This window comes from Bacillus cereus group sp. N24 (genome assembly GCF_016483345.1).
Taxonomy (GTDB): Bacteria; Bacillota; Bacilli; order Bacillales; family Bacillaceae_G; genus Bacillus_A; species Bacillus_A toyonensis.
The window spans coordinates 519,045-576,715 of sequence record NZ_JAEHCA010000001.1 but is presented as its reverse complement, the minus strand read 5'-3'; the positions used below and the strand labels follow the sequence as shown (position 1 = coordinate 576,715).

Genomic DNA, 57,671 nt, shown 5'->3' with positions numbered 1-57,671 from the left:
TTTATAAGAAGAATCGTAAAATGGGCGAGTTTAAATTAGGTGATATTTGTGAACGTGAAGACGTCCTATATAAAGTAATTGTTCAGACTGAAGATAATAAATTTGAGGGTGTTTTAGGCTGTGTAGCAATTAATGAGAAAGATGCTCCAGTAAATTACTTTCCCGCAAAAAGTATGGAATTACAATTTTGTGTCGAGGACATGGTGGGGTAATTTTGCATCAACACATCATAGATCAACTGATTGATAGAGGTATTTATAAATCCAAGGACGGGCTTCGAGATTTGTTCGAATGCTCGTTTGAGGAGTTAGTGGAAATGTTGGAGGGAGAAGAGTGAGCTTTAAAAAGGAAATGGCGATCATTTTAGTTAGCTGGCTTTTAATCAGTGTGACTATATTCTTACTAAAATAAAAACTTGGAGTGAACTTATAATGATTCAGTTACACACGATTACATCTGAAGAGAAGAAACAAAACTTTGATATTACGGAACTATTTGAAATGCAAAAAGAACTGGATAAACGAATTGGATATAAAGGAAATGACAAAATGGATATGTTGTTTCGGGCATTACTGGTGGAAATCAGTGAAGCATGGAATGAAACTCGAGCGTTTAAGATGTGGAGTACAGGATTTGGAGTTCCTAAGAATGGACTATTAGAAGAGTTAATTGATGGTCTTCATTTTCTCATGAACATTGTAATTGAATTAGATAAATGTACATGGAGACATGAACTTATTCCATCGTTCAGTATGCAATCAATTATGAGAAAAGATACTAGCAATGTAAATATGCTGTTCGAATGGTACATGCAAGATGTGTTGACTGCAAAAAGGGCATGGTGTCAGTACAGAGATTTAACTACAACGATGGGGCATTTGAGACGAGCGTTTGGTATCTTCTTTCGTATTTGCTATTTGTACGGATTTACTTATGAGGATGTTATTAATTCGTATAGGGAGAAGAATGCGGAAAACTTTGAGAGACAGGATAACGGATATTAATCAAATTTGAGTTTTATTAAGAAATGGAGAATTTAAATATGGATGTAAAGCTACTAGCACATACGCAATTATCTGAGGAATTTGTAAATTATTTATCTCTTGTATCTGGTATTGGAGAGGAAGGGGTTGGTCCTACTCATGGGCAGGTGATAGCTTTATCAGCAATCCGCACGTGCTACTCGCCAAATAAACCTAGTAGGATTGTAGCTTTAGAGGGTGAGAAGTACTTCAAGAGCAAAGCAACTGATGGAAAAGGTGGAAAAGAAGTAGATCGGCTCATTAGACATATTGTAGGTTCGGGGCATACTTCAACACTGGAGCATCTAACATATACCTTTGCAGTAGAAGGAGTTAGTAGAGCATTACTTACACAGTTAACACGTCACCGTGTAGGATTCAGTTACTCAGTTCAATCTCAAAGGTATGTACGCATGGGAAGTGATGATAAAATCGGCGGGTTTGATTATGTAGTGCCTGAAACAATTAAAGCTAAAGGAGAACAAGTAGTTAAAGCTTACAACGAAATGATGTACAAACTCCAAAGTGACTATGATCTGCTTAGAACATTAGGAATTCCTGCTGAGGATGCTCGTAGCATACTGCCAAATGCAGCCACAACCAACTTAGTCCTAACAGTCAATTTAAGGGCACTATTAGATTTCTACAATAAACGTCGAAAAGGGAAAGGTGCTCAAGCAGAAATCGCGGAGTTGGCAGAACAATTAAGGCAAGAAGTTGTAAGAGTTGAAAAGTGGGTAGACGAGTTTTTCGGAAATGGAAAGTAACAGAAGTTAAATAAAAATGCTTTTTTATTAGATTTGAATAGAAAGCGAGGTGGCTATATGAATCTTAGTTTTATAGATCTATTCGCAGGAATTGGGATGTTTCGGATGGGCCTAGAAAAAGCCGGACATAAATGCATTGGTTGGGTTGAGTGGGATAAGGATGCTAGAGCTACTTATAAAGCTATACATGATACGAAGGGAGAATGGACTGAAAATGACATCAGAAATGTTACCGGATCAAGAATACCAGCAGCAGATATTTGGTGTGCCGGGTTCCCTTGCCAAGACATTTCAAAGAACGGAAGACAAAAAGGACTGGCAGGAGAAAAATCAGGACTCTTCAGAGAAGTTATACGAATCATTAGGGAAGCAGATGAAACTAAAAAACCCTCTCGATTACTCTTTGAAAACGTTGAGAACTTGCTACGAGTTAATAAAGGATGGGACCTATTCCGTATTCTCTCTAGCTTGGATGAAGTCGGGTATGATGCAGAATGGCAAACTATCACCTCAACCGAGTGTGGAATTCCTCAGAACAGAACGAGACTTTTCATTGTCGCACATCTTAGAGGGAGAGACACCAGACGAGTATTTAGTTGACCTGGATCGAGTAAAAGATTGTGTAATTGGTATCTGCGAAGGTAAGGTGTTTGTTCGTGAAGCTACAAAACAGGGATATAACGTTGCTTATCGTGGTGACACGGTAAATTTAGCTTTTTCTAAATCGAAAACGAGAAGAGGGCGTGTTGGTAAGGGAGTAGCACAAACTCTTCTCACATCTAGGGAACAGGCCGTCTTAACGAGTGATGATAAGTTGCGTTGGCTTACCGAAAGAGAATCATGGCGCTTGCAAGGAATACAAGATTCATATTTTGAAAAGGCAGCTGCAGTTACATCGAAAAGTTAATTGTATAAGCAAGCTGGTAATGGAGTAACTGTGGACGTTGTGTACGAGATAGCAAAAAGGTTATAAAAATTTCATTTTAAAGAAATGGAGATTAATAAATGGGGAAAAGTCAAAGAGATAAAGGAATGAGACGTGAAAGAGAATTTGCTAGTTTAATAGGTGGTGCTCGTGTACCGCTCTCTGGTGCGATGGACGGGTATTCAAATGATGTGAAGGGTTTAGGTCTTGAATGGGAAGTAAAAGCGAGGAAAGAAGGATTCAAGACGTTATATAACTGGTTGGAGGATGAACGTGAACAGCCAGATGCATTAGCGATTAAGGCTGATAGAAAACCATGGTTGGTAGTTATGCCGTTGGATACATTTTTGAAAATGGTGAAGGAGTGAGAGTATGTTGGACATTGCCCTACCTGTTCTTAACAAAGAGCAGACAAAGAAGAATGTGCTTCAAGCTTTGAAAAAGTACCGTTTGTTTTTATTAAATATAGATGAAAGAGACGTAGAGCGTGTACAAGATGGTAAGGTAATCGGAATGAGTAAAACAGTTTTAGAACGAATCAACTATATTCAAGAAATACGAAAAGGTGTAGAGAAGCTGAATGTGTGGGATAAGCAGCTTATTGAGTTAGCTTATCTTGGGAGAGAGAAGCCTAGTTGGATAAAGATGTGTAGGATATTGAATATGTCTCAGCCGGATTATTATAGGAAGAGGAATAAGGCTTTGTGTGAGTTGGCTTATAAATTAGGGATAGAGGCGGAAGAAATGAATAAAAAGTGTGATCGCTTTTAAAAATTTCTAAATATATATAAAATAATTTTAAAATATGTAATAATTTCTAGGGAATTATATTTTTACGTCATACTAGAATGGAGCTGTGAATGTAACATGAATAAAAAAATAATTGAAGATTTAATTGAGGAGGTTATAGAAGAAGCAAAGGAAGAAATAAAAGAGGAAATAAAAGAAAAAGTAAAAGAAAAAGTTTTAGGGGAAATTAGTAAGGAGATTAGTGAAGAGACTACCGAAGAAGAAATTAGAGTAAGTAAGTTTAAAAGAATTACTTTAGCGGTAATGGCGATTGTATTTTATATATTCATTTCTGTTTTCTATTTACTAGTAATGAAAGATGTTTACTATATCATAAAGAATACTGAAATAATTTCGGATATAACTAAAAATATAGTTTACCTTATTATTGTATTTATACTTGCTTATGGATATCTAAAAGTAGCGCATACATTATATAGATTTAAACAGAATAAAAATACGTTATTTTTGTATGCTTTATTTGAAATTGGTTTAGGAATAGTAACAGTGGTTGTTACGGGTTGGGCCTTTTTAGATGAACCTTCAAATGGAGGGATAAAACCTGTAACATTTCTTGGCTTTTATGGGGGGATGTATGTAATAATACGTGGCATGGAGACAGCGAGAAAGAATTTTAGTGAAGGGGAAAAACCCGAAGTATTTTTTATGGATTTATCTAAGGAAACAATACTCTCTAACTTCTTTAATAAATACATTAGGTCAAAATAAAAAACAAACGCTTTTTATAGCGTTTGTTTTTTATTTATATCTATTTTTTTGATATATTCCCTGATTCTGCTTCTTCTTTAACACGATTCCATTCATCTTTTAAATAAGCTTGTGTAATTGAAAGTAATTTTTGGGGATTGGTATCCATTCTTTTTATTAATGCTTCTTCTTCTCTTTTGATTTCATCCAATACTAATGCTTGATAATCTTTAATGACAAATTTATCGATTTTTGCCATATCTGCTATCGTTAAAGAGCGTTTATGTTTTTTGGAAAAGTTTTTATATCTTTTTTTTGTTTCGATATCTATTTCAGCTTGTTTTGGCTCAAGAAGTTTATTCATAACTTCATCTTCAAGTGGATCCCCAAGAGAAGCTGTTTCAAATATTTTTTTTATATCATTTGTAAACTCGTCTACGATTTTAATAATTTTTTGATCTTTTCTATCTAGATAGTTTAAATGTAATTTAATTTTTGCAGCCAATCGAAAGACATTATCCACATATTCACTCTTATCTTTTTGAGTAGCGTCTTTATTCTTTTCAATGTGGTAAGTTACAAGTGTGAGAAATTCTGATACATGCTCCCGTAATTGTCCCATCCATTTTACACGCTCAGCTGTTATTGTATCAACAAAGAGAGTTTTTTTATTATTTTTAAGGTTATACCATAAAGTTAAAAGTCCAATTAGCCCTGTAATAATACCTGTAACAATGGCAGTTATAAATGCTTTATTAATTTCTTTTTTCTCTGTAGCTACTGTGAATCCAATGATAGAATGAGATGGATCCTCAGAAACCTTTGATTGAAAGCCTATAACTCGTTCGTCTGAATGATCTTTTTTAAATTGAGATAGCTCTTTGAAGAATAGGTCGGATTTGTCTGCTTCAGTCATTTCATTTGTATCTTTTGTAAAATTGAATTGGTATAAGCCATCATCAATTTTCGCCCATTCCTTAGGTTGATTAGCTTTAGGCTGACCGGAAGTAGATGCTTTTTCAGCAAATGTCATGTTTGGAACAAGAAATAAGAATAATAGCAAGATAAAACCAAAATGGGGTTTTCTCAATATAAACACCTTCTTATGATTAATTTATGTCTTATGATAAATCAAAGTGCGTTTAGAATATAGGCATTTGTTGAAGAGTGAAATTACCTATTAACACTCATGTAATAGACCATATAATAGTGTATCAATAAAATTTAATAATTGCATTATAAAGATACCTGATTTATTTTATAAATTAAGTAAATAGACTTTGTTTTTCTAAAAAACATGTTAAGGAGTAATTCAAATTATGGGACAAGTAGTGAGAGAACTATATTCTCCAAGTAAACAATATAAGGTAGAAATAATAAAACGAAAAGATGGCTTGTATACAACGGAAGTCTATAGGTGGATGGAGGATTGTGGATATGAGTTCTGGAGTTCTATTAATCAAGGGTTTTCTTTGATAGATAGTGAAGAGCAGGCGGAAAAGCTAGCTATTGAACAGCTAAGAGTATATAATGGATAGATTTTTATGACCGATTTAGAAGTAGAAAAAGGGAGAAGCTAAGAAATTTTTGAAGGTATTTCTATAATTTGGTATAATTATTCTAATTTTAATATAAGGAGATTTATAAATGCATAATGAATTAGAAAAATTATTTATTAACACGAAACCTTTAGAAGAAATGATAGAGAAAGCAACGATTGTAGTAGACACGAACGTATTATTATCAGCATACCAAACAAAACCGGTTACATTCGAGGCTATATTAAATATTTTAAATGAGCTAGCAAATAAAAAACGTTTAAAGATTCCCTCTTATGTTATACGAGAATTTAACGAGAATAGACCTAAGCGTATAAAAGATATAACTAACGAATTACAGCAATTTATTAATACTGTAGATTCAATTAAGAATACTCAACCACCTAAAAAATTAGATAAGATTTTACCGGCTATTAATGTTTTAGAGGATAATCATGCAGAAAAGGTAGTGAAGTTACAACAAGAATTTAATAATCAATTAAACACCTTAAAGGAAAGTGGTATTGCCTTTAAGGAAGAACTAAATACTCTTGTATTAAAATTAAGTGAATATATGGATCATGATCCTATACTTTTAAAATATGAAGAAATTATTAGAAAGTCTTATTTCGAACCAGAAATCTCTTTAAGTGAGAAAGATTTAGAAGATGAGGGGAAAAAAAGAGTTGAAAGAGAGATTCCCCCTGGTTTTAGAGATAAAGCAAAGAAAGCTAATAGATTTGGTGATTTAATTATTTGGTTACAAATTTGTGAATTGAAAGAAGATGTTATTTTTATTACATTTGACAACAAAGAAGATTGGGTCTACAAAGATAGCAAAGGAAATGTTTTAGGTGCTAGGGTAGAGCTAGTTCAAGAATTTTATGAAAAGAGTGATGGCAAAACACTTAAAATATTGCACCCAGGGAAATTTGTTGAATTATATACTGATGGGAACGTAGATTCTGAGGTGAAAGTAGATTTAAAAGAGATCGAAAAGATAAAAAAATCAGTCAAAGAAATTTTCCGAAACAATGTGGATGAGAAAGAACGATTAATCCAGAGTATTGAAAAAACATCTGGGAAATGTGAAGAAATGTTAGCGGTTTTTGAACAGAAAATGTATGAGAGCAGTTTTGAAGAATTTGAAGTGGATTATTATGCACTATCTTATGGAATTGGAGATCATCCAGAAAATTTAAGTATAGTAGAATTGAAAAAACTTGATAAGGAATTCAGAGAACTATATATATCTATGTATAGAGAATTATTAGAGATTGAATACCAGACGGTTTAGTGACAAAAATATTTAATGATTATTCATTCTTTTAGATGTTTTTTTACTAAACAATTATGGGGCTTTAGAAGCCAGGGAGTCTAATGACTCTCTTTTTTTATTATGATTAAGTAAGTTGTTGTATGAAGAATTAAGTGAAGCCTTTGTTGAATTATATCTATATAAAATTAATTGAAAATTTGACATGTAATTTTCAAGAGGAGGAGAGAAATATGAAAGAGGAATTTATTTTTGAAGAAATAGATAAAAAATAGATAAAAAATATTATGGATATCCATGTATTATAAAAGTGTCATAAGAACTGCCACGGAAATGGTACTGTATGTTGTTTCTTGATTTATCTAAATTTCTCGGGCTAGGGCAATTAATTATAGTTTACTCACGAATAAACGTAAGTAAGGGTCCGACCAACGGGGGAGAGGGTTACACCTCTCTTTGAGCCGAGGATGTTCCTTCCGAATGTCCAATTGCTAATCATACTTTCCTCGGTTCAAAGAGGCGTGGGGCACCTCAACACTTTTTTTCTCTCTTGAACTTTACCAGACTAATTAGAAGCATCAGCTACACTTACCGATTTGTGTCTATGAGGAACGGTTTTCCGTTTCTCTGACTGTATAAGTGGAATTCACTTGTGTAGTGAGAGAAGCGTAGAAATTAAATATGAAAGTAATAAAAGAACACTGTTATGTAGATAAGTACAGTCTATATACGGTGTTCTTTTTTGTTTATAAGGAGGGGATAGGTTATGCAGGATTTGATTGAACAATATAACACAACTTTAAGGCAATTGAGAGAAGCGCAGCAAGATGCTAAAGAGGAAGATGTAAAGATTCTAACTGATATGATTAGTGACATTTCTTATTCCTTAGAATGGATGAAAAAGGCGAGAAGACCGGGGAATCGTAGAGGGGTTGAACGGTTAGCTGCATATCAGAGGGAAAGAGCGTGTGATCCGTTGCTTATGCAAAGATATTTCCGTAGCATGGATGATAATCTATATGAGTGGGATAATCATCCGCAAGAACATGCAATTGGTGAATGGGACAAAATTAGATTAGAAGATGCGTTATCATTGTTAACTGAGCGGGAGAAAGAAGTATACCTCATGTCTAGAGGATATTGTTTAACATATAGAGAGATTGCTAGATATCTAGACATTACATGTAGCACGGTACAATCTATGATAGAACGTGCTGAAAAGAAAATAGCTAGACAGGTAAATGAGAGCCTCTTCTGCAATTGCGGATGAGGTTTTTATTTTTTGTGGTATTTATTAAAGTAAATGGTTATCTTTGAGAAATTAAGGTAAAATATAGTTTGTGAATTGTACGCATATTTGTTTCGTTAAGGAAGTGAAAATATGATTAAGAATGCAATTGATTTTATTTTATCCGAGGTAGGTATACCGGTGCTCAATCATCCTGATATTAATAAGGAGATTAAGTATAAGGTAAGAAGTACCATGGACAGAATTAATACTTTTAAGAAAATAGGAGATTTGAAAATTTATATGGATAGATTTTCAGATTTCCCTGAAGAAGGAAAAGACTTAGTTTATACAGCTCTTAGGAGTAGAGGATTGAAAACGTATGAAGATATATATTCTGAGTTCGAAGAGAAATTTCAGCATCATCTAAATGATGTAACAGTATTAAGTGATTTTGTTATTGGAAAGACATATACATCGTGGGACATCTCTAATTTTGCTAGGGATTATGATAATAGAAAAGGTATCTATTTAATAGGGAAATCCTCTAAATTAAGCGCTATTTTTATTAAAGTTACTTTAGAAGATGGGAAATATGCAAATGAGTGGTTAGTAGAAAAAGAAGTTTTAAAATATTATTTTAAAAATAGAGCCAATAGATTCAAATTAGAGTACCAAGATAACTCTGCTATTTATAGTACTAAAGACACAAATGTACCAATCTATGTATATATTAAAGAAGACACGAAGTGTGTATTACACGGTGTATTCAAATACGTAAAACATGTTGAAGAAGAGGACGGCTCTAAGTGGTTTGAATTGAGAAAGATTGACCATTATAGAACTTTACATAACCTTACTAATAATGAATATGAGAGTGATCTAGAAATAAGAGTGGAGAAATCGCGAAATATTGATAGTTCTAACCGTAGAAATCGATTAGAACAAGCGGAAAAAATACCAGAAGTGGTTGAAGTGGTTACTACTCAATATAAACGAAATCCAGATGTGATTGCTGAGATACTAGAGAGAGCTAATGGATATTGTGAAGAATGTGGACAAGAGGCGCCTTTTAAACGCGCTAAGGACGGCACACCATATTTAGAGGTGCATCATGTAGTTCCGCTATCTGAAGGTGGAGAGGACACTGTGGAAAATGCAACTGCTCTATGTCCTAATTGTCATAGAAAAGCTCATTTTGGATAATGGTTAAAAGTAGGTGAAATGGTTAAATAGGATGTACTAGTCTATTAGATTAAATGCTATATTTTTAAGTTATTTTGTTGAGAAGGGGAGGAATTTTAATGATTGAAATAGATAGTCAGAGTAAGGAAGAATGGATTGAAAAAAAAGATGGGGAATTATTTATAGCAAACGAACTATTCCATAGACATTCAGATTTATTCTTGAATAAGCATATTCAATTGGAAAATGATATTAAACTTTGTATTGAAAGTAAGCTAAGCGGATTAGAATTTAAAGTTTCTGAAAAGGAAGAGAAGTATTTTAAACGAGTAAGTGCAGGTTCTTTAAACAAAGCATTAAAAAATAGCTTAAAAACTATTGTGAATATGAAGTTTGAAGTTGAATGTAAAGAGGGTGTATTGTATGACTCCCCTAAAACTGGAGGGTTCGACTTTGCTTTATTTGATAGTGAATACAATATAAAAAACTTTAGAAATTTATGCTTTGGCAGAAGAGCGATGCATAGAGGAGAAAATGAATGGAATAGACAGTTGAAGAGAAACAAAGAGTGGAAGGAGATTGTTGAACAGAATCAAGTACCTACTACCCAATTTCAAGGTGAAGATATAATGGTACCTAAACAAAGTCCAACAGTAGTTGGTGAAGTTCAATTTGGGAATTGGGGCTTAGGTTTTTATGATATGTTTAAAGTTCTTCATTTAGAAGAATCAATGGAAGTAGATCTTTTAATATATATTACAGCAACGGGAAATTTAGAAGAGTATTTAAGTAGCGGTATAGTAACTTTTGATAAAATGAAACAGACACTAGAGCAATATGGTAGTGTTGTGAAAGTACCTATTTGGTTGATAGGGATAGATATGAAGGATTAATCGATAGTAGTTTTACATAAGAATTTCATATGGTTTATATTAACCTTTCAGAATTTATATAAGATATATGAGTTCTGAAGGGTTAATATAAACATAAAAATTATCTATAAATATATAATGCATATTAAAAAATCATTAGCTTTTATTAAGGCGCTTTTGCATCCAATTTAATTTTTCTTGTATATTTTCAGCCTTTTTAAGGTCTTTCCCACTGAGATTAGGTATATTTGAAGCTATTTCGTCTAAATCATTTATTATTCTCTTTTCTAATTTTGGGAAACTATTCGTTAAAAAAGTAGCTGTTGTAAAATCAATAAATTGATAATTATCGAAATCTGAATCTGTTTGAATGCATGCTAAATCATTGACAGAATATTTATCTTCATCTTCATTGCTATATTGACGTGCTGTTTCTATGTAATTTGAATCAAGAATTATTCTTGGCATCTTTGCAACTGTACTTTCTAAACGGTAAGCTTCATTCATCGCGGGTCCAAATACAATTCTTTCATCATGATATAGCTTCCCAGAAGTGATTCCTCCACGAATTAAATAACCATTTGTTGCGATAGCACCTGCAAGAACCCAAGTGTTAACTAAAAGTGCATACATACAATTAATAGGATAAGAAATAACGACGCTATCGGAAAAGATAGTTACACGTCTATCATCTGAAAGATTAGTTGTAGTTTTTTCTTTTAATGATATTTTTTCGGAATATTCCTTATCTTTTTCTGACATCGATGCATATTTGTTTTCGGTTGTTTCTTCGTCTTGAAAGTGAACTCCCAAACGTGCTTCATCTTCGCTTGTAGTAGTTGCATAATCAACGATACGATTAAGTGTTTCTAATAATTCTTGAAATTCTGTATCTGAATTCACGGTTTTTTCCACAATGTTCCTAAAACCTAGAAAATCTAAGAATACAATTGCTCTGTTTTCATATTTTTTTGGGTTTTGATAGGGATTTTCCAACATGGTTCCTCCTTTATAATAGTACAATATTTGACGTGAAAATGTGGTTGCATAATATTTTTGAGTTTAATCTACTTAAGCACTTCCATAACAATTGGCTTAGTAGAAAGTATAATCATTTTATTTTAGAGCTGTATTGGATAGAAAACTGAATTTAATGATTATTCTTCACTCATTATGGTACTTTATAAATTAAAATTTGTATATCTGTTTTTTGTAATGTGAATAAACGTTCTTGTATAATCAAAAAAAACGATAGATATCTTGTAGAGGAAGTCTATAGAATTAAGAAAAAGTGTTAAAAACAACACTCATATCTATTTACCTAAGTAAATAGATATGGTATAATAAATATAGAAAGAACGAAAGGGGGGGAAACAAATTGGCAAAGTTAGCACTGATACTAGGAATGATACTTACAGCACTAACAATCATTGAGAAAGTCCTAGTCATCCACGAAAAAGTAAAAAAGCTCAAAACCAAACGAAAACGCCCAGCCAGACGTAAACGAAAATGATTTTGAGCGGAAGAGAGAAGCCCACCTTCTCTCTTCTATACACATTATAACAACTTGCCAATTTGTAAACAATATGAAGAAAACAAGTAATTCATCGAACATCTTAATTATTTTCGTTACACTGTTTTACTTTGCGTATTTTCGAGATTCAGTCGAAGCGAGTATTTTTAAAACTGTTTTGGATATCGTGTTAATCATTCTTTTAGTCCTTTATATAATAAATACGTCATTACGACTTTATGGGATTTTTAAAGAAAAAAGAGGTGAATAAAGTGTACAAGTTTGAGGATAAAGAGCAACTGCTTTCTTTTTTACATGATGAAGTATTAACGACACCAGAGGTAATGGATGTTTTAGGGATTAGTAAAGCGAGAATTAGTAAAATGATTAAAGATGGTAAACTTGTACCATTTAAGAAGATGGAACGAGTGAGTTTGTTTCTACGTGAAGACATTGAAGAAAAGAAGAAAGAACTAGAAGTATTGCGTAGTAAATATAGACCATATGAAGAGGAATAGTCATTTTTGTACAAAGCTTAATTATGATAAGTATTAGAATGAAGTATTTTAACTTTATATTAAGTTTTATTGATTTTGTTTCAACCTCCTTTTATTCTTATATAGAGGAGGTTGATTTGTATGAGGAAATTGCGTAAAGACATTAAAGTAATCGCCCAATTAGTTATATTTTTGGCGGTTTTTACATTATTATCTGTAGTATTTAATGCTATAGGAAATATGGAAATGTTAGTAGGGATGATTCAGGAGACTTCTAAGTTAGGGATAAGCATAATAATAGGTTTAATCGGGATTGCAATTGCTTGTATAGCTTTTCAAAGTCTAGAAGCTAGAAAAGAGAACAAAAACTTTTATATGAATTATTTGACGTTAATGCTTATTGCACTACTCTTTTTACTAACTATTTTTTGGTTCCCGTATTTACCGATAGATTCTAACAAGTATATGTATTATTTTATTTTTATAGTTTATTTTCTTCTTGGGACAGTTTTGTTAGGTCTTTCTTTAATTGGGACTCATAAAATTATTAAAAAGGCATTCGAATAAAATCAGTTGAAGAAATAATCCTAATATAAAGGGTTATTTCTTTTATTATGGAGATAGAAAAAGAGATGAAAATAAATCATCTCTTTTATACGTTCTTATTTTCAGTAACACCTAAATGCTTTTTTAATGCATCTTGTAACACTTGTGAGTAGTTTACATTATTAGCTTTTCCCATTTTATCAAGCCAATGAGGAATGGTTAATGTTTTCTTTACTGCTTTATTTTCAATTTCACTACGGAATGGTGGCATCCATACTTCAATAAAGCCAATAACTTGATTCTCTTTAGTTTGGATAGAAGCTGGATTAGATGCTGGTGGAATAATGCCTTTATTTTCTTCTATTTCATATAGGTGAGTTGCTAATGTCTTTTTAGCCATTTCAAAAGCATCCTCATAATTATTACCATTAACATGACAATCTGCTAAGTCAGGAAATGTAACAGTAACCTGCTCATTAGAAAAATCAAAAATAGATGGGTAGATGTAGCGATCTTGGTAAGTGCTCATTAGCTTTTCCTCCTGCTAAATATAGTGTAATGGATTTACTTCTTTAATTTCTTGACAATCGAAATGGTAAAGACCAGAATCCATAAAATAATAACTATTAAGTAGATAGTGTCTAACATTTGTAAATTAGAAAAGTCGGTAACAATAAAGAAACGAATTGTTAAAAATAAACAAATAGTATTTAAAATCAATGAAGTTTTTGACATATTGATATGGGAGATGTTAATATTTTTTTGAGAAACCCAACCAGTTGGTTGGGCTTCTTGTTAGCTTACTTGCGTTTTCTTCGCTTAGGTTTTCTGCTTGGTCGGCTGGAACCTTTGCGTTGAGGACGCTTATTTTTTTCTTCTTTGATTTCTTTGAGAAGTATGTATATCGCTAAGATGAAAGAAGAAATCCCGCTTACTTTGTCTAAAATATCTAGAATGTCCATCTCCCTTATTCCCTCCTTTCTATACTCTTATTATAACACGTATTATAATACGTATCAATAGTTTTTTGATATTTATTAGCAATTTTTAGTATTAAATATATTAATTATATGGATATTTTTTATTGAGTGAATTAGAAAACAATAATATAATGATTTATGAATTCAAAGGAGGTATAGTGCCGTGGATGTAAAAAATAATAAGGTTGGAAAATATCTTGATGGGAAAATAAAAGAATATTTCAATATTAAGTACAAAGAACTAAATGTTACACAATGCTCGGAATTTATTAACAAGCTAAAAGATGGACATACAAAAGAAGACTTAGAGTCAATGAGTGTTATTTTGGAAGGGGAAATAGAACAAAGTAAGTTATTTGGTCCAACTCAAACATTCTACAACTCTTTGATTACGATTCTAGTAGGTACTTTGATAGCGTTATTTACTTGCTTTTCTGGTTTTTCTTTAAACTCTGCGATGCTTTTTAGTAAAGGAGACGATGGAGGGGAAATAGCTCAAAAGATAGATAATATAATTCAAAAGGCAGATAATTTAACATTTGCATTTAATACAGTCCTTATAAGTGGATCAATTGTATTTGTATTATTGATGCTCATGCTTATTTATATAATATTTGCTTTGCAGAATTATAGAAATAATTTTGGAAGGTTTCATTTTTATAAGCAAATTATTGATAAGTGTATTGAAAAAAAGGAAAAAGAGGAAAACGAAAAAGAAAAAGAAAGAGTGGAAAAAGAAAAAGCGGAAAAAGAAAGAATGGAAAAAGAAAGAGCGGAAAAAGAAAGAGCAAATAAAAATAAATTAGCTTCTAGTAGAAAAGGCTCATCGAGATATCGTTAATATAATTAAAAAGTTATAAACCATATAGTTTTTGTCGTACAAAAGCCACCTAATAATAGATAGGGATTAATGACAATTATGTTATATAAAACTTCATTTACCGTATTAGGTTTCGTATAACTTTATATAAAAGATAACCGTTCAACATTGAGCGGTTATTTGTTTTGAGGTGGATGCATGGCAAAAGAATATGCAAAGAGATTTTATAAATCCACAGCATGGAAGAAGTGTAGGGATTCATATTTTAAATTTAGATATGGATTGTGTGAGAGGTGTAAGGGGAGTGGAAAAATTGTTCACCATAAGGATTACATAACACCAGAGAATATAAATAACCCAGAGATTACATTGAGCTTTCATAACTTAGAACTTTTATGTCAGGATTGCCACAATCGTGAACATCATGAGAAGAATAGTCCAGTTGTTGAGGGAGTAATGTTTGATGAGAATGGGGATTTAATACAAAAAGAATAAAAATCAAAATAAAAAATGAACGCTGATATTTCCAAAGAAATAAAAGCCCCCCCATTTCAAAATCTTTTTCGAGTTCTCATAGGACCGATGAGATACCTTCACGTAATACACAGGTCATTTCGCGTGACCCCCCTACCCAAAATGCAGAAGAGATGAGGTGTTATTTATGGCGATAAAGAAAGAATTAACAAAAGAAGAACGGGTTAATAAAGAGATAACCAGACTTAAACGGATATATAAAGAAATGCCAAAAGATACCCTCTTGGTAGTAGAGGGGCTAATTGTTGAAGCGGCAGATTTGCGTGTTCGATTAGAAGATGTACGTAAAGATCTCGATGAAAATGGTTATGATGAAATGTTCTCGCAATCAGAGAATCAAGAGCCATATGAAAGGGAAAGACCAGCAGCAAGAAGATATATAGCTATGAATAAAAGTTATCAAACGATTATGAAGCAGTTGGGTGATTACATACCTAAAAAACCTATTGAAAGTAAGGAGAAGGATGATGGGTTTGATGACTTCGTGATGAATAAATGAGGATACAATATCCTTTGTCTTATAACCCCATCATTGAATATTACAGCCTTATTGAATCAGGAAAAGAAATTGTTAGTGAAAAAGTCCGTAGAATATATAAGAAATTAGTAAGTGATATTGGTGATAAAGAAAGTATATATGAATACGACTCAAAGAAAGCGAACCATGCCATTGAGTTCATCGAAAATTTTTGTAAGCACTCAAAGGGAAAATGGGGCGGAAAACCAATTGTATTAGAAGTATGGCAAAAGGCATTTATTGCAGCAGCATTTGGCTTTGTACATGGAATAGATGGCACAAGAAAATACAGGGAAGTATTACTTGTAGTTGCTCGTAAAAACGGAAAATCTACTGTTGGTTCAGGTATTGGATTGTATTTGCAAATAGCAGATGGGGAACCAGGTTCAGAAGTTTATGCGGTAGCAACTAAGAAAGACCAAGCGAAATTAGTTTGGCTAGAATCAAAGCGAATGGTAAAGAAGTCACCAGCACTATTAAAGCGTATTAAACCTTTAGTATCTGAAATGGTTTCTGAATGGAATGATAGTACATTTAAACCACTTGGTTCTGATAGTGAAACTTTAGATGGACTTAACGTACATGGTGCTATGATGGATGAAATTCATGCTTGGAAAGATAAAAATTTATATGATGTTATTGTAGATGGTACGTCTTCACGAGAACAGCCAATGATATTTATGATTACAACAGCCGGAACTGTCCGAGAGTCAGTGTATGATATGAAGTATGAAGAAGCAGAAATGTTGTTAAATGGACTAGATGATCCGGATGGATATAAAGATGAGCGTTTTTTACCCATAATCTACGAGCTGGATAAACGAGAGGAATGGACTGACCCATCAAAGTGGAAGAAAGCCAATCCTGGGCTTGGAACGATAAAAAAGGTGGACCAACTTGAAACAAAAGTAAACAAGGCAAAAGCAAATTCTTTGCTGGTAAAAAACTTACTAACGAAAGATTTTAATATAAGAGAAACTTCAACAGAGGCATGGCTGACTTTTGAACAACTAAATAATCCTGATACTTTCGATATAGAAAAGTTAAAGCCTTCCTATGGAATTGGTGGTTGCGATTTATCTTCAACTACTGATTTAACGGCAGCGAAGGTTATTTTTATGGTTCCAGAAGACCCGTATATTTATGTGAAGCAGATGTATTGGCTTCCGGAAGATTTATTGGAGCAGCGAAGTAAAGAAGATAAAATTCCATATAATTTATGGCACGAGCAAGGAATATTACGAACAACACCGGGAAATTCCGTTCATTATAAATTTGTCACGAAATGGTTCTTAGAAATACGAGATGAATATGGCATTTATCTACCTTGGATTGGCTATGATAAATGGTCAGCGAATTACTGGGTTGAGGACATGCAAGGGTATTTCGGGAAGGAAGCTATGATTCCGGTTGCACAAGGTAAACAGACCCTTTCTAGCCCTATGAAACTTTTAGGAGCCGACTTGGAATCTAAGCTAATAAACTATAATAACCATACAATTGACAAGTGGTGTCTTTCCAACACAGCAATAGACGTTGATAAAAATTTAAATATACAACCAAATAAAACAAAGAACCAACGACGTCGTATTGATGGCACAGCAGCGCTTTTAAATGCATATGTAGTTCTTCAAGAAAAACGAAATGACTACCTCAACATGATATAAGAAGGAGGTGAGAAATTGGGGTTATTTGATAAGATATTTGGAAAGAAACAGGCTCCTTCTACCAAAAGCTATAACCGTTATGAAATGATTAGTGATACGGGTGGCGGTTTTTTCTCTTGGAATGGAGACATTTATCAGAGTGACATAATTCGGGCGTGCATAAGGCCTAAAGCAAAAGCTGTTGGTAAGTTAGTTGCTAAGCACATCAGAGATAATAAAAAAGAATTCAAAGTTAATCCAGAGCCATACATTCGGTTTTTATTAGAAGAACCCAATCCATTGATGACAGGTCAAATGTTTCAGGAAAAAATGACAAACCAATTAGAACTGAATCACAATGCCTTTGCTTATATTAAACGAGATGAACGGGGTTATGCATTAGAAATATATCCAATTCCTTGTACAACAGTTGAGGTAGTTGAAGGAACATATGGAGATATCTTTTTGAAGTTTCATTTTAGAAACGGAAAACAAATGACTGTACCATATACGGATGTAATTCATTTACGTAAAGATTTTAATGAAAATGACTTCTTCGGTGAACATCCAGGTAAAGCACTATCGCAATTGATGGAGATTGTAACGACTACAGATCAAGGGATTGTCAAAGCAATTAAAAATAGTGCTGTAGTAAAGTGGATTCTTAAATTTAAATCGGTATTGAAACAAGAAGATATCGATACTCAGGTTAAAAACTTTGTTAATAACTATTTAAATATTGCAAATGATGGTGGCGCAGCTTCTTCTGATCCACGATATGATTTAGAACAAGTCAAACCAGAATCGTTTGTTCCGGATTCAAAACAAATGCAAGAAACAGTTCAGCGTATTTACAATTTCTTTAATACAAATGAAAAGATTATACAGAGTAAATATACAGAAGATGAGTGGGTGGCATACCAGGAATCGGAGATTGAACCATTAGCAATGCAGTTGAGTGGCGAACTTACAAGAAAAATATTTTCCAAAAGTGAACGAGGTCATGGCAATAAGATAATCTTCGAGAGTAGTAACCTTCAGTATGCTTCAATGAGTACGAAGTTAAATTTAATTCAATATGTTGACAGAGGGATGATGACACCTAATGAGGTACGACAAATATTAAGTATGGCACCTATTGAGGGAGGGGATATCCCTGTGAGAAGACTGGATACTGCTCCTGTTAATAATGACATGGTTGAAAATACAAAGGAAAACAACTTAAAAGAAGAAGGAGACCTCAATTAAAAGGGAAATAGTATAATAAAAAGGTAGGATAGTTACGGAAGTCATGAGCTGTAATGAAAGGTCGTATCCGAGCGGATTTCCTACCTTTTTAATAATCGGAATTATACTTTCGGAGGTATATAGAATGTCTAAGAACGTTGTTTATGCAATTGAAAACAAGGTTAACGGTAAATTGTATATAGGTAGTACTGTCAATTTACCCAAGAGGCAAAGAGAACATTTGAATTCCTTAAGAAACAACAAACATCATAGCGAACATTTACAACGAGCGTGGAATAAATACGGTGAAGCTTCTTTTTTCATTAGAGTTCTAGAAGAAGTTAGGGATATGGACGAGTTGAGGAGAAAAGAAAAGGAATGGATAATTTCCGCAAAATCTTTGAACAAAGATTATGGCTATAATGTTTCTGAAAGCACTATTAACTTCTCTGCTAGTGGTAAAGATCATCCGATGTGGGGAAGAAAGTTCAGTGAGTTAGGATATGTTTCTTATTGGAAAGGAAAAAGAATACCAGAACATATTAGAGTGAAAATGAGGAAACCAAGAAGTGAAGAAGGCAAATCTAATATGAGAGGACCTCGGCCTAGTATTGCGGGAGAAAAAAATCCTATGTACGGGAAAATATTCACTGAAGAACACAAAGCCAAAATTAGTGAATCTTTAAAAGGGAAAATGCTAGGGGATAAAAACCCTATGTATGGAAGACAAAGAACTGGAGACAACGCAGGGAATTGTAAAAAAGTAATTCAATTGGCACTCGACGGCCAATTTATAAAAGAATACATAAATATTACTGAAGCGGCTAAAGCAACCGGCGCAATAAGACAACATATATCTAAGTGCTGTAAAGGTGAAAGGAAACAAACTGGCGGTTATAAATGGGAATATATAAATTAATATGAAAAATTAAAAAGCATCCTATATTGGATGCTTTTTATTATTTCGATGAAGGAGGTGATGACAATGAACAAGACGGAAAAGAGGGAACTACTGAGTAGTGCTCTTGAAATTAGGGAATTAGAGAATGGCCTTCGGACAATTTCTGGTTATGCAGTTAAATGGGAAATGAAATCTGTAACAATGGGCTATTGGCAACGATTTAAAGAGCAGTTTAAAAAAGGAGCTTTCACAGAGTCCTTGACTCAAGATGATCAATTAGCTTTATGGAGCCACGACACATCACAAGTGTTAGGAAGAACTAAAAATGGTACTCTTCGTTTGTTTGAAGATGAGATTGGACTAAGGTTTGAACTAGACTTAGCCAATACAACACTCGGAAATGACACATACGAGACGATTAAACGCGGTGATGTAGACGGTGTTTCCTTTGGGTTCCAAATGGTCAAAGAAGAATGGGATGAATCAGATCCGGACAATGTAGTTCGTAGTGTAACAAAAGCTAAGTTACTAGAGATTAGTCCAGTAGCTTTCCCGGCTTATCCTGACTCGCAAGTTTCAGCTAGAAGTCATGACCCATACAAACAATTTGTGAATGAACGCAATCAAAAAGAATTACGTAAAAAACTAATTTTAAAAACATATTTATAAGGGAGAGATTCATTTGAAAACATTACAAGAAATTTTAACTAGAAAATCAGAAATTCGCTCAATGTTACAAAGCGATAAGGAAGTAGACTTAGAAGCATTAGAAACAGAATTACGAGACCTTGAAGAAACACAAAAACAAATTGAAACACGACAAAGATTATTAAAAGAAGCAGAGGAGATTAATAATAATCAAATGCCTGAAATGCGTACAGTTGAAACATTTAACAATGAACCTCAAAAACAAGACGTAGAATTAGAGACTTCTGAAAAACGTGGACAGGCTCTAATGGAAAACCGTGCTGTTACAGTTGGAAGTGGTAATGTAGTTTTACCTAAGCATAGTGCAACGGATATTCGTCCAACTTTCAATGAAGTGTCTACGCTAATTGATCGTGTGTCTTCTAAAACTTTAAAAGGTGGAGAGAGTTACCAACAGCCGTATATTAAAAGTTATGGAGAAGGTGATTACACAACTGAAGGTAATGACTACAATACATCAGAAACAACGTTTGGATATGCAGATATCACAAAAGCAAAAGTTACAGCTTATTCAGAGGACACAGAAGAGCTTCAAAAATTACCAGCAGCTGATTACGATGCTGAAGTAATGAAGGGGATTACGGTAGCTACTCGTAAAAAGTTAACTCGTGAAATTTTAATTGGTACAGGTGCGACGAATCGACTTGCTGGTATTTTCTCGGCAGCAGCTACGGCGATTGATGCAGAAAAAGATTTAGAAATCTCGGCGATTGATGCATCTACATTAGATGAAATTATTTATAGTTATGGTGGAGATGAAGACGTAGAAGATGCGGCAGTATTAATTTTAAATAAACTAGATTTAAAAGCATTTGCTAAGCTTCGTACATCTGATGGTAAAAAGGTATATAACGTAGTATCACAAGGTAATTCTGGAACAATTGATGGGGTACCATTCATTATTAATAGTGCTTGTAAGGCTGTTTCTGATGCTAAAACAACAGCTGGACAATATAGCATGGCATATGGTCCTTTATCAAACTATCAACTTACTATCTTCTCAGATATGGACGTTCAACGATCTACAGACTTTAAATTCAAGCAAGGTATGATTGCACATAGAGGTTCTGTTTTTGCAGGTGGTAACGTAATTTCTAAAAATGGATTCTTACGAGTGAAGAAAGCGGCTACTGTATAATAGTCGCTTTTCTTTATGGTATAAGGAGGTTTAACAGTGAGTGGGAAACCGTTGAATAAATATGTTGTAAAAAGAGCTTTTCGAGATAAATTCACTTTCATTCATTATAGTGTTGCAGATTCATATGAATCAAATGACACAGAACGTGTAATGTATTTACAAGATGAAGGTTTCTTGAATAAAGAACGAATTATAGATAAACAAGAAGGCTTAAAAGGGCCGGTTCATGTTGGAGGAGGGTATTACGAACTTCCAAATGGTGAAAAGATTAAGGGCAAAGATGCCGCTCTGGAAGCTTTAAAACAGCTAGAGCAAGTTGGTGAATGAACATGATGCTTGATGTTGTGAAGAAGGCGGTACGTGTCTCACATAATGCTCTTGATGATGAACTTGAAGATTTAATTGAAGCATCTCGATATGATTTGAAGTTATCTGGTGTTTCTCATCTTAAGGCAAATGATGATAATGATCCTCTAATTAAAAGAGCAGTTATTACGTATGTAAAAGCTAATTTTATTTCAGACGCAAAAGAGGCAGAACGTTTTTTAGCATCGTATAACATGCTTAAGAATCATCTAACTTTAGCGGGTGACTATAAATGAATGATATTTTACTATTCCCAGTAATAACAATTACTAAAGATGAACTAGGACAAGTTGAGGAAGATGAAGTATTTAGTAGACAGGTATTTTGCAAGAAAAAATCAGTTCCTCAATCAGAATTCTTTCAAGCTGGACAAAGTAATATTAAGGCTAGTCATATATTGATTGTTCATGTCTGGGATTATCAGGATGAACGAAAAGTGAAGTATCGAGATAAAGAATATAGCATTTACCGCACGTATGAAAGAGACGATGAAAAAATCGAACTTTATTGTGAGGTGAAAGCGGGTGTCTAATATTGATACTCTTGCAAGTGATATTGCTAGGGAATTGCAAAGATACGCTAACCTAGTAGAAGAAGATATAGAAGATGCTAAAGAAAAGGTTGCGACCAATCTTGTGAATGAATTGAAACAAAAAAGTCCTAAGAAAACAGGGAAGTATGGTAAAGGCTGGCGGAAAAAGAAAGATGGCAGTGCAATCATTGTTTATAATGCATTGAAACCACAACTTACACATTTATTGGAAAAGGGACATGCTAAAGCAAATGGTGGCCGTGTAGCAGCTAAGGTTCACATTGCCCCGGCAGAAGAAAAAGCAATAAATGAACTAATTGAACGTGTCGAAAGGGCGATTCAACAATGACATTAGGTGAATTAAAGAAAATCCTTGATGCTACAGGTTATCCTGTGGCTTATTCACATTTCACAGCAACGCCAACTAATCCAGTTTCAGCGCCACCTTATATTTGTTTTCTTGTGGACGGATCAGCGAATTTAATGGCTGATAACAAGGTATATCACAAGATAAATAACTTAAGTATCGAGCTTTATACAAATAAAAAAGATTTAGTTGCTGAAGCAAATCTTGAAAAAATCCTAGAAAATTATGAGATTCCTTATGAATCCTATGAGGTTTTTATTGAAACTGAAAACCTATTTCAAAAAAATTATGAAACGAGGTTGATATAAATGAGTGAGAACAAAGTAAGTTTTGGATTAAAAAATGTCCATTATGCAACATATGAAACAAAAGATGGGTTAGTTACATTTGGAACACCAATTCCAATGCCTGGTGCGGTTGAACTAACAAATGAACCACGCGGTGATTTAATTGAATTCTATGCCGACGATATGCTTTATTACTCAGCGGATAATAACCAAGGTTATGAAGGAACGTTAAATATTGCACTCCTTCCGGAGCAATTTGTAATTGATGCGTTAGGTGAACAATTAGATGAGACAGATGGTGTATTAAATGAGTTGGCCGATGCAAAAGGTAAACCATTCGCGCTGTTATTTGAGTTTGATGGTGATGTGAAAGCAACTCGTCATGTCATGTATAACTGTTCAGCAAGTCGTCCTAATATTTCATCGAAATCAAAAACGAATTCAGCTGAACCGAATACAAACGAGCTTAAATTCGTTGCGAGCCCAATTATTCTAGCAACTGGTGGTAGACCGATGGTTAAGACCAAGACAACTTCTAAAACTACACCAGCAATCCATGATAATTGGTACAAAAAGGTCTATGTGAAAACACCAACAGCACCAAAAGGAGTGTAATGAGATGGAAAAAACAATTGTAATAGATGGTAAGCAAGTTCGACTGAAAAGTACAGCAGCAACTGTTAAGCGTTATAAAGCGCAATTTAGACGTGATTTGTTTGCGGATATGATGGCTTTAGGAGCCATTGGTACATTTACACCACAAGATGGTTCCCAGCCTTCTATTGACCTCTCTAATGTAGATTTAAAGAAAATAGATTTTGAAGTTATTTATGATTTAGTTTGGTTATATGCTAAAACCGCTGATCCGAATCTTCCGGATCCAATTACATGGTTAGACGGATTTGAAGAGTTCCCTATTTATGAAATCATTCCAGAGATTAACGATATGATTCAAAGTACAATGGGAGCAAAAAAAAACTAAAGAAAAGTAATGAAGAGCAAGGGACTTTCAGTGATGAAGAATTCACGACTGATTTGTTCCTTGCTCTTTGTTATAAATCGAAATTAACGAGTTGGGATTTAGAAGTAATGACAATAGGTGATTGCTTTGATTACATTGCTGAATTTGCTGAAATGGAGAATCCAGACAAAGAAAAAACTCGTAAAGCAAATCAAAAAGACTTCGATTCGTTCTAGGAAAGGGGTGAGATGATGGCAGGAGGAAGAATTAAAGGAATTAGTATTTCAATCGATGGTGAAACCACGGGACTTCAAAATGCGTTAAAAGATGTTAATAAGCGAAGTAATGATTTAACCAAAGAGCTTAAAGATGTTGAACGATTATTAAAATTTGATCCAGGTAATATTGAAGCTTTAGCTCAAAAGCAACAGTTACTGACTCAGCAAATTGAAAACACCACACAAAAGTTAGATAAATTGAAGGCAGCGGAACAACAAGTCCAAGCACAATTCCAAAACGGAAAAATTTCCGAAGAGCAATATCGCGCATTTAGGCGTGAAATTGAATTTACAGAAGGATCGCTTAATGGTCTGAAGAATAAGCTTGGAAACATGAAGGCTGAGCAAGATAGTGTAGCAAGTTCAACAAGACAGTTAGAAACATTGTTTAGCGCTACTGGAAAAAGTGTTGATGATTTTGCGGGAGCATTAGGAAATCGTCTTGTGAATGCAATTCGAAGTGGAACGGCTACCAGTAAGCAGTTAGATCAAGCAATTGGAATTATCGGACGAGAAGCATTAGGAACAGAAGCTGATATTGAAAAGTTACAACGTGCGCTTCGATCTGTAGATGCTGGTAACTCGATTCAACAAGTACGAAACGAACTAAGAGACTTACAACAGGAAGCTGGCAAAACAGAGAAAAAGTTTGAAGGATTAAAAATAGGATTAGAAAATGTTATAGGTGGAATGGCAGCTGGTGGCGGTATTGCAACCGCTATTGAAAAAGCAATGGATATGTCAAGTCTACAAACAAAAATTGATATCACATTTGATGTTCCAGAGTCTTCGAAAAAATCAGTGGAAGAAGCTATTAGGGGTGTTAGTACTTATGGTATTGACGCTGAAGAAGCATTAGAAGGTGTTCGCAGACAATGGGCATTAAATAAGGATGCTTCTGATGAAACAAATGCCGCTGTGGTTAAAGGGGCAGCGACTATTGCAGCATCTTACGCTGGAATTGATTTTAATGAACTTATACAAGAAACCAATGAGATTGGTGCAACGTTAGGTATTACTAACGAGGAAGCATTGGGATTAGTTAATACATTATTAAAAACAGGATTTCCACCAGAACAATTGGATATTATCGCTGAATATGGGGATCAGATGGTTCAAGCTGGATTTTCAGCGAAAGAAGTCCAAGGAATTCTGTCTGCAGGAGTCGACACTAAAAGTTGGAATATCGATAACCTTTTGGATGAAAAATTGTCCCTATGAGTGGTGACATTCATAGAAAACTCCTTTAATTCAGTGAAACTCTCAAATGAGACAATACTGAGCGAAGCCTTTAACAAAGGAACGTGCAACGACTAGCTGAAAAGCGTAGGGTGTAAGTTAATGACATCCGAAATGGGGAGCATCTTATATAAAAGATGATGATATAGTCTGGTCTGTATAGTGATATACAGAAGTTCATAAGAGAACTGGTAGGATGTTGCGAGTCCTGTTGAACATATCGGGTGTTAAAGAAGGACGTATCAAAATGGCTGAGTTTGGGGCCGGTGTAGATAAGTCTATGCAAGAGGTTTTAGATAAAACAAAGATTTCGGCAGATCAGTTTGCAAAATGGGGTCAGGCAATTGCTGGTGGCGGTGAAAATGGACAAAAAGCTATGCTTGAAGCAACCAAGGCCTTAGCTGGTGTTGAAAATGCAACAGACAGAAATGCACTTGGCACGAAGATGTTCGGTACTCTTTGGGAAGACCAAGGGAAGAAAATCATAGACACCATCTTGAAAGCAGAAGGTAAACAAGTTGATTTAAAAAAAGGAGTAGAGGATTTACATGGTGCTACTTCTAAAATAGATGCAAGTCCAGCAGTGAAATTCCAAAAGGCAATGCAAGATTTACAAACGGCTCTCAAACCTGTTCTTGGAGTTATAGCTGATGTCGTTGCTAAAATAGCCGATTGGATTTCTAATAATCCAAAGCTAGCGGCTACTTTGGCAGCTATTGCAATAGCTATTGGTGTAATTTCAGGGGCATTTATGGCTTTAGCACCAATAGTTGTTGTTATATCGGGTGTAGGGGCTGCAATGATGGGATGGATAGCGTTGTTCGCAATAATTATTGCAGCGGTTGTTGCTTTAGGTATTGCGATTTATCAAAATTGGGATTCCATAAAGCAATGGACCATTGATGCCTGGAATGCAATTGGAGAATTCTTAGTAGGAATATGGGACGGGATTGTGCAATGGGCAAGTGAAGCGTGGAATAGCATTAGTGAATCTACAACAGCAGTTTGGAACTCAATTAAGGAATTTTTAATAGGTATATGGAATGGCATAGTAGAGTTTGTTGTAACGTGGGGAACCACTATTTTAGAAGCATACGTTGGTGTTTGGACATCCATTTTTAATTTCTGTATGGAAATCTGGAATGGAATAGTTGAATATTTAACTTCAGTTTTGCAGGGGATAGCGACGTTCTTTACAGAAATATGGACGTCTATTTCTACATTCTTTCAAGAGACTTGGAATGGATTAGTAGCTTTTATAACTCCTGTTTTACAAGGTATTGCTGATTTCTTCTCTATGATTTGGAATGGTATTTCTACAGTAATCCAAAGTGTATGGAATTTCATTACTCAATACTTACAAGCGATTTGGACGGCTATTTTATACTTTGCTACTCCACTATTTGAAAGTATCAAGAATTTCATTTCTGAATGTTGGAATAAAATCAGTTCTACTACAAGTCTAGTATGGGAAACAATTAAGAATTTCTTGGTTTCTTGTTGGAATGGGCTTGTATCATTTGTAATGCCAATTTTTGAAAAAATCAAATCCTGGATTGTTAGTGTGTGGGATACAATCAGTTCAGCGACGATGGCTGTGTGGAATGCGGTTAAGAATTTCTTGCAAGCATGCTGGAATGGATTAGTATCTATTGTAACACCAATTTTTGATGCAATAAAAAACTGGATTGTGAATGTCTGGAATACTATTAGTTCCACTACAAGTGCGGTCTGGAATGCGATTAAAAGCTATCTTTCTAGCTTATGGAACTCAATTGTTTCCACAGCAAGTTCAATTTTTAATAGTATTAAATCAGCTATTTCAACTGTTTGGAATATGATTAGTAGTGCAAGTAGTAGTGTTTGGAATGGCATTAAGTCTACACTTTCAAGTATCTGGAATGGTATTAAATCTACAGCATCTTCAGTGTGGAATGGATTAAAAGATGCTATTATGACTCCTGTTCGTTGGGTAACAAGTGCTGTTAGTGGGGCGTTTAATGGAATGAAGTCAGCAGTATTAGGCGTGTGGGATGGAATTAAGAGTGGTATTCGTACAGCTATCAACGGAATCATACGTATTATTAATAAGTTCATAGATGGCTTTAATACACCAGCAGAATTATTAAATAATATACCAGGAGTAAGCGCTCCAACTATTCCACATGTACCAATGCTTGCTAAAGGTGGGAAGCCTGTAGGTGATGGTTCATTTATCACAGGTGAAGCTGGTCCAGAGTTATTTACCAAGAAAGGTAATTCAATCACAGTTACTCCTTTATCATCAAAAGAAAAATCGCTTGGTATTACTGGAACTATGAATCAATTAATGGGTGATATGAGCCGCATGATGGCAAACTCTATGAGCCAGTTATCAGGATTAAAGACTGTCATGAGTGGTGTATATGGGAACATGTCAAATAGTAGACAAGCTATGACAAATACAGTTGCAAATCAAGTGTTTAATTACCCGTCTGGATCATCTGGTGATGGAGCAATTCCGACGCTTGGTGGTGAGTTGGTTGTTGAAGTTCCTGTTATTTTAGATGGTCGTGATCTAGCGCGCGGGACTTATCGATATACAAAAGAATATCAAGAAAGAGAAGAGCAAAGAAACTCAGCCTTTTAGGTTTGAGTTTCTTTTATTTTATAGAGAAATGGGGTGTCAAAATGAGTTCTTTTACATTTAACAACGAGCGTAAAGAATTTGTCCAAATTGCAAAAGGTTTGAAAAGACCTACTTGGGCGCCATTGAAAAGGAATTTATTAAGTATTCCGGGGTATCCTGGTGCAAGACTATTAAACACACAAACTGAAATTCGGGTTCTTTCTATTCCTGTGGGAATTATAGTTCCTGATGGATCTGATTTAGAAACGCTGAAAGAAGAAATTGCAGGGTGGTTAATAACGGAGCAACCAGCAGAACTTATTTTTGATATAGAACCAAATAGAACATATTTAGCAATTATAGATGATAGCTTTGATCCAGATGAATTTGTAGCCCTTGGTACAGGGACACTTAAATTTATTTGTCCAATGCCTTATAAGTTGGGAGCTGTACAAGAGAAAATATTGGCTATAGAGAAGGGAGACTTAAAAGCTTCATTACGTAATAATGGCTCTGTAGAGTCTAATCCAATTATTGATATAACTGTGGGAGCACAAAGCCCTTTCCTTGATATCTGGAATAGTGACGAATACTTTAGATTAGGTTATCCCACAGGTGTTAAAAATCGTGTTGTGAAACAAAATGAGCGTCTCATATGGGACGAAATGAAGAGTTTAACTACATGGAATGCTGTAACCGGTCAAATAGGGATTTACAAAAGTTCAGGGGCTATGAAGGTTTGGCAAGGATACGCTTTTACACCTGACTCATATGGAACGGGAACGGATACTGAGTGGCATGGTCCCTTTATGAAGAGAACTATTCCTAATACAGGTGGTGTTATCCAAGATTTTAGACTTGATGTGCAAATGACTTTTCAGTCTGAACACTGGAACAGAATGGGGAAAACTGTGGTTATGCTTTTAGATGCTAACGACAATGTGATAGTTGAACTAGCAATGGCTGATGAGTATATGAGTCATGAAATGACAACAGCACAAGCAATTATTGATTCAGGAGGTTCTAGAAAATGGATTTCTGACGAGATGGGAATGTACTCTGATACATTTAACGACTTTAGAGGACATGTTGCAGTAGCTCGCAGGGGCAAAGAATGGAGTTTCTATTTTGCTAAATATCGAAAGAATACTGAGATAGATGATGCTAGTTTTGTCCGTACATGGAGAGATGAGTCTGACAGTAATCCTATGACAGCTAGGCCAGTAGCAAAGATAGCTGTAGGATGTATTGTTTATGGTTCTAATCCACCAGCTGATATTGCATTTATTGAAGATGTTAAGTTTTGGAAGATAAACACTTTAACCATAGATGAGACTCCTTATATTTTTGATATAGGAGACAAAATACAAATAGATACAGAAAGATCACTAGTAACAATTAACGGAAAAAATGTGATTGGATTGAAAGATATATTCAGTTCATTTCCTATTGTAAAAAGGGGGCCGAATGAAATTATAGTCCGTCCAGCCAATATAGGAATAGCAAAATTAAGTTATAGGGAGCGATTTAGATGAGAACACCAAATGGAATCTTACATATTGTTGATTTTAAAACTAATCAAATCGTTTCAGCTATACAACCAAAAGATTATTGGGATGATAAACGCCATTGGGAAATCAAGAATACTATAGATACATTAGAGTTTAGGGTGTTTGATAATACAGAACATGCAACAACGCTTTTACAACAAAATTTAGTGTTAAAAGAAGTGCGTGATGGTCGAATTGTTCCATATGTAATTACTGAAGCGGAAAAAGACTCTAAAGATAGATCAGTGGTTGCTTATGCATCTGGTGAATGGATTCAGCTTGCTAAAGCAGGGATTATTAAACCACAAAAAATTGAAGGTAAAACGTTGAATGAATGTATGGGAATAGCTCTTGCAGGTACCAAGTGGAAAATAGGTAAAACAGAGCATAATGGATCGCATTCTATGACTATTGATGAATTTACTGATCCACTGACCTTTCTCAAACAGATTGCTTCTTCATTTGAATTAGAAATTCAATATCGCGCTGAAGTTGTAGGATCTCAAATAGTTGGTCGTTATGTAGATATGGTTAAGAAGCGAGGAAGAGATACAAGGAAAGAAGTAACTCTTGGTAAAGATTTAATGGGCATTAAGCGTATTGAGAACTCTCAAAACATATGTACAGCCTTATTAGGTTTCGTTAAAAAAGAAGGCGGAGAATTTATTACTATTGCAGAAATAAATAACGGCATATCTTACATTGTGGATGACGGTGCATTTCAGCGATGGAATGAAAAAGGGCAACATAAATTCGGCTTCTATAGCCCAGAGACAGAAAATCAAGATATGACTCCGCAACGACTTAAAACTCTTATGAAAACAGAAATAGAAAAACGTGTAAATACTTCTGTTTCTTACGAAGTTCAAGCACAAAGTATAGGGCAAGTATTTGGATTAGCACACGAACTAATTAATGAAGGCGATACAATCCGAATCATAGATAGAGGTTTCACACCTAAGTTGTACCTTGAAGCACGTGCTATTGCTGGTGATGAATCTTTTAAAGACCCCACACAAGATAAATATGTGTTTGGTGATTATCGTGAAATTGTTGATTCGAATGAAGAGCTACGTAGAATGTACCAAAAGGTTTTAGCATCTTTACAAGACAAAGTACCTCAAGGGTGGTTTGATGCTTTAAAGGATAAAGTAAAAAATCAAGGTGTAGACATTCAAGATGCTATCAACACGTCAAAGCAAGCCCAACAGGAAAGTAAAACAGCTAAAGACTTAGCAGAAGCAACTCAAGATTACATGGAGAAAAATCTTGTAGATATTATAGAAAATGTTAAACCACCTACTACTGATCTCAAAGCAAATAAAACACTATGGCGTGATATTAGTAATGGTAAACCTGGTATTTTAAGATTATGGACAGGTACAGCGTGGGAATCGGTTGTCCCAGATACAGCTCCATTACAACAAAGTATTCAAGATGTTAAGAAAGATATTGAAACAGCTAAAACGGAATTAAATCAAAAGGTTCTAAGTGTGGAAGGTAAAGCGCAAGAAATAGCTGGACAAATAGTTGGTGTTCAAAAACAGGTTAATGACAAAGTTGATCAAACGTGGATTAATAATCAATTAAAAGATAAGGCTGATAAATCCGGCGTTTATACGAAAGATGAAATTAAAGATGGTTTTATAGGGAAACAAATCTATGAAACTGATAAGAATGGTAACGTTAAGAAGTTCCAAGATATTAACACATCAATTAGTCAAACAAATGAGGCTCTCAAACAAAAAGCAGAGAAGTCAGAGTTAACGAAAATAAATAATGGTTTGTCCCAACTTGAAAGTAAAACGAATGAGATTGTATCAACGGCAGATGGAACGAAGCAGACGCTTTCTAATCTGAAAACTCAAGTTGATAATATTCAAATTGGTGGCCGAAATCTATTACTAGAAACAGCTACTAAATCACACTCAGTGAAGACTGGAGAAAACAAGCCGCATACCTATTTTGATGTAGCGAAGGACGTAACTGCTTTAATGCAGGGGCAGAATCTTGCTATGAGTTTCCTATTTACAGGTAAAGTTACTGCATGGGGTACAACGAATAAATGGGCTGGTTTCGAAGTGAAGATTACTTTCACAGATAATACATTTCATTATCCAAGTTGCCGTGTGGAAAACCGCCTAACACTAGGTAAACAGTATAACCAGGAAAGATTCACAGCGAGTGCTGTAGTAATGGATAAGCCAATTAAAGAGATTTCAGTTTACGCTTTAGCACGTGATTTCACGGGGGATGTGTTAATTGAAAAGCTTAAATTAGAAATTGGCACAATATCAACAGCATGGACACCAGCACCAGAAGACCAAGTATCAACAACTGATTTCACTAAAAAAACAGTAGAAATCGAGACTACTATTAAAGGGATTAATACTTCTGTATCAAATGTACAAAACGAACAGGGGAAGCTTACAGAACGAGTTACTAAATCAGAACAAACCGCAGATGGATTTAAACAATCAATTGAATCGTTAACAAAAAAGGATAGTGAAATTAGTAATAAATTAAATACGGTTGAATCAACTGTGGATGGCAATGCAAAGTTAATTACGTCAGTAGAGAAAAAGGTTGACGGTATTGATAGCGATGTTACGAACTTGATGGTTGGGACAAAGGAATTGGTGACACCTGTTTACTTTAAAGGCGGTACAGTTAAGTTATCACAAGACAAATTCAACGGGAATGCTGTTGTTGATGTCACTGGTGCATGGCATGGGCTTTCATATCACATTGTAAATCTCGTTAAACCGAATAAAATTAAAATTGGAGACAAAGTAACTTATTCTGTTTGGGCAAGGTTGAAAGACGCACCTGATGGGGTTAAAGCGCAACATAGTATTTATGATGGTTTAGGGCTCGGCCCTGAACTACCTAACGTTGATAATCAATGGAAGCAATTTTCTGGTACGTTCACTGTCGAAAAGAAGCATATGGATGCAACAGATCAATTAATTCGTGTCGAACCGTGGGAATGGTCGGGTGGAGATAGAAAACACATTTATCAACAATCCTCTCCCATGATTTCCGTTACGACTAAGGCGTATCCATGGCGACCAGCCCCTGAGGATATTGGAGACGGTAATGTTTTAACTAAAGTGACAACTGAAATTAAAGAGCAAGCAGGGAAAATCAGTGAGAAGCTAACGAGTGTAGAGACAAAGGTTGATAATACAAAACTAGATGGACGAAATTCTCTTAAAAACTCTAATTTTTCTAGTTATATTGTTAATGATTCTATAAGTTGGGACAAATCGTTAAATGGGAACCTTCAGGCATCTGGTTGGGGAAGTGGGTATAACGGTGGTGTAGCAGATCCAACGAAAGGCTATCACGCCCATCTAGATATAACTACTTTCGGTTATCCAGTTGTAGCATTTATTAACAAAAACAATAACATCGGTCGGAAAAATAGATGGATGGGTATAGCTGAAGATGTGGTTGCAGAATTTGCGAGAAATAATGTCGCAGATAAAGAAATTACTATTAGTATGGATATTTGGTCAGATACAAAAGGTTTCCGTATAAACGGTGGATTACATCATTTCATTGAAGGTAACACAGCACAAAATTTTCACAGTGGTCAGTATGTGTTTAATGTAAGTGAAGTAAATAGATGGGAACGCTACACATTTACGATGAAACTCCATAACAAATATGACGTTACTAAAGTGGCTAGATTTTATATATATGGTGGCGAAGGTATTGAAGGTGTAGCATATGTGAAAAATGTCAAACTTGAATTAGCCAATATTGCTACAGCATGGACACCAGCGCCAGAAGACCAGGTAACAACCGATGAATTTAACAAGAAAGCAACAGAGATTGAAAAAAGTGTGGAGGGTGTTACAACTTCTGTATCAACTGTTCAAAAGAATCAAGGTACAATGCAATCAACTCTGAATAAAGTGGAACAGACTACGAATTCAAATTCCCAAAGCATTACATCGTTATCACAAAAACAAGGTAAACAAGGAGAAATTATTCAGCAAAACACTAGCGATATCACGCAGTTGAATAATCAAATTAAATCTAAAGTTTCTGAGACTCAAATGCAGGATTATGTAGGTGGGTTAGGAAGTGTGAACATGTACTTTAACTCAGCTTTTGAGGACAGGGTAATTAATACTTCTACTGGAGTTGTTGCTTCTAGAACTCCAAGTCTTACGAAGTGGAACAAGATGGGAATCACTACAGGAACAGCAGTTACTCCTACAAGCGTCCGAAATCATGACGGGTATAACTCAGCTCAGATCCAAGCTACAGGTCTAACTGCAAATACGTGGACAGGCATTAACCAGTTGATACCTGTTTCAGCTGATTCAGGGAAGTTAGTATTATCTGTATGGGTATTTACTAACAATACAGAGGGAATGGATGCGGGAGGATCTATAGAGTTTAAATTCCTTAATGGTTCGTCGGTGGTTGGTCAAGTTGATGCAAATATTAGAAGTAAATTAGTTGGAGGGGCATGGACATTTGTAAGTCTTACAGCTGACGTACCTACCAAAAATGTTACACATGTTCAAGCGGGTATCTTTTTGGTTAAGAATGGTCTTATGTGGGTATCTCAACCACAAGTGCAACAGGGTGCAAACCCTACAACCTTTATGGAAAACCCGAAAGACTATGCTAACTATGACCAACTTGTAGGTGAGATTGCTAAGAAAGTAGCTACTACAGACTTTAACTCTAAGGTATCAACTCTTGAAACAAGCATAAATCAGCAGTCTAAAAGTATTGAGTTAAAGGCGGAAAAAACGGATGTTTACACGAAGAAAGAAGCTAACGGTCAATTTGGAAGTAAGTCTATTGTAGATTCCCACACAAGTTCTATTGCTTTAATGGCAGGAGAGATTACTCAAAGAGTTAAAAACAATGAGGTCGCTTCCACAATCAACCAAACAGCTCAATCTGTATTGATCCAGGCCAGTAAGATTAACCTGGACGGAGCTGTAACCGCCAAGTCTATAGAATCTGGTAGACTAGCAGGTGTAACTATCTCAACTAGTACAAACTCTACAGGCTATTTTGTTGACATGAATCAGCAAAATATTTCTCTTAAATCCAATGTAGGTAACACGGGACCAATCACACGGGGATATTTAGGTTTCATGCCTAACTTACCAGATAATACAGTCCGTACAGCTCTAGTGCTTGGAAACAACTACGACAACACTAACAGATTAGAGGTTAATGGTTCCTTATTCCTGGAGCAACAAACACCAAAATGGAATAACTACGATTTATCAAATTGTCGTATCGGTATGGCTAGAAGCCGTAACTCAGACGGATCTATAAACATGAAATCGTCTATAAAAATGGGATACATGGGTAGCATTGAAATGCGCTCAGAAGATAGCGACATTGACCTAGATGCTAAAGGTCATATCCGTATGAACACTACTAGGGGTGGTAAATCTCTTAATGATATTCAAATTATCTCTGGCACTAGCATGTCTTTACATGCTTACAATGGTAGTTGGTTCCTAAATAGTTCTAGCAGTACAGGCGCTGACGAATGGAGGATAAGAACGTTACACATTAACGATAAACGCTCTGGGGGTAACACTCAGGCTGATGTAGACTTTAGAATGGGACACCTGGTTACTTTACGTATTCCACAACACCCTGATTACACCAAGTATGGTATGGAGGTTAAGAACGGTACTGGAACTAGCTTAAGTAACATTCACGTAGATAAGGTGTATTTGACACAAAATATGTGGGAATCTACTAGACAGGTAAAAACAGCTATTAAAGAAATTAAAGTAAATGCTTTAGAGATATTAATGCAACTACAGCCTAAGCAGTACTATCGTAAGTCTGAAATGCAAAAACTCTATGAAAAACGTGAAAAGATTGTAGCAGGCGAATACCAAGAGCCAATGCCTACAATTAAAGACGTTCCTTTAGAGTATGGATTCATTGCAGAGGAAATGCCAGAATGCTTAGCAACTGAAGACAGAAAAACTGTTTCTACGTATCCTTTAATGACTATCGGTATTGCAGGCACTCAGGAAGTTTACAAGAAACATTTGGCTTTAGAGGAAATTGTGAAAGAACAAGCCAATCAGTTAGCAATACAAGAGGACAGAATTGCACGTCTAGAAGAATTGCTACTTCAACAATTAATTAATAAGAAACCAGAGCAGCCATAAGCTGGTCTTTTTTTATTGTATAGAAGGGGAGATAACAAAATGACAAATCAAATCCAAAGTACAAGTCCAGAGGAAAATCAATTACAAAGCCAAATTATCAATCAAATCATGCCAATACTAGAGAAGTTAGTTATGCAATTAGTTCAAAACCCAGCTCCAAATGAAGATGTGGTGCCGGGGAACGATAATAAATTTATGGAAATCGATGACGTTGTGGATAACTTGGTGAATGCAGGGATTATTACAGCGAGTAATTTTAATGTTAACGTTGAATTATTTAGAGGCAGTCCGATTACCGTTTCTATTATTAAAGCAGGAGATCCGGCAGCAGAGATTTCTACAGAAGTAGGTGCTGGAGATTCTATTAAGGAACATATAGAAGCATCAGATAATCACAGAGGAACTAAATAACTAGATTTAAAGTAAAGCGTACGAAAAGTAGGCTTTTTTTATTTTGAATAATTTATGAGGTTGGAAAGAGGTGGACGGTATGGATGGTTTGCAAGAGGTAAGAAGTGATGTTCAAGAAATAAAGCAAGATATCAAGGACATTCGTTTAGAAATTAAAAGCTTAGAGATGCGAACAACAGGTAACGAGAAAGACATTATTAATATCAATAAGCAATTAGATAAGATTAGCGCTAATACAACTTGGATCTTACGCCTTATTGTTGGTGGGCTTATTGGGGCGGCTCTGACCTTCTTCTTGAAAGGAGGTGGTATGTAATGTTTGAAATTACGGTAATGATTGGTGTTGTTGTAGGATTATCACAAATTGCAAAAACAGTTGGGATGCAAATAAAATATGTTCCGTTATTAAATTTAACGCTTGGCATAACGCTAGGCGTTTTATTTTTGTCTCAAGATATCAAAACAAATGTATTTCAAGGGACCATTATTGGATTGTCAGCAAGTGGATTATTTGACCACACAAAAATTATAAAAAAGGATGTTGTTGCTAAATGAAAAAGACAATGAAACATATAACCTCGTTACTTATGATGCTAGTACTTGCTGGTTCTTTTGCTACAAGTACTTTTGCTGATAGAACACTTATTATTCCAGATTTACCGAAACAACCATACCGTAACGGTGTAGGTGCTTATGAAGGTGTTGTAGCTCATTCTACAGCTACTCCAGAAGCTCCAGCTATTAATATTCAAAAATATGAGTCTCGTACATGGCGTTCAGCGTTTGTTCACTACGCAACGGATTGGGATGAAAACATTCAGATTGCATCTACTAAATATCGTGCATGGGGTGCAGGTCCAGCGGCAAATGCTAGATTTGTACATGTAGAGCTATCTGAAACTAGTGACCCTATTAAATTCAAAAAATCGTATGAAAGATATGTAAAGTTGCTTGCAAAAATATTAAAAGATAGAAATATCCATCCAAGTGTTGGGCTATGGACTCATAAAGATATCACTTACAAATTAGGTGGTACAGATCATGAGGACCCAATACAATATCTAAAGAGTCATGGTGTATCAGAATCTCAATTTAGAAATGATGTTTTAAAGGCATATAATGGTGATTCTGTATCAGTTAAACCAAAACCACAAGAACCATCTGGAAGTGTAACAGAAGCAAGTGGTGTGGCTTATATTGATGGGCAAAATGTAAACCTTCGGTCTAGACCATCCACAAGCAATAATGTCATCCGCAAGCTACAAAAAGGTGAATCATATAAAGTTTGGGGTAAAGTAGGGAATTGGTTAAATCTTGGAGGTAATCAGTGGATTTATAACGATACATCATACATTCGCTATAAAGAAGAACCTTTATCTGTGGAGGGTAAACGTGTAGTTTCTAAAGTAAATGACTTAAGATTCTATTCAATAGCTTCCTGGGCTGATAGAGATGTTGCAGGAACTGTCGATGAAGGTTTAGGATTCACTATCATTGATAAAGTATCTGTAAATGGTTCACAGCAGTATAAAGTGAAGAATAGTAGAGGTAATGTGTTTTATATTACAGCTAGTTCTTATTATGTATATGTGAAGTAGTGAGTAATGGAAAAGAAGGATTTAATAGGAGTATTGAATCCTTCTTTTTAAGATCTAGTTAAAAAGTTCCTGCAGTACGTTCTGTTAAATATTTAGTATCTAAATAACCTAGGTCTTGAACATGTTGATGTAACTTCTGAAGTAAGCACTCATCTTTACATAAAATACTAATATCAAAACCATCAACTATACTTAATAAAAATTCACAATCACTAGTAATAAAATCTGATGCTGTTCTTATCCATGTTGGGCTGTTCTTTTTCATATCAGGAAAAGCACACATTGTTAAGAAGACTAAAAAGTATTCTTTGTTTATTAAGGTTTGTTTTAACTTATTTTCAGTTATGAAACGTTCGTCGCCGAGTAATTGTTCAAATGTAAAGTTACCATGGGAATCTTTTAGGTATATTTCGGCAGTATCTATTTGCCAAATGAAATTGTTAGAATTAAAAAGTTCTAGTAATTTTAATATGGACAAATTAAAGTTTTCATCTTCTGGAGCGTGAAAATGTATTCCTATATTCATTGTATGCTAGTCTCCCTTTATTTATATTATTTAAAGAAATTGCCGGCTCTTAATTGAGTCGTTTTTTTTATCTTATAGCAATTATGCAACTATAAGTTATTCATTTGAATAAACACATAGTATAATTATACTATGTGTAAGGGAGGTGAGAAACATGGATTGGGACTTAACAGAAAAGTTTCTTAAAAATCTAGCTTACATAACAGGAAATGGTGGTAGGAGTCATAACAGCAAAGAAAAGCCTAAACGATATGAAAGATAGAAAGGAGAAGAAATAGAAAAACGCCTAGCCCGCAAGAGTAGACGCAAGTAACACAAAGAGGGAAGAAATCCCCCCAATCTTAAAAATATTATAACATGATTACAAAATTACACAAAATCCAATCCATGTAAAAATGAAGTTAGATCGAAACACTTTGGTATTAGTATTATTTTTAATATTAGTGGTTACAGTAACAAACTATACGAATCCTGGAGTAAGTGACTATTTAGGAATTGCTTCCACAATAATTTTAGCTATTGCGCTTGTTATTAATTTAATTTCTTTATGGAAAAAAGGCAGGGACGAAAAATGAGTATGGGCTATAAAATAAGTCGTGAAGAAACAGAAAAGTTAGTTAACCAAGTAATTTTAACAGCGAATGAAACCATAAATATATTAGGTGTCACAACCCAAAGATTGCATGTACTTGTAAAGCAAGGGCGACTTGTTCCCATTAAAGTAGTTGATAGGGTTTCGTTGTACTTTCGTGAAGATGTAGAAAAACTGGCTGAAGAATTAGGGCAATTAAGAGAAAAATATCGACCATATGAATAATTTGAAAGCCAACTCTTTTATGAGTCGGCTTTTTTGTTGTTATGTAGCTAGAATTTACTTTTAGATAATGCTTTTAATATAGGGTTTATGATTCTACTCAATAAACGAAATGCGTTAAAGATTGAACGAATAACTTTCATAAGATTAACGCCCCCTCATTCTCATACCTTATAAGTCTGAGATTTTCTTTACTTCTTTTTCTTTGGCTTTAAAGTCCTTTTTATATTGTTTAAAGTCATTCCGGTCGACTCTAAACTTCTCACCAGTAGCTACATTTTTTACTAAATATGTTTTAGCTGTAAGTTCTTTAATTAGAAACCATATTGCGAATAGTACAAGGGATATCCCAAGCGTGAAAGGTGTTAAAATTATTGCTGAAATAGTTATAATTAGCTCTGCTTTTGAATCAGCTCGTTTTAAAATTAACCTATTTCCCGCAGCAGCTTCAGACTGTTGTAATTGTTGCATACGTTGTAAGGATGCGACTGTATCATAACTCATGACATAACCTCCCGATAAATAATAACAAAATCATTATATCAAATATTTGAGATATTGGTATTATTTATCAATATTCGGTTTGAATTTATGTTTTCCCTCCACATAGATTTCATAAGTCATTTTAATACAAAAATCTATAGCTTCTTGATTGTCCTATGTGGAATCAAAGTTATGCTGCAGGTATAGTCGATGTGGGATTAGAATTTACAACTTTTGATAAAGTAGCGGTGAATGGTTCACCGCGATATAAAGTGAAAAACTCAAAAGCAGTGTCTTCTATATTATAGCTAGTTCAACATATGTAGGAGTATCATAGAATAAAAAAGCCGATTCCATTTGATGTGGAATCGGCTTTTTTATTTTATGGTAGATGTTAACTATCTAAAAAGGTAAAATTAAATCCCGATTTTTTCAACCAGGATTTAGTTTTATTTTACAAGTTTTAAGCTTTTGTGACGAGATTCAGTTTCGTGAATGTAAAAAGCGAACTCCTCAAGGGTAAATACATCTATATAATTTCTTAATTCTTGTATAGCTCTTAGTTCGAATTCTTGATCAAACTGTGTATTGTTAATAACTACTTTAATGTCTTTTTTATTCATCTCATTAGATTCGAAATCATTGATATCATAGATAAAGCTTTTTATTTCAGTGAAAAGTTTATTTTGTTGTTTGTAATCGAAACTTAGGGCTTTAACAAACATTTGATTATCATTTAAATTAACTGAGAAATCGAAGGCTTGTTGATCTAGACTGTTTTTATATTGAGGTTGTCTTTCTACCCTAGAATTTAAACTACTGTTTGTAAACATTTTTGAAACTAAACGTTTAACTCTATCTCTGCTGATTCGCTCGGATTTTTTATTATCATAATATAAATACATATCGCATAAATCAGTGATATCAGATTCAACATCATTACTTATAAGAGTTCGTATTTCGCTAAATTGCATTTGATTGACGAAGTATGAAATTTCTTCTTCTAAGAAATGACGTTGCCCAATATATTCGGAACCTTGGAAGTCAAAGTGGTTGGTATTAAATTGGTACTCCAATGATTCTAGAAGAACTGAAATGACATCATTATCTATTTCATCATCAAAGTTCTTAATACGAGTTAAGTTTTTAGTCTTGTGAAAGTGGCACCATTCATCCTCTGGAATATGTGTAAGCACACCTACATTTATAAACTCATCACGTAAAATATCTGGTACATATCTACAGACTGTATAGTATATTGCTTTAGCACTCACTTATAGCTCCTCCTTTCCAACTTGGACACTGATCTTTGATTAACATTAAGAATGTATTAATATTTTGGATGCGATGCAGAATAAAATCTGATAATGCGGATTTTTCACCATCTGTTAAACCTCATTCATCAGGTATTCCTTGAAGACACCATTCGATGTCTTCAACTTGCAACCCTTTAATTTTTTCTAAGATTTTATTAAATGGATTATGACCATTAACACATTTTAATAAAATTCTATAGTTATGTCCATGAAATTCTTTTACTAAGCAAAGTTGCTCTTTCATTATTCTGCGTATTTGAAATTCATCCCACAATGCACCGATTTTGAAAACATGACTGTGATCGATTATTAGTAGTCTCTTCTCTTTAAAATCGAATAGTAGGTTGCCTTTATTTACAGTTCTATCATCATTATACACAATATGGTCAAATATTATTATTGCCGGAATGTCCTCTTTGTTAACCATGATATTTAACATAGGAGGTTGGATAGATGATTGTGATTTATTTACAAACTGGCTACCGAAATGGATACCTGGTTGGACTCCTAAATTCTTTAATTCAGGAGACGAAGCAATAATTGCTTCATTTATTCTAACTAATGCGGCATTTGGAATTGGTAGACCTAAAAGTTTGGCTAATTTATAGCAAACGAACTCATTAATTAATACTTTAGGTTCTTCTTTTGCATCAATGGTTTTAACTACGTAAAGGTCGTGTGTAGTTCTCATTAATAAAGGTCTTGTTACTCCTTTAGGGATTTCACGTTCAAAGGATATTATATCGTATGTTGGAAAATCAAATTTGTTCAAATTATCACCTGCATTTCAACATTAATAAAAAATTGCTCACCGAGAGGGCGTATCACAATTAATAGGGAATATGTAAATTATAATAATTGAATATAACGTACAATTTAACTATATGATAACAAAACCAAAGTGGAAATGTTGTCGAAAAATGTCGAAAAATCCAAGCGGGTATTGGATTTTGTGTGGGAACACTTAATTTGTTTGTATATATTAGTTATTTTTGAATTTAGGTAATAATCCGAATTCGCTTTTAGTTATTGAAAGTTGTTTTTATTTTGGTAGGGGTTTGTTTTTTTATTTCATAAATATAAATAAAGAAGGGGTTTTTTATTTGACTCACGTCAATTTAAATGGTATAATAAGAGTATAAAGGAGGTGAACAAAGTGGATTGGATAATAATCTTAGGTGCTATAGCTACAACAGTAACAGTTTTTTCTCAAGTAACCGCAGGGATTAAAAACATCGTAGATACATACTACAAGGTGAAAGAGGAAAAACAAAAGAGTCGCCCCGACCAAGGAAACGACTCAGAATAAGCACACAGGGGAGGAAAACCTCCCTTGTATTTAAGATTATATCACATTCCATATTATTATGAAAAAATTTATCTGGACGAATCTACCTGTAGTCATTGTTTTAGGGTTCATTTTATCAATTCTTGACTATGATAATCTAAACGCTTGGGGTTATATCTGTATCGTTGGTACCATACTAGCGATAATCTTAATGGTAATTAATATGATTATTTTGTATATCAAGGAGAAAAAGAATGTATAGATTTGAAACTAAAGAAGAATTAATGCGCTTTATTCAAGAGGAAATTGTAAACACTTCAGAGGCTCTAGAAATTTTAGGATGTTCACGTCAAAATTTAAATGTAATGGTACAGAAAGAGAAAGTGAAGCCAATCAAAGAGATGGCACGAGATCGATTATATTTTAAAGAAGATATTCTGGAAAACAAAAAGCAAATGAGAAGAAAAGCCGATTCTAATTAAAAACTCGGCTTTTTTATTGTTAAGATGTTTAGAATTTACTTTTAGACAATGCTTTTAATATAGGATTTATGATTTTACTTAATAAACGAAATCCGTTAAATATAGATTTTATAACCTTCATATTATCGTCCCCCTAAACTAAATAAATCATATCAACTTGATACCAAAGATGTAAACATTGTAATTTCATAAATTCAAATGAAAAAGAAGCTTCTTTTTCAAAGCGAATGATGGTGTTTTAATCACAGTAGACTGAATAATCAGATATATTTTTATCAATAAATAGTAATTGTTATGATATACGCTTTCATATGATAACTTGTTATAATATTTAGATAATGCTCTTAGAAAAGGGGGATTTATATGGAGACAAAAATTTCTACTACTCGCAAGGGGTATGAGCTATTAGAAGAATGGTATCATGAAATGCTTGCTCAGCATATAGAGAAGGCAAGTATTTTAAAAATTGAAGCAGATAATATATTTAATAAGGTTAAAGAAAATGCAGACTCTTTTATTTATTACTCCCTGTTAAGATTTAGGTATCAAATGTTAAAGGGGAATTTTGAAAAAGGGCTAGAAGGGTTAGAATACATAAACGGTATGCCAGATGGTTTACTAAAATATTACTATCACTTCTTTAAATTTATCTATGCAACAGAAGTTGGAAACTACAATAGTGCAGAAAAACATCTTGAATCTGCAAGTGATTTATTAGATATGATGTCCGATGAAAAAGAAAAAGCAGAGTACAATTATCGTGTTGCGCTATATAAATATTATATTTCACAACCTACTTTAGCTATTAATTATGCTACAAAGGCTCTCGATTATTTTTCAAGCCATGAAGGCTATGAGACCAAAAAGGGAGCGTGTGAAAATACATTAGGTATGGCTTGTATTACTTTAGAACAATTTGAATTAGCGGAGGAATATTTAATTTCTGCTTTAAATATGTTTCAAAAACTTGATGAACAATCGCTAGTTTTAAAAGTTCGTAGTAATTTAGGAGTACTGTATGCCGAACAAAACTTATCAGATTCAGCTATACGTCATTTAGAAGAAGTATATAAAGCGTGTCAACATACAAAATTGCATTATCAAAGAAGGGTAATATTCCTATTAGCTCGGGAACATATTAAATTAAAACAGCATAATGATGCAACTTTTTATATTAAAGAGGGCTTGAAGAGTTGTAATCAAGAATATAGTTATCACTTAAATATTTTGGAGTGTATAAATAATAATGAATCTATAAAGAAGTTAGAAGAAATTGTAAATGAATCACTTTCGTATTTTAAAGAACAAGAATTGTGGAAAGACATTCAAATTTATACCGAACTACTAGCAGGTAAATGGTATAATGTGGGTGCAAAGGAAAAGGCGTGTGAGTATTATCATTTAGGTCATGAAGCGAGAACTTTATTAAAAGAAAAGGGGCGTTTAAAATGAAAAAGATTAAAATTACATTTATGGGTTTAATCGGTATTGCAGTATTATCGTTTGGTTTAAATAGTCCTAGTATTGAAAAAAGTGCAGCACCTACACTGAAACAAGAAAATATTATTTCATATTCAGAACATGGTACAGGAATCTAATAAATAAGAAAATTACCCCTATCAGTTATTAAAGAAATAAATAATTACTAAGCAGTAAAATAGAAAAAATAAACAAAGCAAGATGATGACAACATCTTGCTTTGTTTAATTGTGAAAAAACATTGAACTTTAATGAATTTTTTAGAGGATATTTTAAATAGGAAAGAACAGATTGAAAAATGAAACAAGCCTAAGCTATTTAGGTTTGTTTCATTTTGTGGGGCACCCACAATCTCACCCACAATTCACCCACAAAATTAAAAAAAGTGATGAATCGCTATGAAACATCACTTTTATAAAACTTTGATAAATCAACGTTTTTGGCACGATTTAAAACTTGATGAATCCAGAGGATATATTCCGCACACAAGTTCACCAATGAGAACGCGATCAATATATGTCTCTATGCTAAGAAAAAAAGCCTTGATACTACGGTATCAGGGCTTTTTCGTCATTTATCTACAGCGAATTACAGTGAATATTGTCGTAATTTTTGAGGTGTAATTAAGAAGTGATTTAACAAGAATAATTTGTATTGACTCGTTCTGTATAAAGAACTAAAATGACATTAATTAGGAATGTTTATATATTTAAAAAATAAAAAATATTACTTTTATTTCTGTTTTTATGGGAATTTCAACTGGAATCTCATTGGTATTAAATGAGGGGGAGAAGTAATGAATAAGGAAATAAATTTGAAAAATCTATTTACCGTTATATGGAAAAGGGTGTGGATACTACTGTTGTTTACGACTCTCACAACGGTAGGAGGAGCGATGTATAGTATGTATATGAAAACACCTTTGTATGCCTCCTCAGCAAGGGTTATTGTTCAAGCTAATGCTGAAACGATGAATACATTGAAAGCGATGGTAAATGAGCCTGTAATATTAGAAAAAGTAGCGGCTGAATTAAATATTAACAGATCTGCAGGTGCATTAAGTGGACAAATAAGTATAGAAAGTGTACAAGGCTCTCAGATTATGAGAATAAATGTAGTGGATATTGATCCTGTACTTGCACATAAAATTGCAAATACGACAGCGGCTGTTTATAAGAAAGAAGTAGCAAATATACTAAATTTTAATAATGTGAGTATATTACCAGAAGACCCAGTTCAAAAACATTCGATGCCTATAAATATAAATCACTTTAAGACGATACTAATTGCGTTCTCTGTAGGTATGGTGCTCAGTATCGGTTTTATTTTTTTATTGGATTCATTTGATGATAGAATCAAATCGGAACGACGAATTGAGCAATTGTTAGATGTCCCTGTTTTGGGCGGGATTTCTAAAATGAATAGGAAAAATACAGAAGACAAATTCAGTGAAAAAAATACAGTGGTACTGGGGGATGGAACGGAGTGGCCTACAAAAATAGACGAAAAACAAATAAAGTTAAAGGAGAAAGTATAATTGCTTATACAGCTCCAAGATCGAAAATTTCGGAGCAGTATCGTTCGCTTCGAACAAACCTTCAATTATCTTCGTCTATTCATAAAAGCAGAACTATAGTTATTACTTCTCCAAGGTATGGTGAAGGAAAATCAACGATTACAGTTAATTTAGCAGTCTCAATAGCACAAAAAGGTGAAAAAGTATTGATAATAGATGCAAATTTACGAACACCCACAATTCAGGAAATGTTTGGAGTAGAAAATACAGTTGGATTAACTGATATATTGAACGGAAAAACAAATTTAGAAGGCGCTGTAAAAAAAACAGAGATGGAACGTCTTGATGTATTAACTAGTGGTCCAGTACCATTCAATCCATCTGAAGTACTTAGTTCAGATGAGATGGATATGTTAATTCAAAAGGCAATGGAACAGTATGACATCATATTATTTGATTCTTCCCCTGTATTAGAAGTAACAGATACGAGTGTATTAGTTGATAAATGTGAAGGAGTACTATTGGTGATCCGATATAATCGTACTGTGAGCGAAGATGCGCTTGAAACGAAAAGAGCACTAAGTTTCACGAAAAGTAGAATATTGGGGGTAATTTTGAATGGGAAAGTATAAAGGGGATTAGAATAATAGATTTGACCTTCGTACATAAAAATGTTCGTTATAAAGAAAGAACAATAGAACTGTGATGTGGTGATGTCTCCTGACCGCTATCAATGGAGGCACTCGATTATGCTGTGGGTTGTGAAAGCAACCTTAGATGCGAGTCATCAAAAGTGTAATGTGAGGGAGGGTTAGATGCCCATATTTTATTAAAGTTTCTAGCTATGTACTTTTAATAAAGAGAATATAGTTAGAAACTTTAACTTTGAAAGAGTTCAGTAAGGAATTGATTAAAGGAGGAAGTTATATGACGTATCGCCGGAGGATATCGTTATTGCTTTTAATGGATTCACTGATTGTATTAAGTGCAGTTTTTTTTAGTTATTTTTTTGTAAATGCTAGCTTTAGTGTTATCACTTTATCATCAGTTATTAGCTCTATCACTCTATTAATTAGTCATCATTTATTTGCTTTTGTTTATAAATTGTATAAAAAAGCTTTGGAATATGCAAGTATAGGAGAGTTGCTAATTATATGCAAGGTCGTTACATTTTCAATACTTACTACAGCGGTTGTGCAGCAAATCATTATGCAAAAAATGTATTTTCGATTGTTAGTTGTAACTTGGATGATTCATATTTTATTAATTGGTGGTTCCCGCTTTATTTGGAGAATGTACAGAGATATTTATTATGTAAAGAAGGGTGATAAAAAAAGAACGTTAATTGTTGGTGCTGGATCAGCTGGGACGATGGTTGCAAGACAGTTGTTGAAGAATAATACGGCTGAATTAATGCCAGTCGCGTTTATTGATGATAATGTCAAAAAACATAATCTTGATATTTGGGGGATTCCAGTAATAGGTGGCATGGATCAAATTGATTATGTTATTAAAAAACTGAATATTAAGATAATTATTTTAGCAATTCCTTCGTTAAACAAGAGAGAGAGAAATGTTATTTTAAAAGATTGTTTAAAAACAAAAGTAAAAACTCAAATCCTTCCCATGTTAGAAGACTTAGTAACAGGTAAGGTTTCAGTAAATGAATTTAGAGATGTTCAAGTAGAAGATTTATTAGGGCGAGATCCTGTAGAGTTAGATGTGGAGATTATTTCAGATTATATAACGGATAAAGTCATTTTAGTTACTGGTGCAGGTGGATCGATTGGTTCGGAAATTTGTAGACAAGTTGCGAAATTTAAGCCGAAAAAATTGATTTTATTAGGGCATGGAGAAAACAGTATTTATTCCATAGAAATGGAATTAAATGAAAAATATAACGATATGAGAGGCGTGTTCATTCCAGAAATCGCGGATATACAAGATGAAAAGAAGATGCATTTAATAATGAATAAACATCTTCCAAATGTTGTATATCATGCAGCCGCACATAAACATGTACCATTAATGGAGAACAATCCTGAAGAGGCTGTTAAAAATAATTTGATTGGAACTATGAATATAGCAGAGGCAGCAAGAACGCATGGAGTAGGAACGTTTGTTATGATTTCTTCCGATAAAGCGGTGAACCCGACGAGTGTTATGGGTGCAACAAAGAAATTAGCTGAGATGGTCATTCAGCACAAAGATAAAATAAGTCATACAAAGTTTGTTACAGTACGTTTTGGAAATGTATTAGGTAGCCGCGGGAGCGTCATACCTTTATTTAAGAAACAAATTCAAAATGGTGGACCAATTACAGTTACTCATCCTGATATGGTTCGTTATTTTATGACAATTCCGGAGGCATCAAGACTCGTAGTGCAAGCTGGGGCGTTAGCTAAAGGAGGAGAAATTTTTGTGCTGGATATGGGAGAGCCAGTAAAAATAGTTGATCTTGCTAAAAATCTCATTCGATTATCAGGAAACTCTTTGGATGAAATAGGAATAGAATTTACCGGTATACGCCCAGGAGAGAAGCTTTTTGAAGAATTACTAAAAGAAGATGAAATGAATGAGAAGCAAGTTCACCCGAGAATTTATGTAGGGCAAGAAATGAATGTTCGTATAGAAGAAATAGAAAAGTTAATTTTGGAATATACAGAGTTAGATGAGATGGAATTAAGAAAGCAATTGTTAAATTTAGTGAATCAGCGTAAAACTTTAAAACTATTAATACCAGTATCAGGTTAATAGCAAAAAATTCTTATAAGACGGGTGCGTGGGATGGTGTCTAAAAAAGTTCTGTTTTGTGCAACTGTGGATTATCATTTTAAAGCTTTTCATTTACCGTATTTGAAATGGTTTGCAGACCAAGGATGGGAAGTGCATGTTGCAGCGAATGGGAATATACATCTTCCGTACGTAACTCAAAAATATAATATTCCTCTTCAAAGATCACCGATTAGCGTACAAAACTTTCATGCATATAAAAAACTTACATCAATTATTCATCAAAATAAATATAATATCATTCATTGTCATACGCCTATGGGAGGAGCAATTGCTCGTCTAGCTGCTAGAAAAGTGCGGAGAGAAGGCACAAAGGTTATATATACAGCGCATGGATTTCATTTTTGTAAAGGATCATCATTCATAAATTGGCTTTTATACTATCCAACCGAAAGAATTTTAGCTACTACTACGGATTGTCTTATCACAATTAATCAAGAAGATTACAGTTTAGCAGTAAAGCATCGATTTCAGGCGGGAAGTATTAAACTCGTTCATGGTGTAGGAGTAGATATAGAACGATATATTCCTGTTAATGAAAGTGAAAAGGAGCAATTAAGACATAAAAATGGTTATAATTCTGAAGATTTTTTAATGTTTTATGCAGCTGAATTTAATAAGAACAAAAACCAAAGCTTCTTAATTCAATCATTGGCACAGTTGAAAAATGAAATTCCGCATGCGAAGCTACTACTTGCTGGTGAAGGGCCGTTAATGAAGGAATGCAAAAATATAGCGGCTCAACTAGGCGTGAGTAGTATGGTGCATTTTCTTGGTTATAGAAATGATATAGCTCCTTTGCTGCAGATGTGTGACCTAGCTGTTGCATCGAGTTACCGGGAAGGTTTACCAGTTAATGTTATGGAAGCTATGGCTTGTGGACTTCCAGTTATCGCCACGGACAATCGGGGACATAGGGAGTTAATTATTCATAATAAAAATGGTTGGATTATAGATCGTGATGATATAAAGACGATGTCTGAAAGAATAAATTCTATTTCTAAAAGTATTAAATTACAAGCTCAGTTTGGACGGTGTGGGCGTACTATTATTACAAGTAAATATTCAGTTAATGAAGTATTAAAAGAGAAAAAAGAAATTTATACAACGTATATGGATGAAATGGAGGATTTAAATTGGGCACTCCATTGAGAGTACTACATGTAGTCGTAAATATGAATAGAGGCGGAGCCGAAACTTTAATTATGAATTTGTATCGTAATATAGACCGCTCAAAAGTACAATTTGATTTTTTAACTTGTAAGGAAGGAGTGTTTGATGAAGAAATAGTAAGGTTAGGCGGGAAAATTCATAGAATTCCATATGTTACAGATGTTGGTCATAGGGGCTATATAAAGACGCTAGATAACTTCTTTAGTACCCATACGCAATATAAAATCGTTCATTCACATATGGATAAAATGAGTGGATTTGTACTTCGTTCAGCTAAAAAAGCAAGGGTGCCAGTTAGGATTGCGCACAGTCATAATACTAGTAGTGAGGGTGGTACTGCTGCAAAAATCTATAAATGGTATGCGGGAAAATCAATAGCCATGTGTGCAACACATTTGTTAGCATGTTCAAATGCTGCTGCCAGATGGCTATTTACAGATAAAGCCGATGTGGCAAGAATTTTAAAAAATGGAATTGATTGTGATAAATTTTTGTTCTGTCCAGACATGCGAAAACAAGTAAGAGAAGAATTACAAATTGAGAAAGACGCTCTTGTTATAGGTCATGTTGGAAGATTTGCTCATCAAAAAAATCATGCTTATCTTATAGAATTATTCACGCAGTTAACTCGATTTAAGCCGGATTCAATTCTTTTATTAGCTGGCGAAGGGCCGCTTCGAGTGGGAATTGAAAATAAAGTAAGGGAATTGAATATGGAGAAGCATATACGGTTTCTTGGGATACGAGACGATATAGAAAGGATACTTCAAGCATTTGATGTATTTGTTTTTCCATCCATACATGAGGGATTGCCACTCACTCTCATAGAGGCGCAAGGAGTTGGTTTGCCTTGTATTATATCGGATGCTATTACGAAAGAAGTGGACTTGGGAATGAATTTAGTTGAACATGTTCCTCTAACAGATAAATTTGCTTGGATAGAAAAAATGAAAAATATAGAAACTAGTAATTTTTCGAGGAAAACACTAGCTCAAGTAGTATTCGCAAAAGGATATGATATAAAACATACGGCTAAATTGACTCAAGATTATTATTCTGTACTTTCGAGGTGAGTAATTTGAAGAATTTAACGATTTTCACCCCTACTTATAATAGAGCGTATTGTCTTGCAAGTTGTTATGAGAGTTTAAAACGTCAAACATGTAAGGATTTTGTATGGTTAATAATAGATGATGGATCTAGTGATAACACAAAAGAATTGGTCGATAGTTGGATTGCTGAAAAATATATCAAAATTAAGTATCATTGGCAACAAAATCAAGGGATGCATGGTGCTCATAATACAGCATATGAAATGATTGATACGGAGTTAAATGTTTGTATTGATTCTGATGATTATATGCCCGATGAAGCGGTAGAAAAAATCCTTTCTTTTTGGAGTAGCTATGGAAATGAAGAAGTTAGCGGGATAATTGGACTGGATTTGTATACAAATGGACAAATAATTGGTTCAAAGTTACCAGAGAACCTTAAACACTCCACGCTTTTTGATCTTTACAACAAACATGGTGTCACAGGTGATAAAAAATTGGTCTATCGTACAGAATTGACTAAGAAATATCCATACCCAATTTTTAAAAATGAAAAATATGTAGGGTTAGCATACAAATATTACATGTTAGATCAACAGTATGAGATGTTATTAATGAACGAAGCGCTTTGTTATGTGGAATACATGGCTGATGGATCATCAATGAATATGCTAAACCAATATCGTAGAAACCCAAAAGGTTTTGCTTTTTATCGCAAGGAACTTATGAAATTACCATTTACTAATCGACTATTTAAATATAGGCAAGCTATACATTATGTATCTAGTAGTTTCATATCGAGAAATAGAAAGTTTATACAAGAATCGCCATGTAAAGGACTGACATTTTGCGCACTACCATTTGGAGCTATCCTTTATAGTTACATTACAATGAAAACAAAAATGAAAGTAAACATGTAGAGACTTATTTAGTAATTAAATGAGAGGACAGAATAATGACCATACTTTGGATGAATCTTGCTATAGTATTCATGCTCGCATTTTTTGCAAGGTATTTTGCTATACCAGTGACTAATAGTCTTACATTGATAAAGCCCAATAGGCTGTTGATTATAATGGCGGCTTTATCTCTTGTGTTGGTGGCAGGGCTTCGAAATAATATTGGGGATACTTATTTTTATATGCATGCATATAAAATAACGGAGTTTAATTGGGAATATGTTCAAACTAATAAAGACATGGGCTTTAATATTTTTCAAATGGTTTTGAAAAAATATACGGATAATCCTCAAGTAATGGTTTTTACTACAGCATTGATAACAAATGTACTCATTGTAGCAACACTATATAAATATTCAAGACTAATTGAATTGAGTTTATATGTTTATATTACGTCGGGTATGTATTTAACATCAATGAATGGGATTAGGCAATATTTAGCCGCTGCAATTATTTTTGCTGCTACAAAATATATTTCTGAAGGAAAATGGAAAAAATATACAGTTATTGTATTATGTGCATCAACATTTCATGCAAGTGCATTAGTTTTAATGCCAATATACTTTTTTGTAAGAAAAAAAGCCTGGTCAGGAACGACATATTTGCTCCTTTTTTTAGCGGTATGTGTAGTAATAGGTTTTAATCAGTTTTCGGAAATTTTATTTTCGGCTATTGGAAATACTCAATATGGTCAATATAAGGAATTTCATGAAGGTGGTGCCAATATACTTAGGGTTGCTGTGAATATAGTGCCAATTATACTGGCTTACCTTGGGAAAGATAAAATGAGGGCGTTATTCCCTGAAAGTGATTATATTGTAAATATGTCTATATTAGGTCTTGTTTTTATGATTATTTCAACACAGAATTGGATATTTGCTAGATTCTCCATATATTTTGGATTGTATCAGTTAATATTAATTTCTTGGGTTGTGAAGTCATTTACAGATAAAGATCAAAAGTTGATTTATTATGCAGTTCTAGTGTGCTATTTTATTTATTTTGTATATGAACATGTAATTACTTTGGGAATTATCTATAAGAGTAATTTACTTTGATAATAAAGTGCAAAATGCTAGGAGAGGATTGTTGAATGGGGATAGATTCTAAGCCTGAACCTATAAATAAAAAGAAGGTTTTACACATTGTCAGCGCTCTGAATCGTGGGGGAGCTGAAACATTATTAATGAATATATATAGGAAAATAGATAGAGAGCAGCTTCAGTTTGATTTTGTATCCCATCGAAATGAGAAAAATGATTACGAAGATGAAATAATGGCCTTAGGTGGGAGAATATATAAGGTACCTAGTTTAGGACAAATAGGACCTTTTGCCTATGTTAAAGAACTTGTGAAAATTATGTCGGATAATCAATATGAAGTTGTACATGCACATACGGATTATCAAGGTGGTTTCGTTGCTGTAGCGGCAAAAATAGCTGGTGTAAAAAAGAGGATTTGTCATTCCCATAGTAATAATTGGCCACAAGACTCTGGAATAAAAGCAAGAGTTATCCTAAAGGTTTTGCAATCTATTATTAAATATGCTGGAACTAATTATTGTGCGTGTAGCGTTGAAGCAGCACGTTTTTTATTTGGTGAAAGGATGCTTCAAAGTCAGAGGATAGAACTGATTAAAAACGGTATAGATATTAATCAATTTACTGATATAGATGCTGGAAGTAGTGTCAGCGTAAGAAGGGAACTTAATATACCGAATACAGCAAAATTAATAGGACATATAGGAAGTTTTTCGGAGTCAAAGAATCATGTTTTTATCCTAAAAGTTTTAAAGCAAATTTTAAAAAGAGATTCAAATTTTGTTGCTATTCTAGTAGGAGATGGTCCGTTAAGGATTTCTATTGAATTAAAAGCAAAGCAATTAGGGATCTTTGAAAACATTAGATTTTTGGGCGTTAGGAAGGATATTCCACGACTCATGAAGAGCTTTGATGTTTTTATTTTTCCTTCTTTGTTTGAGGGGTTTGGTATTGTAACTTTAGAAGCGCAATCTGCAGGTGTACCATGTGTTGTAGCAGATACACTACCTAATAATACTGATATGGGGTTAGGGATAATGTCATTTGTTGACTTAGATGAAGAAATTGAAATATGGTGTAAAGAAATTTATAAAGCCTTGTTAAAAGAAAGACCAGACAGGGAATTCATAATTAACAATATATCGAAATTAGGCTTTGATATTAACGATAACATTTACGAGTGGCTATCGTTATATGGAATTGTGTGCAAGGAAGAAGTAGGGTAATCTAATTTGTTTTCATTTTATATGTCTGATGTATAAGGAAAATTGGTAAGCGTAACAGCAAAATACTAATATAAAATGAAGAAGAGAAATCAATAATAGATTTTGTGAGGTATCCTATTATGAAAAAGAAAAGAATATTAATTACATCTTTTGATATGGAAATTGGTGGAGTAGAAAGAAGTTTGATTGGTTTATTAAATACAATTGATTACAGTAAGTATGATATAGATTTAATGTTATTTAAACATGAAGGAGGATTTTTCTCTTTACTACCCAAAGAGCCGAATTTATTAGAAGAATTGCAACAATATACTACTTTTAGAAAATCAATTAAACAGATATTACAAGAAGGGCATTTCTCAATTGGAATTACTAGGGTGATAGGAAAAGTCATGGGTGTTATGCATGGAAGGTTTGTAAATAGTAAAGAACCTGGATACTTTGTCATTCAATATGGATGGAGAATATCTCTTCCATTTCTTCCAAAATTGAGAGAAGAGTACGATGTTGCGATAAGTTTTTTATGGCCGCATTATTTTATAGGGGATAAAGTCCGAGCGAAAAGAAAAATTGGGTGGATTCATACTGATTATTCGAACATACAACTTAACAAAGAAATGGAATGTAAAATGTGGGGGGAAATAGATGATATCGTGGCGGTTTCTGAAAGTTGTAGAGAGACATTCCTGAATAGTCTACCTTATATTAATAAAGAGGTACAAGTGATAGAAAACATAATAGATTCTGAATTTGTTTGTGAACAATCCAATGAAGGAGATATTACTCAGGAAATATCAATAAATAGCAAGCGAATCAAGTTAATTACTGTTGCTAGACTTTCGCATGCTAAAGGAATTGATGACGCTATATATGCGCTTAGACAGTTATTAGATCAAGGGTATGATATCGAGTGGTACATAGTTGGATATGGGCCGCAAGAAGCGGAACTTAAATTGTTGATAGATAAGCTAGGACTTCAAGATAAATTTGTTTTACTAGGTAAGAAGATTAATCCGTACCCGTACATAAAAGCATGTGATATTTATGTACAACCTTCTAGGTACGAAGGGAAGGCAGTAACAGTTCGGGAAGCGCAAATTCTTAAGAAACCAGTATTAATAACTAATTTTTCAACTGCCAAAAGTCAGTTGGAGAACGGAGTAGATGGATATATTTGTCCAATGGGTATAAAGGGAATTGTCGAAGGAATAAAAAAAATGATTGATGATGTTGAATTCAGAAATGAAATTGTTAATAATGTAAGCCAAAAAAATTATGGTAATGAAATAGAAGTGGAAAAGATATATAGGTTAATTGAATTAGAATAGATTAAGCTATAAAACTAAAAAATCTTTTACTATTTATAAAAGATACTTGGGGGAATTATTTTTATGGATAATGTTTTAGTATTAGATACATCAGTAGGTTCTCTTAACAAGGGTGACGATATAATAATGAAGTGTGTAAAGCATCATCTTTCTGATATAACTAAAAATGCATATGTTTTAACATTACCTACTCATGTTTCACCTTTTCATTGGTACCAAGTAGCGAGAAAATCAAATAGGGTAAAGATTTATAGTGATGCGAAATATAAGTTTGTAGGTGGTTCGAATTTGCTAGCGATGGATATGTTTACTCATTTTCCGCAGTGGAATATAAATATATTTAATTATGGTCCTTTAAAGGGGAGTATTCTGGTTGGAGTGGGTGCAGGCAAAGGGAATAAAATAAATCCCTATACAAAAATGTTATATAGAAAAGTTTTATCACATGAATATATACATAGCGTTAGAGATGAAAGAACAAAAAAATTTTTAGAAGAAATGGGGTTTAAAGCTCTAAATACTGGTTGTGCAACTTTGTGGTCTTTTACGCCTGATTTTTGTAGGGGAATTCCGAGTGGAAAATCGGAATCGGTTGTTTTTACATTAACTCATCATTCTAAAGATCGTGAAAAAGATCAATTACTGATAGATATACTTAACAAAAGTTATGAAAATGTCTACTTTTGGATACAAGATGCTGATGATTTTGAATATTTAAAATCTTTAGAGGGTATACAAGGTATAAAAATTATATCTCCTACTATAGAGGCATATGAAAAAATCCTAAATACAGCCGTTGATTATATTGGAACGCGTTTACATGGCGGTATATTTGCTATGCGTCATAAAAAACGTGCAATAATTATCTCTATAGATGAAAGAGCTAAGGGGATGGGGGAAACGTATAATTTAAATCTGATTGATAGAGAAGATTTAAATAATCTCGAAAAAATGATAAATGCAGAGTTTATCACGGATGTTCAAGTGAATTTTGATGTAGTAAATCAATGGTTAAAACAGTTCTCTAATTAACAAATGTATTGTGATAAAAATGGCGATTTATTAGGAGGCTCAAATGAATAGTATAATTCTCGATAAAATTGTCGTAAGAAATAATAGAGTGGATTATTATTTTAGTATTAAGGGGGATTTACAAAAGTATTTTAAGACAAGTAATCATATGTTTCTTGAATATAACTATGATGTATCTGATACCCCTTTAAGTATTTTGGCTATTCCGTTTGTTGCGAATGTAGTTCCTCTTGTATGGATTACTAATTCAACAATAGTAATAAATGAATTAGATAAATCTTTTTATATTTGTTTAAATAATATAAAAAATGCATATCAAAACATGTTTCCTGGTGTGAAATTTAAAGGATCCATGGTTGTAGGAGAAATTATTGATAATGTTTACATTCCGGAACTTGAAGCGGCATCTTTATTTAGTGGTGGATTGGATGCACTTACTACATTTATAAGAATAAAAGATAAACACCCCTTGCTAGTTACTGAATATGGATGGCATGAAAATGAAATAGAGGGTAGTAAAGTATGGGAGGCAGATAAAGAAAATGCCGTAAATTTTGTAAAGGATAATGGACTAGAAAATATTTTTATACAATCTAACTATGGGACCTTTATAATTGCAGGGAACATTGACTATGATTTTAGAGAAAAGTTAAACGATACATGGTGGCATGGATTGCATCATGGTCTAGCAATAATATCTGCAGCTATTCCAATAGCTTTTAAACTTAAGATAAAATGTATATATATTGCAAGTTCTAATTCCCCATTATATCAAGTTACTTGTGCATCTGATCCAACTGTGGATAATGAAATAAAATATGCATCTGGAACAGTCTTTCATGATGGATACGAACTTACTAGGCAAGAAAAGATTAAAGTTGTTGTGGACCATTATTCAGCTAGTAAAGAACCTGTTAATATCAGGGTATGTTTTAAAAATGAAGAAAATTGTTGTAAATGTGAAAAATGTTTAAGAACAATTATGGGAATTATTGCTGAAGGGAGAGACCCTCGTGAATATGGTTTTAATATTCCAAGTAATCTTTATCAGTACGTTAAAACTTCTTTAAATAATGAGGTGAAGTTTTTTACTAATACATTCATTGAAATGTATTGGAATTTAATCCAAGTGCGAATGAAACAAAATTGTGATTGTATTACAGATAAAAATTTACTAAATTGGTTTCTAGATTATGATTTCAAGGCGCAACGAAGAAAAGCGTTATTAAAATACAGGATAACAAAGTTTTTCCCGATTTTAAAGAGGAAGATTAGTGCCAAATTTAGTAGAGTGGGTACGCAAAACAATTAAAATATAGAAGGTATTACGATGAGAATACAAAACTCCTTAAAAAATATTTTATTCGGTTTGTCTGGACAAATAATTAGTATTGGTATGGGATTTGTTGTTCGAACTGTTTTTATTTTTACACTCGGTATAGAATATTTAGGTG

General features: G+C 33.8%; 65 protein-coding genes (2 of these 65 cut by a window edge). 57 read left to right on the top strand and 8 right to left on the bottom strand.

All coding sequences use genetic code 11. From position 1 onward, the window contains the following. From JDS95_RS02870 to JDS95_RS02830, 9 genes are all read left to right on the top strand, one after another. A protein-coding gene (locus JDS95_RS02870) for a hypothetical protein (RefSeq protein ID WP_199690265.1) crosses the window boundary here: on the top strand, window positions 1-212 show its 3' end. It extends 382 nt beyond the left edge of the window; only the last 212 of its 594 coding nucleotides appear in the window; its start codon lies beyond the left edge, outside the window; its stop codon occupies window positions 210-212. Further along, window positions 188-337 (top strand): Fur-regulated basic protein FbpA, encoded by a 150-nt coding sequence (locus tag JDS95_RS02865; RefSeq protein WP_306472375.1) that lies wholly within the window; start codon window positions 188-190, stop codon window positions 335-337. The genes JDS95_RS02870 and JDS95_RS02865 overlap by 25 nt, the downstream gene beginning before the upstream one ends. 94 nt (window positions 338-431) lie before the next feature. Beyond that, window positions 432-1,004 carry a dUTP diphosphatase gene (locus JDS95_RS02860; protein ID WP_098115900.1) on the top strand — a complete coding sequence of 191 codons (573 nt, stop codon included), beginning with the start codon at window positions 432-434 and terminating at the stop codon, window positions 1,002-1,004. Between the two features lie 38 nt (window positions 1,005-1,042). Then, window positions 1,043-1,789: an FAD-dependent thymidylate synthase gene (thyX, locus tag JDS95_RS02855; RefSeq protein ID WP_199690263.1), complete on the top strand. Its 747-nt coding sequence runs from the start codon at window positions 1,043-1,045 to the stop codon at window positions 1,787-1,789. A gap of 57 nt (window positions 1,790-1,846) precedes the next feature. Further along, on the top strand, window positions 1,847-2,389 hold the full coding sequence (locus tag JDS95_RS02850; RefSeq protein WP_199690261.1) for a DNA cytosine methyltransferase: 543 nt from the start codon (window positions 1,847-1,849) through the stop codon (window positions 2,387-2,389). Then, window positions 2,343-2,696 (top strand): DNA methyltransferase, encoded by a 354-nt coding sequence (locus JDS95_RS02845; protein WP_242474163.1) that lies wholly within the window; start codon window positions 2,343-2,345, stop codon window positions 2,694-2,696. The genes JDS95_RS02850 and JDS95_RS02845 overlap by 47 nt, the downstream gene beginning before the upstream one ends. 98 nt (window positions 2,697-2,794) lie before the next feature. After that, a complete protein-coding gene (locus tag JDS95_RS02840) occupies window positions 2,795-3,082 on the top strand; it encodes a hypothetical protein (protein WP_000520472.1) in 288 nt (95 codons plus the stop codon). Between the two features lie 4 nt (window positions 3,083-3,086). Then, window positions 3,087-3,485 carry an ArpU family phage packaging/lysis transcriptional regulator gene (locus JDS95_RS02835; RefSeq protein WP_199690259.1) on the top strand — a complete coding sequence of 133 codons (399 nt, stop codon included), beginning with the start codon at window positions 3,087-3,089 and terminating at the stop codon, window positions 3,483-3,485. Between the two features lie 96 nt (window positions 3,486-3,581). Then, window positions 3,582-4,232, top strand: coding sequence for a hypothetical protein (locus tag JDS95_RS02830; protein ID WP_098834999.1), 651 nt, complete (start codon window positions 3,582-3,584; stop codon window positions 4,230-4,232). A 40-nt stretch (window positions 4,233-4,272) separates the two neighbouring features. Here JDS95_RS02830 and JDS95_RS02825 read toward each other — a convergent pair whose 3' ends face one another. Beyond that, window positions 4,273-5,301: a hypothetical protein gene (locus JDS95_RS02825; protein WP_199690257.1), complete on the bottom strand. Its 1,029-nt coding sequence runs from the start codon at window positions 5,299-5,301 to the stop codon at window positions 4,273-4,275. Window positions 5,302-5,530: 229 nt separating this feature from the next. Between JDS95_RS02825 and JDS95_RS02820 the strand changes: the two genes are divergently transcribed. The 5 genes from JDS95_RS02820 (at window position 5,531) to JDS95_RS02800 (ending at window position 10,331) form a co-directional block, all read left to right on the top strand. Beyond that, window positions 5,531-5,749, top strand: a complete 219-nt coding sequence (locus JDS95_RS02820; RefSeq protein ID WP_199690255.1) for a hypothetical protein — start codon at window positions 5,531-5,533, stop codon at window positions 5,747-5,749. Between the two features lie 109 nt (window positions 5,750-5,858). Further along, on the top strand, window positions 5,859-7,046 hold the full coding sequence (locus tag JDS95_RS02815; RefSeq protein WP_000551391.1) for a PIN-like domain-containing protein: 1,188 nt from the start codon (window positions 5,859-5,861) through the stop codon (window positions 7,044-7,046). A gap of 745 nt (window positions 7,047-7,791) precedes the next feature. Then, window positions 7,792-8,295, top strand: coding sequence for a sigma-70 family RNA polymerase sigma factor (locus JDS95_RS02810; protein WP_199690254.1), 504 nt, complete (start codon window positions 7,792-7,794; stop codon window positions 8,293-8,295). Window positions 8,296-8,406: 111 nt separating this feature from the next. Continuing rightward, window positions 8,407-9,459 (top strand): HNH endonuclease, encoded by a 1,053-nt coding sequence (locus JDS95_RS02805; protein ID WP_199690253.1) that lies wholly within the window; start codon window positions 8,407-8,409, stop codon window positions 9,457-9,459. A gap of 98 nt (window positions 9,460-9,557) precedes the next feature. Further along, window positions 9,558-10,331: a BglII/BstYI family type II restriction endonuclease gene (locus tag JDS95_RS02800; RefSeq protein ID WP_000569637.1), complete on the top strand. Its 774-nt coding sequence runs from the start codon at window positions 9,558-9,560 to the stop codon at window positions 10,329-10,331. Between the two features lie 135 nt (window positions 10,332-10,466). Here the strand turns inward: JDS95_RS02800 and JDS95_RS02795 are convergent, their stop codons facing one another. After that, window positions 10,467-11,306 carry a hypothetical protein gene (locus JDS95_RS02795; protein ID WP_206773817.1) on the bottom strand — a complete coding sequence of 280 codons (840 nt, stop codon included), beginning with the start codon at window positions 11,304-11,306 and terminating at the stop codon, window positions 10,467-10,469. A gap of 382 nt (window positions 11,307-11,688) precedes the next feature. On the opposite strand from JDS95_RS02795, the gene JDS95_RS31525 reads away from it, so the two are divergent. The 3 genes from JDS95_RS31525 to JDS95_RS02785 all read left to right on the top strand — a co-directional run bounded on the left by JDS95_RS31525 (window position 11,689) and on the right by JDS95_RS02785 (window position 12,887). Next, a complete protein-coding gene (locus tag JDS95_RS31525; protein ID WP_001086026.1) occupies window positions 11,689-11,823 on the top strand; it encodes a hypothetical protein in 135 nt (44 codons plus the stop codon). 239 nt (window positions 11,824-12,062) lie between these two features. Next, window positions 12,063-12,341, top strand: coding sequence for a helix-turn-helix transcriptional regulator (locus tag JDS95_RS02790; protein ID WP_003159543.1), 279 nt, complete (start codon window positions 12,063-12,065; stop codon window positions 12,339-12,341). Window positions 12,342-12,461: 120 nt separating this feature from the next. Beyond that, window positions 12,462-12,887, top strand: a complete 426-nt coding sequence (locus JDS95_RS02785) for a hypothetical protein (RefSeq protein ID WP_199690243.1) — start codon at window positions 12,462-12,464, stop codon at window positions 12,885-12,887. A gap of 85 nt (window positions 12,888-12,972) precedes the next feature. On the opposite strand, the gene JDS95_RS02780 is transcribed toward JDS95_RS02785, so the two are convergent. Both JDS95_RS02780 and JDS95_RS02775 read right to left on the bottom strand, forming a co-directional pair. After that, window positions 12,973-13,395, bottom strand: coding sequence for a type II toxin-antitoxin system HicB family antitoxin (locus JDS95_RS02780; protein WP_199690241.1), 423 nt, complete (start codon window positions 13,393-13,395; stop codon window positions 12,973-12,975). A 271-nt stretch (window positions 13,396-13,666) separates the two neighbouring features. Next, complete coding sequence (locus JDS95_RS02775; protein WP_000352021.1) at window positions 13,667-13,828, bottom strand: hypothetical protein; 162 nt, start codon at window positions 13,826-13,828, stop codon at window positions 13,667-13,669. 181 nt (window positions 13,829-14,009) lie between these two features. Between JDS95_RS02775 and JDS95_RS02770 the strand changes: the two genes are divergently transcribed. The 23 genes from JDS95_RS02770 (at window position 14,010) to JDS95_RS02660 (ending at window position 37,710) form a co-directional block, all read left to right on the top strand. Further along, window positions 14,010-14,687 (top strand): hypothetical protein, encoded by a 678-nt coding sequence (locus JDS95_RS02770; protein WP_199690239.1) that lies wholly within the window; start codon window positions 14,010-14,012, stop codon window positions 14,685-14,687. A 177-nt stretch (window positions 14,688-14,864) separates the two neighbouring features. Next, window positions 14,865-15,161 (top strand): HNH endonuclease, encoded by a 297-nt coding sequence (locus JDS95_RS02765; RefSeq protein WP_044793474.1) that lies wholly within the window; start codon window positions 14,865-14,867, stop codon window positions 15,159-15,161. Between the two features lie 166 nt (window positions 15,162-15,327). After that, window positions 15,328-15,699 (top strand): hypothetical protein, encoded by a 372-nt coding sequence (locus JDS95_RS02760; RefSeq protein ID WP_000985229.1) that lies wholly within the window; start codon window positions 15,328-15,330, stop codon window positions 15,697-15,699. Continuing rightward, the gene (locus JDS95_RS02755) at window positions 15,696-17,384 is read left to right on the top strand and encodes a terminase large subunit (protein WP_199690238.1); all 1,689 of its coding nucleotides are present in this window, start codon (window positions 15,696-15,698) and stop codon (window positions 17,382-17,384) included. The genes JDS95_RS02760 and JDS95_RS02755 overlap by 4 nt, the downstream gene beginning before the upstream one ends. Before the next feature lie 15 nt (window positions 17,385-17,399). Continuing rightward, window positions 17,400-18,611 (top strand): phage portal protein, encoded by a 1,212-nt coding sequence (locus JDS95_RS02750; protein WP_199690237.1) that lies wholly within the window; start codon window positions 17,400-17,402, stop codon window positions 18,609-18,611. A gap of 124 nt (window positions 18,612-18,735) precedes the next feature. Then, entirely contained in the window at window positions 18,736-19,509 is a 774-nt protein-coding gene (locus JDS95_RS02745) for a GIY-YIG nuclease family protein (RefSeq protein WP_199690236.1), read from the top strand. Window positions 19,510-19,575: 66 nt separating this feature from the next. Beyond that, entirely contained in the window at window positions 19,576-20,160 is a 585-nt protein-coding gene (locus JDS95_RS02740) for an HK97 family phage prohead protease (RefSeq protein ID WP_044810228.1), read from the top strand. A gap of 13 nt (window positions 20,161-20,173) precedes the next feature. After that, window positions 20,174-21,337: a phage major capsid protein gene (locus JDS95_RS02735; RefSeq protein WP_199690235.1), complete on the top strand. Its 1,164-nt coding sequence runs from the start codon at window positions 20,174-20,176 to the stop codon at window positions 21,335-21,337. A 36-nt stretch (window positions 21,338-21,373) separates the two neighbouring features. Continuing rightward, on the top strand, window positions 21,374-21,664 hold the full coding sequence (locus JDS95_RS02730) for a hypothetical protein (protein ID WP_199690234.1): 291 nt from the start codon (window positions 21,374-21,376) through the stop codon (window positions 21,662-21,664). Between the two features lie 2 nt (window positions 21,665-21,666). Further along, window positions 21,667-21,939 carry a head-tail connector protein gene (locus JDS95_RS02725; protein WP_000979031.1) on the top strand — a complete coding sequence of 91 codons (273 nt, stop codon included), beginning with the start codon at window positions 21,667-21,669 and terminating at the stop codon, window positions 21,937-21,939. Further along, entirely contained in the window at window positions 21,936-22,235 is a 300-nt protein-coding gene (locus tag JDS95_RS02720; protein ID WP_044793467.1) for a phage head closure protein, read from the top strand. The genes JDS95_RS02725 and JDS95_RS02720 overlap by 4 nt, the downstream gene beginning before the upstream one ends. Beyond that, on the top strand, window positions 22,228-22,584 hold the full coding sequence (locus JDS95_RS02715) for an HK97 gp10 family phage protein (protein WP_000065124.1): 357 nt from the start codon (window positions 22,228-22,230) through the stop codon (window positions 22,582-22,584). Before JDS95_RS02720 ends, JDS95_RS02715 begins: the two co-directional genes overlap by 8 nt. Beyond that, window positions 22,581-22,910, top strand: coding sequence for a hypothetical protein (locus tag JDS95_RS02710; protein WP_199690233.1), 330 nt, complete (start codon window positions 22,581-22,583; stop codon window positions 22,908-22,910). Before JDS95_RS02715 ends, JDS95_RS02710 begins: the two co-directional genes overlap by 4 nt. Continuing rightward, complete coding sequence (locus JDS95_RS02705) at window positions 22,911-23,504, top strand: major tail protein (RefSeq protein ID WP_144467684.1); 594 nt, start codon at window positions 22,911-22,913, stop codon at window positions 23,502-23,504. Window positions 23,505-23,508: 4 nt separating this feature from the next. Then, the gene (locus tag JDS95_RS02700) at window positions 23,509-23,871 is read left to right on the top strand and encodes a hypothetical protein (RefSeq protein ID WP_000415944.1); all 363 of its coding nucleotides are present in this window, start codon (window positions 23,509-23,511) and stop codon (window positions 23,869-23,871) included. A 230-nt stretch (window positions 23,872-24,101) separates the two neighbouring features. After that, a complete protein-coding gene (locus JDS95_RS02695; RefSeq protein WP_044810220.1) occupies window positions 24,102-25,349 on the top strand; it encodes a hypothetical protein in 1,248 nt (415 codons plus the stop codon). A 265-nt stretch (window positions 25,350-25,614) separates the two neighbouring features. Then, window positions 25,615-27,996 carry a phage tail protein gene (locus tag JDS95_RS02690; RefSeq protein WP_199690232.1) on the top strand — a complete coding sequence of 794 codons (2,382 nt, stop codon included), beginning with the start codon at window positions 25,615-25,617 and terminating at the stop codon, window positions 27,994-27,996. Window positions 27,997-28,037: 41 nt separating this feature from the next. Beyond that, the gene (locus tag JDS95_RS02685) at window positions 28,038-29,510 is read left to right on the top strand and encodes a distal tail protein Dit (protein ID WP_199690231.1); all 1,473 of its coding nucleotides are present in this window, start codon (window positions 28,038-28,040) and stop codon (window positions 29,508-29,510) included. Further along, entirely contained in the window at window positions 29,507-35,701 is a 6,195-nt protein-coding gene (locus JDS95_RS02680) for a phage tail spike protein (protein ID WP_199690229.1), read from the top strand. Before JDS95_RS02685 ends, JDS95_RS02680 begins: the two co-directional genes overlap by 4 nt. A 39-nt stretch (window positions 35,702-35,740) precedes the next feature. Continuing rightward, window positions 35,741-36,112, top strand: coding sequence for a hypothetical protein (locus tag JDS95_RS02675; RefSeq protein WP_078182998.1), 372 nt, complete (start codon window positions 35,741-35,743; stop codon window positions 36,110-36,112). A 79-nt stretch (window positions 36,113-36,191) separates the two neighbouring features. Then, a complete protein-coding gene (locus tag JDS95_RS02670; protein WP_000348876.1) occupies window positions 36,192-36,428 on the top strand; it encodes a hemolysin XhlA family protein in 237 nt (78 codons plus the stop codon). Then, the gene (locus JDS95_RS02665; RefSeq protein ID WP_199690228.1) at window positions 36,428-36,667 is read left to right on the top strand and encodes a holin; all 240 of its coding nucleotides are present in this window, start codon (window positions 36,428-36,430) and stop codon (window positions 36,665-36,667) included. Before JDS95_RS02670 ends, JDS95_RS02665 begins: the two co-directional genes overlap by 1 nt. A gap of 8 nt (window positions 36,668-36,675) precedes the next feature. After that, window positions 36,676-37,710 carry an N-acetylmuramoyl-L-alanine amidase gene (locus tag JDS95_RS02660; RefSeq protein ID WP_472926260.1) on the top strand — a complete coding sequence of 345 codons (1,035 nt, stop codon included), beginning with the start codon at window positions 36,676-36,678 and terminating at the stop codon, window positions 37,708-37,710. A 58-nt stretch (window positions 37,711-37,768) separates the two neighbouring features. Here JDS95_RS02660 and JDS95_RS02655 read toward each other — a convergent pair whose 3' ends face one another. Further along, window positions 37,769-38,236: a DUF2691 family protein gene (locus JDS95_RS02655; protein ID WP_199690223.1), complete on the bottom strand. Its 468-nt coding sequence runs from the start codon at window positions 38,234-38,236 to the stop codon at window positions 37,769-37,771. Between the two features lie 577 nt (window positions 38,237-38,813). Here JDS95_RS02655 and JDS95_RS02650 point away from each other — a divergent pair. Beyond that, complete coding sequence (locus JDS95_RS02650) at window positions 38,814-39,053, top strand: MerR family transcriptional regulator (protein ID WP_199690276.1); 240 nt, start codon at window positions 38,814-38,816, stop codon at window positions 39,051-39,053. A 168-nt stretch (window positions 39,054-39,221) separates the two neighbouring features. Here the strand turns inward: JDS95_RS02650 and JDS95_RS02645 are convergent, their stop codons facing one another. The 3 genes from JDS95_RS02645 to JDS95_RS02630 form a co-directional block, all read right to left on the bottom strand. Beyond that, a complete protein-coding gene (locus JDS95_RS02645; RefSeq protein ID WP_199690221.1) occupies window positions 39,222-39,554 on the bottom strand; it encodes a hypothetical protein in 333 nt (110 codons plus the stop codon). Between the two features lie 428 nt (window positions 39,555-39,982). Continuing rightward, entirely contained in the window at window positions 39,983-40,807 is an 825-nt protein-coding gene (locus JDS95_RS02635) for a DUF3037 domain-containing protein (protein ID WP_199690219.1), read from the bottom strand. Between the two features lie 121 nt (window positions 40,808-40,928). Further along, window positions 40,929-41,621 (bottom strand): HipA family kinase, encoded by a 693-nt coding sequence (locus tag JDS95_RS02630; RefSeq protein ID WP_199690217.1) that lies wholly within the window; start codon window positions 41,619-41,621, stop codon window positions 40,929-40,931. 384 nt (window positions 41,622-42,005) lie between these two features. Between JDS95_RS02630 and JDS95_RS02625 the strand changes: the two genes are divergently transcribed. From JDS95_RS02625 to JDS95_RS02550, 16 genes are all read left to right on the top strand, one after another. Further along, a complete protein-coding gene (locus JDS95_RS02625; protein ID WP_199690215.1) occupies window positions 42,006-42,158 on the top strand; it encodes a hypothetical protein in 153 nt (50 codons plus the stop codon). A 233-nt stretch (window positions 42,159-42,391) separates the two neighbouring features. Beyond that, a complete protein-coding gene (locus JDS95_RS02620; protein WP_199690213.1) occupies window positions 42,392-42,619 on the top strand; it encodes a DNA-binding protein in 228 nt (75 codons plus the stop codon). Between the two features lie 363 nt (window positions 42,620-42,982). Continuing rightward, entirely contained in the window at window positions 42,983-44,071 is a 1,089-nt protein-coding gene (locus JDS95_RS02615) for a response regulator aspartate phosphatase (RefSeq protein ID WP_199690211.1), read from the top strand. After that, complete coding sequence (locus tag JDS95_RS02610; protein WP_199690209.1) at window positions 44,068-44,217, top strand: Phr family secreted Rap phosphatase inhibitor; 150 nt, start codon at window positions 44,068-44,070, stop codon at window positions 44,215-44,217. The genes JDS95_RS02615 and JDS95_RS02610 overlap by 4 nt, the downstream gene beginning before the upstream one ends. Window positions 44,218-44,894: 677 nt before the next feature. Next, window positions 44,895-45,635, top strand: a complete 741-nt coding sequence (locus JDS95_RS02605; RefSeq protein WP_001031072.1) for a YveK family protein — start codon at window positions 44,895-44,897, stop codon at window positions 45,633-45,635. Then, window positions 45,584-46,246 (top strand): CpsD/CapB family tyrosine-protein kinase, encoded by a 663-nt coding sequence (locus tag JDS95_RS02600; protein WP_085450474.1) that lies wholly within the window; start codon window positions 45,584-45,586, stop codon window positions 46,244-46,246. Before JDS95_RS02605 ends, JDS95_RS02600 begins: the two co-directional genes overlap by 52 nt. A gap of 295 nt (window positions 46,247-46,541) precedes the next feature. Next, entirely contained in the window at window positions 46,542-48,368 is a 1,827-nt protein-coding gene (locus JDS95_RS02595; RefSeq protein ID WP_000222374.1) for a polysaccharide biosynthesis protein, read from the top strand. Between the two features lie 33 nt (window positions 48,369-48,401). Next, a complete protein-coding gene (locus JDS95_RS02590; RefSeq protein WP_098821731.1) occupies window positions 48,402-49,559 on the top strand; it encodes a glycosyltransferase family 4 protein in 1,158 nt (385 codons plus the stop codon). Continuing rightward, the gene (locus JDS95_RS02585) at window positions 49,544-50,653 is read left to right on the top strand and encodes a glycosyltransferase family 1 protein (protein ID WP_098821730.1); all 1,110 of its coding nucleotides are present in this window, start codon (window positions 49,544-49,546) and stop codon (window positions 50,651-50,653) included. Before JDS95_RS02590 ends, JDS95_RS02585 begins: the two co-directional genes overlap by 16 nt. A 5-nt stretch (window positions 50,654-50,658) precedes the next feature. Beyond that, window positions 50,659-51,552, top strand: a complete 894-nt coding sequence (locus JDS95_RS02580) for a glycosyltransferase family 2 protein (protein ID WP_000793798.1) — start codon at window positions 50,659-50,661, stop codon at window positions 51,550-51,552. Window positions 51,553-51,587: 35 nt separating this feature from the next. Then, a complete protein-coding gene (locus tag JDS95_RS02575; RefSeq protein ID WP_000154275.1) occupies window positions 51,588-52,649 on the top strand; it encodes an EpsG family protein in 1,062 nt (353 codons plus the stop codon). A 35-nt stretch (window positions 52,650-52,684) separates the two neighbouring features. Beyond that, window positions 52,685-53,857 (top strand): glycosyltransferase family 1 protein, encoded by a 1,173-nt coding sequence (locus JDS95_RS02570; protein ID WP_000510528.1) that lies wholly within the window; start codon window positions 52,685-52,687, stop codon window positions 53,855-53,857. 119 nt (window positions 53,858-53,976) lie between these two features. Continuing rightward, window positions 53,977-55,185 (top strand): glycosyltransferase, encoded by a 1,209-nt coding sequence (locus JDS95_RS02565; protein WP_000730212.1) that lies wholly within the window; start codon window positions 53,977-53,979, stop codon window positions 55,183-55,185. Window positions 55,186-55,248: 63 nt separating this feature from the next. Then, on the top strand, window positions 55,249-56,217 hold the full coding sequence (locus tag JDS95_RS02560; RefSeq protein ID WP_000370972.1) for a polysaccharide pyruvyl transferase family protein: 969 nt from the start codon (window positions 55,249-55,251) through the stop codon (window positions 56,215-56,217). Between the two features lie 43 nt (window positions 56,218-56,260). Then, the gene (locus JDS95_RS02555; protein ID WP_199690207.1) at window positions 56,261-57,529 is read left to right on the top strand and encodes a peptidase; all 1,269 of its coding nucleotides are present in this window, start codon (window positions 56,261-56,263) and stop codon (window positions 57,527-57,529) included. Window positions 57,530-57,547: 18 nt separating this feature from the next. After that, window positions 57,548-57,671, top strand: partial view of a lipopolysaccharide biosynthesis protein gene (locus JDS95_RS02550; RefSeq protein WP_001222559.1) — the beginning only. It continues 1,436 nt past the right edge of the window; 124 of the gene's 1,560 nt are visible here — the first part of the coding sequence; its start codon is at window positions 57,548-57,550; the stop codon falls past the right edge of the window.

What these genes read in the sequence shown, in the direction of transcription:
- JDS95_RS02860 (WP_098115900.1), top strand. Translation starts at nt 432, where the DNA reads ATGATTCAGTTACACACGATTACATCTGAAGAGAAGAAACAAAACTTT.
- thyX (WP_199690263.1), top strand. Translation starts at nt 1,043, where the DNA reads ATGGATGTAAAGCTACTAGCACATACGCAATTATCTGAGGAATTTGTA.
- JDS95_RS02850 (WP_199690261.1), top strand. Translation starts at nt 1,847, where the DNA reads ATGAATCTTAGTTTTATAGATCTATTCGCAGGAATTGGGATGTTTCGG.
- JDS95_RS02840 (WP_000520472.1), top strand. Translation starts at nt 2,795, where the DNA reads ATGGGGAAAAGTCAAAGAGATAAAGGAATGAGACGTGAAAGAGAATTT.
- JDS95_RS02835 (WP_199690259.1), top strand. Translation starts at nt 3,087, where the DNA reads ATGTTGGACATTGCCCTACCTGTTCTTAACAAAGAGCAGACAAAGAAG.
- JDS95_RS02830 (WP_098834999.1), top strand. Translation starts at nt 3,582, where the DNA reads ATGAATAAAAAAATAATTGAAGATTTAATTGAGGAGGTTATAGAAGAA.
- JDS95_RS02820 (WP_199690255.1), top strand. Translation starts at nt 5,531, where the DNA reads ATGGGACAAGTAGTGAGAGAACTATATTCTCCAAGTAAACAATATAAG.
- JDS95_RS02815 (WP_000551391.1), top strand. Translation starts at nt 5,859, where the DNA reads ATGCATAATGAATTAGAAAAATTATTTATTAACACGAAACCTTTAGAA.
- JDS95_RS02810 (WP_199690254.1), top strand. Translation starts at nt 7,792, where the DNA reads ATGCAGGATTTGATTGAACAATATAACACAACTTTAAGGCAATTGAGA.
- JDS95_RS02805 (WP_199690253.1), top strand. Translation starts at nt 8,407, where the DNA reads ATGATTAAGAATGCAATTGATTTTATTTTATCCGAGGTAGGTATACCG.
- JDS95_RS02800 (WP_000569637.1), top strand. Translation starts at nt 9,558, where the DNA reads ATGATTGAAATAGATAGTCAGAGTAAGGAAGAATGGATTGAAAAAAAA.
- JDS95_RS02790 (WP_003159543.1), top strand. Translation starts at nt 12,063, where the DNA reads ATGGGATTTTTAAAGAAAAAAGAGGTGAATAAAGTGTACAAGTTTGAG.
- JDS95_RS02785 (WP_199690243.1), top strand. Translation starts at nt 12,462, where the DNA reads ATGAGGAAATTGCGTAAAGACATTAAAGTAATCGCCCAATTAGTTATA.
- JDS95_RS02780 (WP_199690241.1), bottom strand. Translation starts at nt 13,395, where the DNA reads ATGAGCACTTACCAAGATCGCTACATCTACCCATCTATTTTTGATTTT.
- JDS95_RS02775 (WP_000352021.1), bottom strand. Translation starts at nt 13,828, where the DNA reads ATGGACATTCTAGATATTTTAGACAAAGTAAGCGGGATTTCTTCTTTC.
- JDS95_RS02765 (WP_044793474.1), top strand. Translation starts at nt 14,865, where the DNA reads ATGGCAAAAGAATATGCAAAGAGATTTTATAAATCCACAGCATGGAAG.
- JDS95_RS02760 (WP_000985229.1), top strand. Translation starts at nt 15,328, where the DNA reads ATGGCGATAAAGAAAGAATTAACAAAAGAAGAACGGGTTAATAAAGAG.
- JDS95_RS02755 (WP_199690238.1), top strand. Translation starts at nt 15,696, where the DNA reads ATGAGGATACAATATCCTTTGTCTTATAACCCCATCATTGAATATTAC.
- JDS95_RS02745 (WP_199690236.1), top strand. Translation starts at nt 18,736, where the DNA reads ATGTCTAAGAACGTTGTTTATGCAATTGAAAACAAGGTTAACGGTAAA.
- JDS95_RS02740 (WP_044810228.1), top strand. Translation starts at nt 19,576, where the DNA reads ATGAACAAGACGGAAAAGAGGGAACTACTGAGTAGTGCTCTTGAAATT.
- JDS95_RS02725 (WP_000979031.1), top strand. Translation starts at nt 21,667, where the DNA reads ATGATGCTTGATGTTGTGAAGAAGGCGGTACGTGTCTCACATAATGCT.
- JDS95_RS02720 (WP_044793467.1), top strand. Translation starts at nt 21,936, where the DNA reads ATGAATGATATTTTACTATTCCCAGTAATAACAATTACTAAAGATGAA.
- JDS95_RS02710 (WP_199690233.1), top strand. Translation starts at nt 22,581, where the DNA reads ATGACATTAGGTGAATTAAAGAAAATCCTTGATGCTACAGGTTATCCT.
- JDS95_RS02705 (WP_144467684.1), top strand. Translation starts at nt 22,911, where the DNA reads ATGAGTGAGAACAAAGTAAGTTTTGGATTAAAAAATGTCCATTATGCA.
- JDS95_RS02700 (WP_000415944.1), top strand. Translation starts at nt 23,509, where the DNA reads ATGGAAAAAACAATTGTAATAGATGGTAAGCAAGTTCGACTGAAAAGT.
- JDS95_RS02695 (WP_044810220.1), top strand. Translation starts at nt 24,102, where the DNA reads ATGGCAGGAGGAAGAATTAAAGGAATTAGTATTTCAATCGATGGTGAA.
- JDS95_RS02690 (WP_199690232.1), top strand. Translation starts at nt 25,615, where the DNA reads ATGGCTGAGTTTGGGGCCGGTGTAGATAAGTCTATGCAAGAGGTTTTA.
- JDS95_RS02685 (WP_199690231.1), top strand. Translation starts at nt 28,038, where the DNA reads ATGAGTTCTTTTACATTTAACAACGAGCGTAAAGAATTTGTCCAAATT.
- JDS95_RS02680 (WP_199690229.1), top strand. Translation starts at nt 29,507, where the DNA reads ATGAGAACACCAAATGGAATCTTACATATTGTTGATTTTAAAACTAAT.
- JDS95_RS02675 (WP_078182998.1), top strand. Translation starts at nt 35,741, where the DNA reads ATGACAAATCAAATCCAAAGTACAAGTCCAGAGGAAAATCAATTACAA.
- JDS95_RS02670 (WP_000348876.1), top strand. Translation starts at nt 36,192, where the DNA reads ATGGATGGTTTGCAAGAGGTAAGAAGTGATGTTCAAGAAATAAAGCAA.
- JDS95_RS02665 (WP_199690228.1), top strand. Translation starts at nt 36,428, where the DNA reads ATGTTTGAAATTACGGTAATGATTGGTGTTGTTGTAGGATTATCACAA.
- JDS95_RS02660 (WP_472926260.1), top strand. Translation starts at nt 36,676, where the DNA reads ATGAAACATATAACCTCGTTACTTATGATGCTAGTACTTGCTGGTTCT.
- JDS95_RS02655 (WP_199690223.1), bottom strand. Translation starts at nt 38,236, where the DNA reads ATGAATATAGGAATACATTTTCACGCTCCAGAAGATGAAAACTTTAAT.
- JDS95_RS02650 (WP_199690276.1), top strand. Translation starts at nt 38,814, where the DNA reads ATGGGCTATAAAATAAGTCGTGAAGAAACAGAAAAGTTAGTTAACCAA.
- JDS95_RS02645 (WP_199690221.1), bottom strand. Translation starts at nt 39,554, where the DNA reads ATGAGTTATGATACAGTCGCATCCTTACAACGTATGCAACAATTACAA.
- JDS95_RS02620 (WP_199690213.1), top strand. Translation starts at nt 42,392, where the DNA reads ATGTATAGATTTGAAACTAAAGAAGAATTAATGCGCTTTATTCAAGAG.
- JDS95_RS02615 (WP_199690211.1), top strand. Translation starts at nt 42,983, where the DNA reads ATGGAGACAAAAATTTCTACTACTCGCAAGGGGTATGAGCTATTAGAA.
- JDS95_RS02610 (WP_199690209.1), top strand. Translation starts at nt 44,068, where the DNA reads ATGAAAAAGATTAAAATTACATTTATGGGTTTAATCGGTATTGCAGTA.
- JDS95_RS02605 (WP_001031072.1), top strand. Translation starts at nt 44,895, where the DNA reads ATGAATAAGGAAATAAATTTGAAAAATCTATTTACCGTTATATGGAAA.
- JDS95_RS02595 (WP_000222374.1), top strand. Translation starts at nt 46,542, where the DNA reads ATGACGTATCGCCGGAGGATATCGTTATTGCTTTTAATGGATTCACTG.
- JDS95_RS02590 (WP_098821731.1), top strand. Translation starts at nt 48,402, where the DNA reads ATGGTGTCTAAAAAAGTTCTGTTTTGTGCAACTGTGGATTATCATTTT.
- JDS95_RS02575 (WP_000154275.1), top strand. Translation starts at nt 51,588, where the DNA reads ATGACCATACTTTGGATGAATCTTGCTATAGTATTCATGCTCGCATTT.
- JDS95_RS02570 (WP_000510528.1), top strand. Translation starts at nt 52,685, where the DNA reads ATGGGGATAGATTCTAAGCCTGAACCTATAAATAAAAAGAAGGTTTTA.
- JDS95_RS02565 (WP_000730212.1), top strand. Translation starts at nt 53,977, where the DNA reads ATGAAAAAGAAAAGAATATTAATTACATCTTTTGATATGGAAATTGGT.
- JDS95_RS02560 (WP_000370972.1), top strand. Translation starts at nt 55,249, where the DNA reads ATGGATAATGTTTTAGTATTAGATACATCAGTAGGTTCTCTTAACAAG.
- JDS95_RS02555 (WP_199690207.1), top strand. Translation starts at nt 56,261, where the DNA reads ATGAATAGTATAATTCTCGATAAAATTGTCGTAAGAAATAATAGAGTG.